The sequence below is a fragment of the Mesorhizobium sp. M0239 genome (genome assembly GCF_040321815.1).
Taxonomy (GTDB): Bacteria; Pseudomonadota; Alphaproteobacteria; order Rhizobiales; family Rhizobiaceae; genus Mesorhizobium.
Genome location: NZ_JAMYSG010000004.1, coordinates 57672 through 114395, shown reverse-complemented (window position 1 = coordinate 114395; position 56724 = coordinate 57672). Strand labels below are relative to the sequence as shown.

Sequence of the window (56724 nt, the reverse complement as noted above, 5' to 3'; positions counted from 1 at the left end):
ATGCGTCCAGGAAAACGGCAGAGCAAAGCACGCTCGAGAGCATCGCCTATGTCAGGGACACGCTCGGGCTGGTGCTGACCCCGCAAGGCGCGAAGGCCGCGTGAGCACGCGACCGCAAAAGGCGGCTCCTGTTTCGAGCCGATCCGGCACCTGGCGTTTCGATGCCGGGGACGGGGCTACGGCCTTCGTCATGATCCTGCCCGCCGCGATCCTCTTCGGTCTTTTCTACCTCTGGCCGTTCGTCAACGGCTTCTGGCTCAGCCTGCACAATTGGGACGGGTTTTCCGACCCGACCTGGGCAGGCTTTTCCAACTACATGCGCCTGGCGCATGATCGCATCTTCCTCGGTGCGCTGCGCAATAATCTGATTTTCGTCGTTGCCGTCGTCGTCCTGAAGAACGTGCTCGGCCTCGGGCTGGCGCTGCTTCTGAACCGGGCGCTGCTCGGCCGCGCCTTCTTTCGCGCCGCCGCCTTCATCCCGGTGACGATGTCCTTCGTCGCCGTCGGCCTGCTCTGGTCCTGGATCTACAATCCCGTCTTCGGCCTGCTCAACAGCGGGCTCGATCTCATTGGCCTCGCCGGGCTGAAACGATCATGGCTCGGCGACGCCGACATCGCGCTCTACTCGATCATCGTCGTCGATGTCTGGAAATGGCTCGGCTTCCATGCCGTCATCTATCTGGCCGGGCTGCAGACGATCCCCTCGGAGCTTTATGAATCGGCGAAGATGGACGGCGCCGGCCCCTTGCAGCGCTTCCGGCACGTCACCGTTCCGATGATGATGCCGATCATCTTCATCAACACCATCCTCGGCCTTTCCGGCGCCTTCGTGCGCAACTTCGACATCGTCTATGTCCTGACCAAGGGTGGTCCGAACCACGCCACCGAAGTGGTGCTCACCTACATGATGAGCAAGGCCTTCCAGGACGGCGCCATGAGCTACGCCGCGGCGATCGGCTATGTGCTGTTCATGATCGTCGGGCTGGCCAGCGTCGGCCTGCTGGCCCTGATGCGGCGGCAAAGGCTCGACGTCTGATGAGAGCAGCCGCCAACCCTCCGCTTCCCCTGGATGATGGCGCCGCCGGCTCTCGCCGTCGCGGGCTCATGCAGCGCCTCGGCATGCGCGGCATCCTCGAACTTGGCGGCATCTATGCCGCGCTCATTCTCGTGCTCTTCGAGACCCTTTATCCGCTGCTTTGGGTGCTGTTCGGTTCGCTCAAGACCAAACAGGAAATGCTCAGCAATGTCTGGGGTCCGCCATCGAGCCTGGTGCTGCAGAACTATGCCGATGCCTGGCGGATCGCCGGCATGGGATCGCGCATCGTCAACAGCATCTTCGTCACCGGCTCGGCATTGATCATCCTGGTGGCCGTCGCGACGCCGTGCGCCTATGCGGTGGCGCGTCTTCGTTTCCCCGGACGCGGTCTTGTGGTCGCAGTCGCAGTTGCGGCCATGCTGGTGCCGCCGCAGGTGATGGCCATTCCGCTGTTCCTGGTGGCGCGCGATCTCGGCCTGATAAACAGCCGGCTCGGCATTGCCTTCATCTATGCCGCGACGTCGCTGCCGCTTTCGGTCTTCATCCTGCGCAGCTTCTTCATCACATTGCCGGCCGACCTCGAAGATGCCGCTCGCATCGATGGCGCCAGCCGGCTCGAGATCCTGATCCACATCATGCTGCCCCTGGTGCGGCCGGGCGTGGCGCTGATCCTCATCTTCGGCTTCATCGAGATCTGGAACGATTTCTTCCTGGCCTTCCTGCTGTTGCGCGACCCTTTAGTGCAGACCATTCCGCTTGGACTGGTCAGCTTCTTCCAGCAATACGACTCGCTCTGGACGCTCTATTTCGCCGCGTTGACGATCACGACACTGCCGGTGATCGTCGTCTTTGTCGCCATGCAACGGCAGTTCATCGCCGGCCTGACAGCCGGCGCCGTGAAGGGTTGACATGCAGGATCGCGTCATTGGCGTTGGCGTCATCGGCTGCGGCGAGATCGCCCAGTTGATGCACTTGCCTTATCTCATGGAATTGCCGGCGTTTCGCATCGCCGCCTTGTGCGACATCTCTCCCGGCACGGTCGACAAGGTGGCGGAACATTATGGCGTCACTGCCAGATATACCGACCATCGCGCGCTGCTTGCCGACCCGAATGTCGATGCGGTCGTGATCTGCACCTACGATCATGGCGAGATGGTCGCCGATGCAATCCGAGCCGGCAAGCACCTGATCGTCGAGAAGCCGCTTGCCTTCACGCCGCAGGAGGCGCGCCCGCTGGTCGAGCAGGCCGAGCGGAGCGGCCTCGTCGCCCTTGTCGGCTACATGAAATTCTATGATCCCGGCTATGAGATCGGGCTGGAGCGCATCGCCGCCATCGGCCGGCCGAAGTCGATCCATGTCCACGATTTCGCGGGCCGCTTCGACCGTTATGGCCAACTCTACACGCAGACCAGGGTCACCGACGTGCCGGCCGATGTGTTAGCGGCGGGACGCGAAACGGTCGCTCGGCGCATCGAGGCGGCGCTCGGTGTGGACCATGCCGGCTATCGCGATCTCTATCTTGTACTGCTCAGCCTCGCCAGCCACGACCTTGCCGTCATGCGCGGCGCTTTCGGCACGCCGGACCGCGTCGTGCATGCACAGCAGACCGGTCCCAACCAGCTGCTGGCCGTGCTCGATTATGGCGGCGTCCCTTGCCTCTTCGACATGGCACTTGCCCAGTATGAATGGTGGGACGAGTGGATCCACGTGCATGGTGAGCGCGACGAGGTGCGGATCGAATTCCAGAACCCCTATTTCCGCAATGCCTCGGCGACCGTCCGGCTGCGCGAAACCACAGGCGAAGCTGCATCCGAACGCGCTCTGCCTGGCGTTCCGGATACGTCGTTCCGCCGCGAATGGCTGCATTTCGCCGATTGCGTCCATGGCGGCGCGAAGCCGCGCACGCCGCTTTCGGGCGGGCTCGCCGATCTCGATCTTGCCGTTCGGATCATCCAGGCAATGCCGCCGAAAAGACTTTAGCGAAATTTCGGAAACGCGCCGCCAGCCGGCGCGTTGGCCCAGCTCTGCAAGGTCTGGCCGCCGTCGATCAGCCAATCCACGCCTGTGACGTGCCTCGCCTCGTCGGAGGCCAGGAAAGCCACGGCGGCCGCGACATCGTCCGGCTGGCCGATGCGGCGCAACGGAATGCGGTCGGCGAAATGCTGGACGCTGCTCTTGAATTCGCCGTCGCCGGAAACCGGTACGCCAAGCGTCGTCTCGATCACGCCGGGGCAGATGGCGTTGACGCGTATGCCGTAAGGCGCGGCATCGAGCGCTGCGACCCGCGTCAGGCCGACCACCCCGTGTTTGGAAGCGACATAGCCGGCACCACCCAAAAGGACGTCCCAACCGGCCATGGACGAGCCCATGTTGACGATCGAGCCACCGGTCCCGGCCTCGATCATCGCCCGAAGCGACGCCTGCAGCACGAGGAAGATGCCGCGCAGATTGATGCGGATGGTCGTATCCCAGTCCTCGACCGGCAGGTCGTGAACGGGAGCGACGACGCCGGAAATGCCGGCATTGTTGAACACCACGTCGAGGCCGCCGAACGTCTCGACGATCGTTGCGACGGCGCGCCGCACATCCGCTTCATCGGTGACGTCAGCCTCGATCGCCAGGGCGTCGTCGCCGAGGGAGCTGGCCAATTGCCGCGCCGCCGCGTCATTGCGGTCGACAATGGCGACCCGCGCGCCTTCGTCAAGGAAACGCCGCACCGCTGCGCTGCCGATCGCGCCGGCGCCGCCGGTGACGAGGACCTTTTTCTGGTCGAACCGTTTCATCCCAGGGTCTCCGGCTTTGGATAGGAACGCCATGAATACTGTGGTTCGAAGCCGATCGTTTCGCGCGCATGGATCGTGTCCAGAACGGCGCCGAAGCCGGCGATCGGCCGCGACAGAGCGACATCAGGATAGACCCGGCGCACGAGCGCTTCGGTCTCCTCTTCCATGAATGTGTCGGCGGCGCTCAGGAGGACGCGCAGATGGCCGTCGCCTTGCCATTCAAGCGCCCGCAGGAAGCCCTGCCCGGCGTCGCGCGCATCCAGATAGGCCCACAGGTCGCGGGCACTGTCGGCAGTGGCGCGGCGCGGCCCTACGCCGTCGAAAAAAGAACCCAGCGTCTGGATCCACGGCATGCGGATACTGACCGCCGAGAAGGCCCCCCGGCGCACCGCCGCGTCGACGATTTCCTCGCCCAGCCATTTCGACAGGCCGTACGGGTCCTGCGCGCCGACCGGATGGTTCAAGTCGACCGGCAGATAGGGCGGCCGCACAGGTTTCTCGAAAAAGGGATAGCCGAAAACGCTGAAGGACGAGGCATAGACGAAGCGCCTGGCGCCGGCCATGGCAGCTGCCTCGACCACATTGTAGGCGGTCGCGATGTTGGTCTTGAACACCTCGCCGCCGGCCCGGCCGGTCGGCCGCGGAATGGCCGCGACATGCACAACGGCATCGCAATCGCGCACCAGCTGCAGTGTCGATCCCAGATCGGTCAAATCGGCGGTTGCGTGGCGCCATGCGACCTCACCCGGCACCACGGCATCGACACCAAGCACATCGTGGCCGGCCGCAACCAGAGCCTCGGCCACATGGCGGCCAAGCAGGCCGCTGGCTCCGGTGACGATGGTTTTCATATCTCGGCCTCGGCTCCGCAATTAAGCGGCTTGAATATTGTTGATGGTCACACAAATCGAGCACATGCCTGACAAGCGTTGTCAAGGCCATTTCGCGATGGACAAATAGCGCATACGCTTGTCGGAGCGCGGTGCGCAAGGCCGACCAGCACGCTTTGCGTCGAACGGGATTGACTTGGCATCCGCTAGGGTTTTTTGTATGAGCATCAACGATCGGTCAAAGGAGCTCGCCATGTCCGTGGACAGTTTTTCCTCACATCGGCACGATGACGCGGTGCGCCTCGATCCACGCCGTGCGGCCGTTGTCGTCATCGATATGGTCAATGAGTTCTGCAAGCCCGGCGGGGCCATGGTCCTGCCTGGGTACGAGACGCTGGTAGCGCCGCAACTGGCCGTGATCGAAGCCGCGCGCGCCGCCGGCGTGCCGGTGATCTGGGTCCATGACAGCCACCGGCCGGGCATGCGCCGCGAGCGCGAATGGCTGAAGCGCACACCGCATTGCCTGGATGGAAGCTGGGGGCCGGAGATCATCGAGGATCTCGGCGCCCGCGACGATGAGATCCATGTGATCAAGCGGCGCTACTCGGCCTTCTTTCAAACCGACCTCGACCTGACGCTGAAAGACATGCAGACCGATCAGTTGATCATCTTCGGCGTGGTCACCAACATCTGTGTGCGCTCGACCGTCCATGATGCCTTTTTCGAGGGCTATGAGGTGGTGGTGCCAAGCGATTGCTGCGCGGCGACGGGACCACGCGAGCAGGAAAGCTCGCTCTACGACATAGCGACCCATTTCGGCGTGGTCAGCGATTCGGCTGATGTCGTCGCAGCCCTCCGCGACGGGACGTCGCTTCAACCAGCGGAGGTCGCGGCTTGAGCTTTTTCCGAACCGGCGACATCCAAGACAGCGGCGATAGGAGTCCGGTGTGACGACTGAATCCGAAAAAGACGCGACGCCGAAAACGCCGAGCGGCGATGCACCCCCGAGCCGCGAGCAGGTGCTGCAGCAATACGCCGGGACCGGCTATGAACTGGACCGCCACCCGGCGCACGTCATCCGCCGGGCGCATCAGCGCGCGACACTGCGCTTCCAGCAGGTCATGGCCGGCGAAGACCTTTCGCCAACGCAATTCGCGGCGCTCGCCACGATCCTCAAGCATGGCGAAGTCTCGCAGAACCATCTCGGCCGGCTGACGGCGATGGACCCATCGACCATAAGCATCGTCATGCGCAAACTGCTCAAACACGGGCTGATCACGCGCAGCGCCTCCGAAACCGACCAACGCCTGACGATGATCGCGCTGACCGGCAAAGGGACCGACTATACGCTGGAGCGGCTCGAACGCAGCGTCGAGGTCGGGCGGCGGTTCCTGTCGCCGCTCTCACCGGCCGAGCAGGCGACGCTGCTTCGCCTGCTCCAGCGCATCAACGACGACGACCCAACGAATGGCGACAGCGGCAAATAAGCCGCGTCCAGTCCTTTTTTCCATAACAGCAAAAGTGAGAACCGATGTCGTCCGACCTCCAGTCGTCTGCCAACACGCTCGTCGTCCGCAATATCGGTCTCATGCTGAGTGGCGATCTCGCACAACCGATCATCGACGCCGACACCATCGTCGTGAGCGATGGACGCATCACCAGCATTGGCAAGGCAGGCGACATTGATGGCGGCAGCGCGGCGACGATCATCGATGCGATGGGCTGTGCGGTCTCGCCGGGTCTTATCGATAACCACGCCCATCCGGTGGCCGGCGACTGGACGCCTCGGCAGAACCAGATCGGCTGGATGGATTCGACTGTGCATGGCGGCGTCACCACCATGATCTCGGCGGGTGAAGTCCACACGCCGGGCCGACCGCGCGACCTTGTCGGGCTGAAGGCGCTGGCGATCGCTGCCCAACGCACCTTCTCCAACTTCCGTCCGAACGGCATGAAGATCCTGGCCGGGGCACCGATCCTGGAACCCGGCCTTACCGAGGAAGACTTCCGCAGTCTCGCCGAGGCCGGCGTGACGCTTGTCGGCGAGGTCGGACTTGGCGGCGTCAAGGACGGGCCGACCGGCCGGCAGATGATCGCCTGGGCGCGCAAATACGGCATGACCTCGATGACCCACACGGGCGGTCCATCCCTGCCCGGCTCCGGCCGCATCGGCGCGGATGTCGTGCTGGAGGTCGACGCCGACATCGTCGCGCACGTCAATGGCGGGCCAACCGCCCTGCCCGACGCGGAAATACGGCAGATCTGCGAGAAGGGCTCGAGGGCGCTTGAAATCGTCCATAACGGCAATTTGCGCACCGGACTGTTCGTGCTCGACCTGGCAAGGCAGCGCGGCGAACTTTCGCGCGTCATCCTCGGCACCGACAGCCCGGCCGGATCCGGCGTGCAGCCGCTCGGCATCCTGCGAACCCTGACCATGCTGGCTTCGCTGGGTGGTATCGCGCCGGAAGTGGCGTTCTGTCTTGCCAGCGGCAACACGGCGCGTGTGCGCGGACTGGATGATCGCGGTTTGATCGAGGTCGGTCGCGCCGCCGACCTGATCTTCATGGATCAGGCGATCGGCGGCGCCGGCGACGGGCTGCTCGACAGCGTGGCGCTGGGCAATCTTCCAGGCATTGGAATGGTCGTCATCGACGGCGTGGTGCGGACCGGCCGGAGCCGCAACACCCCGCCGGCGATGCGGGTGCCGGAAGTCCTGGCGGCCTGACGGTCAGCCGACGCCGTCAATCCCGACAATCTTGTCCTTGGTCAGCCCGCCGACGCGCGGGTGCGGCCTGCCGGAATCGGTCACGGCGATAGCGACGACGATCTCGTCGGCACGCGGTGCGTCGGGCACGCGAACCTCCATGCCGTCGAAATGGCTGCGCACCCGCGCCGCATCCTTGTGACCGAGCGGAATATCGAGTGGCACGCCAAGGCCGCCGCGCTTCTTCGATGAAGGAATGAGCGCGGCGCCCTTGCCGAGCACGTCGCGGAACGGGGCACCGAGCTTTGGATGAAGGATGGCGGCGGCATGTTCGAGCTCGCCATCGGCGCCGACGGCGGCGGCCTTGCCGAAGCTCTCGACCCGGTCGCCGGCGATGCCCAGAGCAGCGACGGCGCGCTTGGGCAAGATATCGCCCAAGGCTTCGCCTATGGCGCTCAGTGCCGACAGGTCCTCGATGTAGGTACCCGCATAGGGGTTGCGGATCACCGCGATGGCTGCGGCACGCCGCGTCGGCGGATCGACGGGTCGCCCGCCTTCGATCCGGGTTTCCTCGACGATGGTGATGATACGGCGGATTTCCGGGTTCATCGCAAGCCGTCCTCGCCCTTGATGTCGGCGGCGGCAAGGCCGCCGACCCGTGCATGAACGCGTGCGCCGGTGGTCATCGCCAGGATGACCGCCATTTCGTCGCCGCGCGGCGCATCGGCAATGCCGATCTCGATCGCATCGAAATGGCTGCGCACATAGGAGGCGTTTATGTGCGTGATCGGGATGTCGATGCGCGTTCCGGGGCCGCCGACCTTCTTGGTCGAAGGCACGATCGCCTTGGCATTGCCGAGCAGTTCGCGCATCGCATAGCCGCCCGGATTGTGCCAGAGCGCGCCATGTTCAAGCTCGCCGGCGGCACCGACTATGGCACCCTTGCCATAGCCTTCGATAGCCTGGCCGCCTTCACCAATGGCGTCGATCAGGCGCCGAGCCATATCGAGACCGAGCGGCTTCAGGTCTTCCATGAAGCCGGTGATCTCTTCGACATAACGTCCGGCAAAAGGGTTGGCGATGACCGCGACGACCGCGCCCCGCTTGAGCGGGCGTGCCGCGTGGGGTCCGCCCTCATGGAATATCTCTTCGACCTGAACCAGAAATTTCCTGACCACCACAGCCGGCATCGTTCGCTTCCTTCATCCCGTCGTTCATAAAAACTCATTAGAGTATCAACAATTATGCCCATGGACATTTGTCAAGCGCAGACGTCGAGCAAGTGGGCGAAGGGCCAAGAAAACTGCATCGGATGACGATTGACAGCCTGTTAAGCCGCTCCTAAACTCATATGACCATCAACGAACTCGCCGTTGTCCCGGCGGACACGTGGGGATGGTCAAAGCGTGGCTTCAAAAGCTGAAAAAAGCTGAAGGGGAATGACATGAAAAGGGCGCTCAAGAGTTTATTTCTGGCCGGCACGATGCTTGCCATTTCGTTCGGACCGGCCGCGGCACAGGCCAAGGTTTCCGTGGCCGCCATCTCGGGATATTTTGCCCAGGGCTTCGGCGTTTCGATCGTCAACGGCCTCAACAAGGCCAAGACCGATTTCGGCATCGACCTCAAGCTGGTCGACACCGGCAATCGCGCGCTCGACTACCAGCAGCAGTTCGAGAATCTTGCCAAGGGCAAACAGTACGACCTCATCTTCGTGATGGGCTGGGAGCTGGTGGACTCGCTGCAAAAGGTCAGCGCCGAATATCCTGACCAGCGCTTCGTGTTCATCGATGGCGTCCTCGACAACCCCAAGATGATCTACGCCAATTTCGCCGAGGAGCAGGGATCCTTCGTCGCCGGCGCGCTTGCCGGCATGATCGAAGCCAAGGGCACCGCCTTCGACAAGATCGGCGACGGCAAGGCGATCGGCTTTGTCGGCGGCCGAGATATCCCGGTGATCCGCAACTTCCTGGGCGGCTACGAGCAAGGCGCTAAATATGCCGCGCCCGACGTCAAGGTAAACTCCGTCTTCGCCGGAACCTTCGACGACCCGGCCAAGGGAAGCGAACTTGCCCAGGCGCTTTACGGCCAGGGCTCCGACATTGTCTACAACGTCGCCGGCCCGACGGGTGAAGGCGTGATGCAGGCAAGTGCCGCGGTCGACAAATATTCGATCGGCGTCGACATCGACATGTGCGGCTCGGCTCCCGGAAATGTGCTCGCCAGCATGCTGAAGCGCGGCGACATCGCCGTCTACACGCTGATCAAGGACGAGGTCGAGGGCCGCAAGATCACCGCCGGCACCCGCACTTTCGACCTCGCCTCGGGCGGTGTCGAGGTCAAGGTCTGCGATGACATCGCCGCCAAGATCCCGGCAGAGATGACCGCCAAGCTCGATGAGATCAAAAAGGGCATCGTTGACGGCAAGATCGTGATCGCCAAGGCAAAATAAGCCAACAACAGCGCCTCCCTCCCAAGAAAGCGCTACACTGATCCGCCGCGGCGTGCCGCGGCGGATCAGTGTCCAATCTGCGAGAGCCACGTTGTCGAACACGCCGGGGTCGCCGACCCTCCACAGCAATGCCGCGATGGCCGTCGAGTTGACTGGCATCACCAAGCGTTTTGGCGCATTCGTCGCCAATGACGGCATCGACCTTGCGGTCCGCCGCGGCGAGATCCACGCCATCATCGGCGAGAATGGTGCCGGCAAGACGACGCTGATGAACATCCTGTTCGGCCTCTTGCAGCCGGACGAAGGCTCGATCCGGCTGAACGGTGAAGAGATCGTGATCGCCGACCCGTCCGTGGCGATAAAGGCCGGCCTCGGCATGGTTCACCAGCATTTCAAGCTGGTTCCCTCGCTCTCGGTTGCCGACAACGTCTTTCTCGGTATGGAAATCCGTCGCCATGGGCTGATCGACCACGCTGCACAGGTTGAGCGCACGCGCGAACTGTCGAAGCGCTTCGGCTTGCAGGTCGATCCGACCGAGCGCGTCGGGCTGCTCTCGGTCGGCATAGAGCAACGCATCGAAATCCTGAAGGTCCTGGTGCGCGGCGCGCGCACCATCATCCTCGACGAACCGACCGCCGTGCTGACGCCGCAGGAGAGCCGTGAGCTGTTCCAGACGCTGCGCAGCTTCGTGGCCGAGGGCATGACGGTGATCTTCATTTCGCACCACCTGGAAGAAGTGATGGAAGTGTCCGACACGGTGACGGTGCTGCGCAATGGCAGGAAGGTGGCGACCCGGCCGACGGCCGAGCTCAGCAAGGACGAGTTGGTGCACATGATGGTCGGCCGCGAGGTCAGCTTCGACCGCCGGGCGCGTGCGTCGCTGCACGGCGACGTGGTGCTCGAAGTCAAGGACCTGTGGGCGCGCGACGATCGCCTGCTGCCGGCCCTTCGCGATGCCAGTTTCACGGTCCGCTCCGGCGAGGTGGTGGGGATCGCGGGTGTGGCCGGCAATGGGCAGACAGAGCTGGCGGAAGTGCTTTCGGGCCTGCGACCGGCAAGCCATGGCGGGGCGTGGCTGAAGGGCCGGAATCTCACCGCTCTCTCCCCCGCCGCGATCCGCCAGGCAGGCCTCGCCCATGTTCCAGGCGACCGCATGGTGCGCGGGGTCGATCGCAACGCTTCGATAGCGGCCAACACCCTGATGGGCCGCCAGCATCGCGCGCCATGGAGCCGCGGCGGCATGCTCAACTGGAATGCCATAAATCAAAACGCCGAAACGCTGATCAAGGACTTTGATATTCGCGCGCGGGGACCGGGCGATGCCGTCAAGCGGCTTTCGGGTGGAAATATCCAGAAGGTCGTTCTGGCACGCGAATTCACCAATGGCGCCGATTTCCTGCTGATCGACCAGCCGACGCGCGGCGTCGACATCGGCGCCCAGGAGGCCATTCATGACGAGATCATGCGCCAGCGCGCCGCCGGCCGCGCAATCCTGCTGATTTCCGTGCAGCTCGACGAACTGGCCGCCCTTGCCGACCGCATCCTGGTGATGTTCAACGGGCGGATCATGGGCGAGGTCGCCGGCGACGATGCCGACGAGGAGCGCATCGGCATGATGATGGCAGGCGTGGCCGCGCCGGAATTCGCCGCGGAGACCGCATCATGAGAGACCATTTGCGTGCCGCTTCCGGCCAGGTCATTGCCATCGGCGTGGCACTGCTGATGGGCGCGATCATCATCCTCATGGTCGGCGAAAGCCCGCTGCGTGTGTTCATGACACTTTTGCGCGGCGCCTTCGGTGACCAGGAGAAGATCGCCGGGACCTTGCTGCAGACGACGCCGATCCTGATCTGCGGTGTCGCCGCCTGCATCGGCTTGCGCGGCGGCATGTTCAACGTCGGCATCGAGGGCCAGCTGTTCCTCGGCGGTTTCGCCGCCGCCTGGGTCGGCTTTGCCATGCCCCTGCCCGCGGGCATTCACACGCTGGCAGCACTGGCGCTGGCGGTCGTGGCAGGCGCGGCCTGGGTCGCCATCCCCGCCTACTTCCGCGCCCGCTACAACACCAACGAGGTCGTCTCGACGATCCTGTCGAACTACGTGGCGGTGCTGCTCACCTCCTATTTCACCATCTTCCTGTTCAAGCGGCCGGGTGGCTGGTCGGAGACGCCGCCGATCCTGGCGACATCCTATCTGCCGGAGATCTTCACCTTTTCGCGGTTGAACTGGGGCCTGGTCATTGGCCTGGTGCTGGCGGTCGGCGCAGCCCTTGTCTTCCGCTACACCAAATGGGGTTACGGCGTCACGATGGTCGGTTCGGCGCCGAAATTCGCCGAATATGGCGGCGTCAACGTGAAACGGCAGGGTTTCCTGGTCCTGCTGCTTTCAGGGGCCGTCGGCGGGCTGGCCGGCGGCGTCGAGACGCTCGGCGTCCATCACCGCTTCATGGAAGGATTTGCCCCCGGTTTCGGCTTCGACGGGCTGATCGCCGCCCTGCTTGCCAATGGCTCGCCTGTCGCCACCGTCTTCACCGCACTGTTCTTCGGCGCCCTGCGCAACGGATCGCTGCTGCTCGAGGTCGATACCAGCGCATCACGCGAGATCATCACCGTGATCCAGGCGCTGATCATCCTCAGCGTCTCGGCCCAGGTGCTGGTGAGAAAGCGCGGCGACAGCCAGGCAGGGGAGCGGCGATGGAAATTCTAGACAAGCTCATCAACGTCGCGCTGATCGCGGCGACGCTTCGCACCACCGCGCCCATCCTTCTGGTCGCGCTTGGCGGCTCGTTCACCACCAAGGCCGGCATCTTCAACATCGGCCTCGAGGGGCAGATGCTGGTCGGCGCCTTCTTCGCCGTCCTTGGTTCGATCTGGACCGGTTCCGCGCTGGCGGGCGTCGCCTGCGGCGTCGTGGCGGCGCTCGTCTTCGCCCTGGTTTTTGCCGTCCTGGTGGTGAGCTTCAAGGCCAATGAAGTGGTCGTCGGGCTGGCGCTCAACATCCTGGCCGGCGGCATGACGATCTCGCTGATGAAAGCGATCTTCGGCACGCGCGGTTCGATCGTCGGTCACGGCATCGTCGGCCTGCCGAAAGTCCAGCTGCCCGGTGCCCGCGACCTTCTCGGCTCGTGGGCGCCGCTGATCTCCGGCTTCACGCCGCTCGTCTATGTCGCCTTCATCGCCGTGCCGCTGCTGGTCGTCTGCTACAAGCGGACGCGGCTCGGCCTCTATATCCGCGTCGTCGGCGAAAAGCCGGAAGCCGCCGAGGCGCTCGGCATCTCGATCACCCGCGTCCGCTACATCGCGTCCCTGCTGTGCGGATTGCTGGCGGGCCTCGCCGGCGCTCATCTGTCACTCGGCTACATCACCATGTTCACGGAAAACATGTCTTCGGGCCGTGGTTTCATGGCGGTGGCGATCCTGATCTTTTCCAATGGCGATCCGCTGAAGGTGCTGGCCGGTTGCCTGCTGTTCGGCTTCGCCGATGCTTTTTCGCTGCGCCTGCAGACGTTCGGCTATCCGTCCTACCTGGTTCTCACCGTCCCTTATGTCGTCGCGCTGATCGCATTGTTCGCGCTGTCCTACCGGGCGCGTCCAAGGGTTATCGCGGAGACGCTGGAATCGATGCGTAAGCTGCTGTCGGTAGACAAGAACACTGAACCCGGCGGCAAAAATCCCCAGTGAAGGAACCTCTATGGAACGCATAATCCTCGACGTGGATTCGGCCGGCGACGATATTCTCGCCGTGCTGTTTGCAGCGGTCAATCCGAGGCTCCGGCTCGAGGGCGTGACCACCGTGACCGGTGCGGCCGGCCCGATCGAGCAGGTCACCAACGTCGTCCTCAACACGCTGACGCTCGCCGGGCGTGACGATATCCCGGTTCACGCCGGCGCGTGGCGGCCGATCGTTGGCAACGCCAAGGCCGACATGGAGGCGCCGGTGCATTTCGAAAAGCGGCTTGTCGCCCGTTTCGGCGATCGCCTGAAGAAGTTCAACCCGCCGGCATCGACGCCGGTGCGGCAGGCGACGTCAGGACACGCAGTCGATTTCATCATCGGCACCGTCATGGCCAATCCGGGCGAGATCACGCTGGTGACGACCGGCCCGTTGACCAACGCGGCGATGGCGCTGTTGCAGGAGCCGGGATTGACCGCTGCACTGAAGCGGCTGATCGTGCTCGGCGGCAATTTCCAGACACCGGGCAACATCACACCCCTGTCGGAGTACAACATCTGGGCCGATCCGGAGGCTTCGCGCATCGTGCTCAACGCCGATGTCGAGAAGATCCTCGTGCCGCTCGACATCTGCGAGGACAACCGCGTCGCCGATTCGATGCTGACACGCGACGACATCGCCGACATGCAGGCCGTCGCGAGGGACAATCCCGTCCTGGAGATGATCGCCGACAGCTTTCCGATCTACATCGACATCTGGCGCGAATTCTTCGACCTCGTCGGGTTCCCGATGGACGACGTGATCACCGTGGCGCTGGCTTTCGATCCGGGCCTGGCGACGATGACCGAGCCGCTGTTCGCCGACGTCGTGCTCGACGGCCGGCTGGCGCGCGGCCAGACCGTCGCCTATCGCGGCCGGCAATTGCTGCCCGGCGGCGGGCCCAAGACCACCCGCATCTGTACCGGCCTCGACGGCCGGCGTTTCCTCGACGGCTTCAAGAAAACCATAGCGCGCTACGAGCGGGCGGCGTGAAAGACGACATGATGACCAAGCCAACTCCTATCCTGTTCGACTGCGATCCCGGCCACGACGACGCCATCGCGCTGGTCATGGCGCATCGCTCGCCGGCCATCGAGCTACTCGGCGTCACCACGACCTGCGGCAATGCGGAAGTCGAGAAGACGACCGCCAATGCCTTGCGCATCCTGGAGTATATCGGCGCCGGCGACGTGCCTGTCGCGCAGGGCTGTCACCGTCCGCTGGCGCGCCCGCTGGTGCTCGGCACCGCAGATGGACCAAGCGGGCTCGAGGGCTCGCCCTACCTGCCGCAGGCGACGATCAAGCCGGTTGACCAGCACGCCGTCGATTTCCTGGCCGACAGACTGCGCGCCGCGCCCGAACCGATCCTGGTCGTCGCCACCGGCCCGCTCAGCAATATCGGCCTGATGATCCTCAAGCATCGCGACGTGCTGCCCAAGATCAAGGAGCTGATCTGGATGGGCGGCGTGTTCTACCGCAAGAGCGAGATCATCACGCCGACCGAGTTCAACGCGTTCTGCGGCCCCGAGGCGCTGAAGATCGTCCTGGACAGCGGCGTGCCGATCCTGATGGTCGGCCTCGACGTCACCATGCAGGTGCTGATCGAGGCGCCGCAATATGCCGAACTCGCCACCATCGACACGCCGCTCGGCCGGCTCGTCAACGACTGGCTGCTGTTCTACGAGAAGCTGCACCGCAACTCGATGGGCGTCGGCGGCGCCATGCACGATCCCTTGGCACTTGCACTGGCCATCGACCCGACATTGGTGCGCACGCGCCCTGCCCATATCGGCGTCGATCTGTCCGGCACCTACGCCTTCGGCGCGACCATCGCCGACTACTGGGGCGAGCGCGGTGAAAAGGACAATGCCCGCATCGCCCATGAGGTCGACGCGGACCGCTTCTTCAAGCTGATGTTCGATCTGCTGCGGGACTGAACGGAGCGCCGCGGCGCCGGCAGCGTTTCACGATAGGAATTTTTTCTTGACACCCTGCCCTCAGCTATGGTACATTTTTGGCTATGGTGCAAAGTTGCGCCGTGACCCGCCGCACAGGCGGGTTTTCGTTTGATGCTCCGTCAATCTCCCGCGAGTCAAATTCAGCCGCGTAAGATGTCAGGGTCAGTTGAGCTGGTTGAGGATTCCAGAGCTGCTCGCGACCATCAAACTCCTGTAGATCAGGAACGCCAGCGTACAGATCGCGGCGAGCGCGATCGGCACGCCGAACGGCACCACGCCCTTGCGGTCCAGATGCTGCACGACAAGCCGAAAAGCGCCCGCCGGCAGCATGAACGGGTTTTTCACGATGACTGCGGTTGCCAAGGCGAAAACCAGAAGCAGCACTGAAAACACCGCGAGAGCGCCGCCGCTGATCAGGAATGGCACGACTGCCAGCAGCTTGACATCGCCGGCGCCGATCTTGCGCAAGGCCCAGAAGGGCAAGAGCGCGACGAACAGCAGAAGTCCGGCGAGAGCGCTCAGTCCCATGTCCCACCACGAGCCGGACTGGAGCGACAGCAGCAGCAGGCCTCCAGCGCCCAGGCAGAGCAGCAGCAGCACGTCGCGATTGGAAATCTTCTGCGTCTTGAAGTCGATCCAGCCAATCCTTGCCAGCAGAGGGATGGCGAGCACCTTCAGCAACAGAGCTTCGACGAGCAGCATGCTAGCGCTCGACGTTCTGCACGCTTGACGACAAAAGCTTCAGATTGTTGGCGACGGTCGGGTCGTTGGGCGCCAATTCGTAAGCCTTGAGGAAGTTCGAGCGTGCGTCCTGCAGCTTGCCGCGCAGCAGGTAGGAATAGCCGACATTGTTGTAATATTCGGGCGTCGCGCCGACCAGCTTGAATGCCTTGGCATAGGCCTTGTCGGACAGGTCGAAGCGGCGGATCCGGTCGGTGCAGGCGGCCAGTCCCATCCAGGCGTTGCCATCATTGGGCGCCAGCTGCGTCGCCTTGAAGAACAGCGCGCCGGCATTGCCGTAATTCTCGGCACGGAACTGGTTCTTGGCTTCGGCGACGGCCTGGTCCGAGGCATAGTATTCGACATCGCTGACCGTCTTCAGCCCATCGAAAGCATCGCCAAAAGACGTCACGTCGCCTTTCGACGGCTCGTTGGTGCGAACGACACCGTCGGTTACGTCCGCCGTCTGGCAACCGGCAAACACCGCCATGAGCAGACAGGCCGCGGCCGCGATAACCCTCTTCATAAATTGTGTCCCCTGGGCCCCCGACTCACATTAGGATCAAATCATATACCAAACTAGAAGAAAATGCCTTTCATCCGGATGATGACCGGCAACATTATCACCATCATGACGACCGGGAAGATGCACAGCCCCAAGGGAATCATCATCTTCACCGGCAGAGAGTTGGCGCGTTCCTCTGCACTCAGAATTCGTTGCCCGCGCATTTCGGCGCTATAAACACGCAAGGCATCGGTAAGGCTGGTGCCAAGTTCTTCCGATTGGCGGAACAGCACGGCCAAAGCCCGCGCCTCGTCGAGGCCGATGCGGTCAGCGAGTTCGCGTAGCGCTTCCCGCAACGGCTTGCCGGCACGCAACTGCAAATTCATGATCGACAGCTGTATTCCCAGCCACTTGTGGGTGCCAGCCATTTCATGACTGACGCGTTCGACTGCCCCCTCCAGGCTCATGCCGGCATCGGCGCAGGTGATCATCATGTCCATGAAGTCGGGGAAAGCCCGGCGATAGATCTGTTTCTGGCCGTTCTCGAAACGGTCGAGCAGAATGGCCGGAAGCACGATACAGGCGAGGCCGAACAGGGCAGAACCGGCAAGGGTGATGAAACCCGGCAGGTGCGGCGGCAGAGCCCGCGACAGGAGTGCATACATCGCCAGAAAACCGACGCAGACCGCGGCCAGGCGGCATAGCGTATAAATCAGCGGTGCGCTTGATTGATAAAAGCCGGCGCGAAACAGCTTCGCTTCCAGGGCGTTTGGTTCTTCCCGCTCCTTCTCGATCGACTTGAAGTAGGCATCGACCGGCCGTTGGGCCGCAAGCTTGGCAAGCTGGTCTTGTCCGAGCATGGATCGGCGGTCCGTAATTCCTTCGCCCATCAGACTCTGCGCGACGAGCTTTCGTGTTTGCAGAGCCGGCAAGAAGACAAGCGCACCGAACAGGAAGAAGGACACCGCCGCCACAAAGACGGCAATAGACACAAAAAAGCCCAGGTCCTGAATGTTCGAAAACAATTTCTTTCGCGCTCCCAGTCAAAAATCGAAAGTAACCATCCGATACATGATGAAGTCACCAAGCAGCGCCCACAACCCAAAAAGCAAAAATATCGGGAAGACGAGCGGGTTGCCCCAGACGCCGCCGTAATAGGCTGGGGCAAGAATTTGAAGTGTGAAGAACATCACAATAGGAAACAAGGAGATGATCCAAGCGGAGACGCGACCTTCGGCCGAAAGCGCCCTGATTTTCATTCGCAATTTCTGCCGTTCACGCAGGACCGAGGAAAGGTTGGCCAGAATTTCTGTCAAATTGCCGCCCGTCTTGGCCTGGATCGACAACGATACCGACAGCAGCTGAAGACCCTCGAAGCCGACACGCTGCGAAAGCTTGCGCACGGCCTGCTCGATGCTGAGGCCAAAGGTGATCTCATCGGAGACGATGCCGAACTCGGTGCCGAGCGGATCCGGCATTTCGCGCCCGACAAGACCGATCGCGACCGAAGCGGGATGCCCGGCACGCAGAGAACGAACGATCATATCGAGCGCATCCGGCAGCTGTTTGGCAAACTTCTGGATTCGTTTGTTACGCGCACGCCGGAGGACCAGAAGCGGCAAGACCAACCCCACGACCACAAAGACAATGAGCGATGCCAAGGTGGAGAAATTGAAAAGGAACGCCAGCAGCAATGCCATCGCCAGGCCGGCAAGCAGGAACGTCGCGGCGAAGGTAAGGGGATTCCCGGTGATACCGGACTGGGTATAGAGCCTGTTCAACCAGACCATACCAAAGAGAAAGTCGCCGGAGTCCGTGAGACCGCGCTCTCGAAGCAACCCTTGTAAAGTCTGTTCAGCCGGGACCTCGCCGGCGAGCCGCTTCAGCCGGCGATTGACCGCCATGGACCGGGAGCGGCGGCCGGCAAAGGAAAGATAAAGGGCTTCGCCGGCGAGAATGACTGAAGCCGCCGCCAGCATGTAGATGAAGTAGAGCAGAGCTTGACCCGTCGGCATCAGAGGGCAACCTGCGGATTAAAGGCGTCCTTGGCGAAATGATGGCCAAGCGTCGCGGCCTCCGGAGCGAAGCGCGGACGGACACCCGTTGCGCGAAAGTCTCCGATGACCTTGCCCTCGGCCGTGACCTCACGGCGGACGAAATGATAGATTTCCTGAAGCTGGACGACATTACCCTCCATACCGGTCAGTTCCGATATGGAGGTGACGCGCCGGCCGCCGTCCGAAAGACGCTGTGTCTGCACGATGATGTCGATGGCGGACGCGATCTGCGCGCGGATTGAATCATGCGTCATTGGCATGCCGGCCATGCCGACCATCTGCTCGAGTCGCGAGATCGCATCGCGCGGCGTATTGGCGTGGATGGTGGTCATCGAGCCTTCATGGCCCGTGTTCATCGCTTGCAGCATGTCGAAGGCTTCCTCGCCACGCACCTCGCCGACGATGATGCGATCCGGCCGCATGCGCAGCGCGTTCTTCAGCAATTCGCGCTGGCGCACCTCACCCCGACCTTCGACATTGGGCGGACGCGTCTCCAGGCGCCCGACATGCGGCTGCTGCAATTGCAGTTCCGCCGCATCCTCGATCGTGATCAGCCGCTCCCTGGAGGGGATGTAGCTCGACAGCGCATTGAGCAACGTCGTCTTGCCGCTGCCGGTGCCGCCCGAAACCAGGATCGATTTGCGCGCCTGGACTGCGATCCGCAGCAGCTCGATCATCGGCGGGCGGATAGAGTTGAACGCCATCAGCCGCTCGAGCGAATAAGGATTCTTGGAGAACTTGCGGATCGACACCAGCGGGCCGTCCACCGAAATTGGCCGCACCGCAATGTTGACGCGCGAACCGTCCTCCAGCCGCGCATCGACCATGGGCGACGATTCATCGACACGCCTGCCGATAGCCGAAACGATCTTGTTGATGACGCGCAACAGATGCGCTTCGTCGCGGAAACGGATCGCCGTCTCCTCGATCACGCCACGTCGCTCTATGAAGACGCGCTTGTGGGTATTGATCATGATGTCGGTGATCGATTCATCCTTGAGCAATGGCTCAATCGGCCCAAGTCCCAGCATCTCGTCGGCGGTGTCGCTGGTCAATTGATCGAGTTCGCGTGCGTTCAACGGCACGTTCCGATTTCGAACGAACTCGCGGACGATCGGACGGATCTCGTTCAGGATCTCACCCTTGGAAGCACTTTCAAGCGCGGTCAGGTTGAACCGATCGATCAAATGGCGATGAATCTCGACCTTGAGCGTCAGAAAATCATCGCCATGCGATTCGATATCAGCGGCGGTCGAAAGGGGCTGAGCAACAGGCGAAACCGCCGGCGGTTCGACCTTTGTCACTGCCTGCTGTTCGCTTGCCCCCTTGATGAACCGCCCCAGCATAATTGCTTATACTCCCCTAGGACTCATATTAGTGGAAACTAACTGTTAACCACCGGAGGCACAAGCGCCCAGACGCCCCCCGCACGGCCTATACTATTTACATAGTTAAGATCAGGAGCCTGAAATAACGTGTTTATTTTATATGCCTGCCCGTTCGCGGTCAGAGCGTCGACCCGGCTTTCTGGGTCCGTCTGTTTTTCGGTGCCAAGCCGCTCCGGGAACGCCGCTAACCCCTTAGATATAAAAGAATATGCATTATGACTAATGCTTCCCTAATTTCGCCACACCCGCGGCTGAATTGTGAACGAATGGTTAAGGTCGGTTGAAAAATGAAAAGAATCAAGCCCTTGGTTAGATTCGACTTTGCAATCTTCTTGCCGAATCAGGTACATGAAAGTTAAGGAACTCTTAATCTCGTTTGACTCTGCGTTTTCTCGGGACCTAGGATCGAGATGACGGGGGATGCTTGGGTATGGATTTCATCCTTTGCTCTGTCTCGTCGGGTTCCAACCTCCAAAGGGAGAAATTGACATGAACAAGCTCATGACGATGACCCGGCAGTTCCGCGACGATGAAAACGGCGCTGCCATGGTCGAATATTCCATCCTTATCGGCATCATTGCCGTTGCATCGATCCTGACAGTGATCGCCATCGGAGCGTGGGTCAATGCTCGATTCTCGGGTCTGTGCGATGCGCTCGCCGACGCTGTCGGAACCTGTGACGCGACTGCGGGCACTGGTTCCTGATCGCCTGACTACATCCAGGCCCGGATCGTTCGAGCCGGGCCTGGATCCGATCGCAGCGGGCGAATCCCGCATTGGGGCTTGGGGCTTGGGGCATGCGCGCCAACACACTTATCATGATCGTGCTCGCCGGGGTGTTCGGCGTCCTGGCGGTTGTCCTGGTCAATATCTGGCTGGCCGGCCAGCGAAGCGCCATGGCACAAACGGGCGTCGTACAAGGCAGCACGGTCGTGGTTGCGGCAATGCCGCTGAAGTTCGGTGACGCTCTGAGCGCTGATAAACTGCGCGAAGTCGCATGGCCGGCGGGCGCAGTTCCAGCCGGGGCATTCAAGTCAACAAAAGACCTGTTAGCTGGCGACGGTGCCAAGCAGGCATTGCAAGCGATCGGCGTCAATGAGCCGATTCTCGCTACCAAAATAACTGGCCCCGGCCAGCGCGCCACACTATCGGCAGTGCTTGGCGAAGGCATGAAGGCCGTTTCGATCCGCGTCAATGACGTGCTTGGCGTCGCCGGCTTCGTTTTCCCGGGCGATCGAGTCGATATTCTACTCACCCGCACGGCGCGCGGCGATGATGGCACGGATAAGAGTTTCGTCGACGTGCTGCTGCAGAGCATGAAGGTGCTGGCCATCGACCAGGTGGCCGACGAAAGCAAGGACAGCCCGACGGTGGTGAAGTCGGTGACGCTGGAGGCCAGCACCAGGGATGCGCAGAAGCTGACACTGGCGGCAGGGGCCGGCCAATTGTCGCTGGCGCTGCGCCAGGCCGCCGCCAACAAGGGCGAGACGACCGAACGGGTGACACTTTCCGACCTGACCGGCGAAACGCCGGCAGACGTCGCCGCCAGGCAGGCGGAGCTCGACAAGAAGGCAGCGGCGGAAGCCGCGGCTGCAGCCGAGCGCAAGCGCGCCGAAGACAAGATCGCCGGGTTGACCCAGGCAGTGGAGCGGGTGGGAAGCCGTCTCGACGAACTGGGCAAGGTAAAGCCCGCTCCAGTCCCGATGGCGCAACCAGTTGTCAAGGAAGTGGTCAAGTACGTGCAGCCCGAGCCACCGGCGCGGGCGACGATAGGCGTTTTTCGGGGCGTGAAGCTCGAGACCTATGACGTGCCGCGACAACCATGATAAGGTGCGGCTAATAAAAACGGAGCTGCCACCGGCAGCGGGTGGGGAGACGGGGATGCAGGGGTTTCGGGTAAGGATGGCGGCGGCTGCGTTGTTCTGTTTGGCAGCGCTGTTTCTGTCGAGCCTGGCGGCAGGTGCGGCCGACCGCTTCATCGACGTGTCGACCCCCGCCGTCCATCGTATCTTCCTGCCTATGTCGCAATCGGTAACGATCCAGGTGAGTGCCAATCTGGGCGATATCGTCGTCGGTGACGAGAAGATCGCCGATGCCCAGCCGATGACCGACCGCACACTCTATGTCATCGGCAAGGGCGCGGGCACCACCACGGTCAATCTGTTCTCCACGGACAAGCGCTCGCTCGGCGCCCTCCAGATTGAGGTCGGCGTCGATGTCAGCGACATGGCGCAGGCGATCCGCCAGGTGGCGCCAAAGTCGCGCATCGAAGTCGGCTCGGTCAATGGCAGGGTCAGGCTCGGCGGTCATGTCAAGGATGGAGCCACGCTTGCGGCAATCATGGCGGTGGCGCAGCAATATGGCCCTGACGCCATCATCAATTCCGTCATCGTCGACGACAGCCAGCAGGTCAATCTCGAAGTGCGCGTGCTCGAAGCCAAGCGCAACACCGGCCGCGATCTCGGCGTGTCGATCAAGAGCAGGAACGGCGATGGCACAACCCGTACCGGTACCGGTGTTGCTGCCGTCGACGAAGACGGTGTCGTGCTCGGACCGGGCGGTCTGCTCAGCGGCCTCCTGTCCAACTCGGCGCCCTTCGGAGCGCTGATCACGCGCGTCATCGACAGCAACATCAAGGTCGATCTGATCATCGAGGCGCTCGAGTCCAAAGGCGCGGTGCGCATGCTCGCGAACCCCAACCTCACCACGCTTTCCGGCGAACAGGCCAGCTTCAACGCCGGTGGGGAAGTGCCTATCCGCACTCTCGACAAAGACGGCGAGATAAGCATCGTGTACAAACAATTCGGCGTCAATCTGCTGTTCACGCCGGTCGTACTCGACGACGGCAAGATCCATATGCAGCTGGCGCCGGAGGTGAGCGACCTGACCGGATTCACCACCGCCGGCGACCCGATCTTCACCAATCGCAAGCTGTCGACCGTCGTCGAGTTGCGCGACGGCCAGAGCTTCGCGGTTGGCGGGCTTCTGTCGAGCAAGACGACCAAGCTCCAGGACCAGGTGCCTTGGCTCGGCCAGGTGCCTGTGATCGGGACGCTGTTTCGCAGTTCGAGCAACCAGAAGGAAGAGACAGAGTTGGTCGTCATCGTCACGCCGCACATCGTGCGGCCGGTGAAGCCCGGCGAGCAGTTGGCGACGCCGTTCGACAAGACACGGCCCGCCAACGATCCCGAATTCTTTGTGCTCGGCCAGCTTGAAGTGACCAAGGACATGGTTCGCAAATATGAACTGGGCGAAGGCGTCACCGGCCCCTATGGCCACATGCTCGACTTCAAATCGAAGGACAAGATGCTCTATGTCAAGAAATAGCGGCTTGATCCTCCTTATGTGCGCCGGTGCGCTATCGGGCTGCGCCGCGGACTATCTGAATCACTACGATACGGTGACCCTGGCCGCCGGCGACACGCAGAAATACAATTCACTGCTGCAGACGGTCGACCCGCTCAATCCGAACTCAAGGAATACCAAGATCGAAGGAGACGGCGCGCGCGCCGCCGCTGTTGCCCAAGCCTACAAATATCCACCGCCACCGCCACCGCCGCCGGCCATCACGGTCAATGTCGGTGGGTCGGGTGTGACACAGTGAACTGAACGGAAGGATGCGGAGGGCGCCGGGCATGCGAGGGGCTCTGGCGCGAGGTGAAAGAGAGTAAGGTCATGTTGGGGACCATTCGAGCCTTCTGGCACGATCAACGCGGTATAGCGATGATCCTCGTTGCCATCATGCTGCCGGTGATCATTGGCTTCGCGTTGCTGGCCATCGATATGAGCCGGGCCAACGGACTGCATAATGACTTGCAGAAAGGTGCCGATGCGCTTGCACTTGCTGTAGCGGCGGAACTTGATGGCAGGTCGGATTCGATCACCAGAGCCAACTTGGCGGCGACGACTCTTCTCAGCAACACGACCAAGTTTTCCACCTCAGGTGATCACACGCTCGCCCTGTCTGACGTGACTATTAAGTACCTGACCGGAATTCCCGCGAGCGACAGCATAGCATTAGGCGCCGACGGCGTCGACGCCAATGGCGTGAACTGGGCAAGCACCGACCCCAAAGCGGTGTCATTCGCCGAGATTACGGTTAACCCGTCCGGTGACGGGGACGGTGCCGGCTCTTTCGCGACCATCTTTCCGGCAAGCTTTATCGGCAGCAACAACACCTTCGACATCCGGCCGCAGGCGGTTGCCGGATTTGTCCAGTCGATCTGCGAAACGGTGCCGATCTTCATGTGCAATCCGTTCGAGACGACCGATCCGCTGACCAGCAAGACCATCCAGCAGGCATTCGCTTCGGGCGACACCTATAGCCGGGAATTCCGCATCCTGAAGGTCGACAACAATCCTGGTCCTGGCAACTTCGGACTGATCGACAACAATCTGTCCTCGCTGCGGGATGCCATAGCGATGGGCACGTCAGGCACTTGTTACGACCGATCCGCCCTGACCACCAAAACCGGCGTAACGTTGGGACAGGTCAATGCAGGTCTGAACACGAGGTTCGATCTCTACAGCGGCTCGCTCAACAAGAATAATAAGGATTGGGCTTATCGGCCGGCCAGCAATATTCGCAAGGGTCAGAAGACCGGCTGCAGCAAGTATGACCCGGTTACAGACAACTCGGCGCTTCCCCTCCCACCAGGTGACAGCTACGGCGTTCCTAAAGCGGGTATGTCGCTTCCGATAGGATCGCAGGGCTTTTGGACTAATTATTGGCAGATCAATCACGGCGCAGCATACCCCAACGTCCCCAGTGCAACCAACCCGACCGGCACAAAAACAGCGCCAGCTTCCCGGTATGACGTCTACAAATACGAGATTGCGAACGGCCGCGTTGCCGACAAGTCCCTGGCGCCGACTAAGGAAACCGGCACTCCATCATGCTATAAGGGGGACAACCCGACGTCGGATCCCGATCGCCGCCTTCTCAACATGGCGATCGTCAACTGTATCGCCAACCAAGCAAAGATCAATGGTCACGTCCAGCTCAGACCAGAGGGCTATGCCAGCGTCTTCGTCAACACGCCGGTCCAGAAGCAGGACAACACCAAGGATGATGAGGACGCCTCGGCGGCCGAGAAGCCCATCAGCCTTGAGATCGTCGACGTCGATGGAGGGTTTGCTAACAACACCCTTGTAGACAAGGCATTCCGCAACGAAGCCCAGTTGTATCGGTAGAGTCGAAATGATCAGGTTCGGCAAAATCATACGGCGGTTCCGAGGCGACGAAAGTGGCGCCGCTTTGGTGGAAGTCGCAATCACAGCACCACTCGTATTGCTGTTGTCGGCCGGTGTGTTCGAATTCTCCAACATCCTGAACACGCGCCTGCTTCTCGAAGCCGGCGTTGAGGATGCGGGTCGCTACATGGCGCGATGCAGCAGCGATTGGGCGACTTGCAAGGCGCGGGCTCAAAACCTTGCTGCCTATGGGACGATCGATAGCGGCACCGCCCGGGTGACTGGATGGCTTCCAGCGACGGTTGACATCACCAAGGCGGTCTCGCTTGACGCGGTTGATGCCGCCACGGGCACGCAGCTTTATCTCAGCAGCACGACCAAAGTCGATGTCGTGGACGTCAGCACTTCCTATTCTTATCCGGACGTAGGATTCTGGTCGTATCTTGGCTTTGGGGCCCTGACCCTCAGTGTATCCCATCAGGAACGAGTCATTGGATGGTGACGGAGCGCATCAAGTTTTGGGCTAACCAATCCGGAGCGACAATGGTCGAAATGGCCATCGCTCTGCCACTGCTGTTGACGCTTCTGCTTGGCTTCGTCGATTTCGGATACGCCTTCTACCAATGGAACGCCGGAAACAAAGCGGTGCAAGCCGGCGCAAGACTAGCGCAGATTTCCACCCCCGTCGCCATCGGGCTTCCATCCGAGACGCTAACGCAGAGCGATATAACCAAAGTCGGCACAGCGGTGTCGGCCGGCACGTATGATTATGTCTGTACTGCAAGCGCAGCAGGCGTCGCTTGCTGCAGTATCGGAGGAGGCTTGTGCAAGTCCGAGGATGCGAGCCAGGCCGCGTTCGATACGATCTATGACGGCACCGCCAATCGTGCTGGAATGCTCGACTTCCTGCCGATGCTGGAGAAATCGCAGGTGCGGATCGAATACGCGGCCTCAGGCCTCGGCTACTGGACGCGCCCTAGCGGACCGGTGCCGACCATTACCGTCAGCATTACCAATCATCCCTTCCAATTCTTCTTCCTGGGCGGCCTGCTCGGATTCGGAAACATCACCATGCCCTCCATGCTGAGCACGGTTACGGGCGAAGATTTGAAGAGCGTCTATCCATGAATGCCATCAACACCAAGGTGACGCCGACCAAGCGCAAGCAGGTGGCGCTGTTTTCGTCGGATCCGAATTTCAAGCGCGATGTGGCGACGCGGCTCGATGCGCTGGCGATCTATGATGTGCGGATTTCCGAGACGAGCGACTTTCTCAAGGGGCCGCCGGCCGATACGCGCCCCGGCATCGTCATCCTCGATCTCGGCAATGGCGAGCTGCTCGGCAGGCCCGGCATCGTCGAGGCGCGCGCGCTGTGGGCCAGCGTGCCGCTGATTGCGGTTTCCGACGAGCTGACCTCGGAGCAGACGCGCGTTTTGGTGCGCATGAACGCTTCGGACTGGCTGCACAAGCCTCTCGACGGCAAGGAGCTGCTCAATGCGGTGACCTTCCACGACACCGGCAACCAGGGAACGAAGAGCCGGATCATCACCTTCATCGGCGCCAGCGGCGGCGCGGGCGCCACGACGCTGGCGCTGTCGGCGGCCGAATTCCTGGCTTCGAAATCGGCCGAGCGCGCGGCGTCCACCTGTCTCGTCGACCTGGATTTCCAGAGCGCCAATTGCGGCGCCTATCTCAATCTGTTCAACCAGTTCGACCTTGCCGGCATCATCGGCCAGCCGGAGCGGCTCGATGTCGAGCTGATGGATGTCATCAAGTTGTCGCGTCCGTCCGGCCTCACCCTCTACGCGTTCGAGCGGCCGCAGCTGCCATTCGAGCCGCATGGCAGCGATTTCGTCTTCCGGCTTCTGGACCTCGTCGCCTACCGCTTCGACGACATCGTCATCGACCTGCCCAATCTCGAAACGCCCTGGCACAATTCCGTGCTGTCGACGAGCGACGAGATCTTCATCGTGTTCGAGCTCAACGTCGCGTCGCTGCGGCAGGGCAAGCGGCTCTACAAGAAGATCCGCGAGCTGCGCGGCAATGCCGTCTCGATCACGCTGGTCGCCAACAAGCACAAGCGCAAATGGTTCGGGAACCATTTTTCGCGCAGCGAGCTCGAGAAGATCTTCAAGGCGCCGCACATCAAGTCGGTCGCGCTCGACAACGCGCTTCTGACCGATGCGCTGAACAGGGCCATCCCGCCTTCCGAGGTGGATGGGCGGGCGCGCTTCAACAAGGATCTGAAGCGGATGTTCAAAGAGCGGCTAGATGACGCTGCCCGATAGATATCGGATCGCCCCAAAGCTCGCCGGCGCCTGCGTGCTCGGCGTGGCGCTGGCGCTGTCCGTCCACGATTTCGCCGAGGCGCGATCGGCGCTTTCGGAGCGGCCGCCGCTGCCGGCGATGGGGCCTAGCCTGCGCAAGGCCGTTGCCTTTAGAACCGCCGAGCAGCCGGGCACGATCGTCATCCGCAAGGACGAGAAGGCGCTTTACCTGGTGACCCGCCAGGGCCAGGCGCTGCGCTACCAGATCAGCGTCGGACGCGACGGGTTCGGCTGGACCGGCACCGTCAAGGTCGGGGCGAAGACCGAATGGCCGGAGTGGCGCCCGCCGCAGGAAATGCGGGCCCGCCAGCCGGAGCTGCCGAAAATGGTGCCTGCCGGCCCCTACAATCCGCTCGGCGCAAGGGCGCTCTACCTGTCGCGGGACGGGCGCGACACGCTCTACCGCATACACGGCACCAACGACCCGTCGGGTGTCGGCTTCGACGGGACATCGGGCTGTTTTCGTCTCACCAACACGGATGTGATCGATCTTTTCAAACGCGTCGCGGTCGGCGCAAAGGTGGTGGTCCAATGACGATGATCAGCGAACCGGACATGCCGGCGATCGATATCGGAAACCAGGAACAGCGCAAATCGGCTGCCGCCGAGAAACCCAGCAAGGCAAAGACGATCGGCGTCATCGTCGCCGGTGGCGCGCTTCTGATCACCGCGATCAACATGGCGGCCGCGGTCTATCTCTATCGGGGCATGAGCGACCTGCGTTTCGTCGAAGCGCGGCTGGAGCAGCTCGGCGCGTTCGAGCAGCGGATCGCGGCACGGCTCGACACGGTCAACAACGGCTTCCAGAGCCGTTTCGAGAAACTGGACAGCCAGCTGCAAGGCAGCTTCAACGAGATCGATGCCAGCATTGCCCGGTTGGGGCAGAATGCGCCGGTCGCCGGCGGCGAGGCCATGCCGGGTGCGGAAGAACCGTCCGAATTCGCCACCAGCACGCTGGCGCAAGCGCCCGAAGCCCTCGACGGCGAGAGCGCGAGCGAACCCGGCGTCATCGAAGCGCCCGCACCCAGGAAGAGAATCGCATCGGCCTCGCCCCCTGCTCCAAGCTCCAACTACCAGCGCATCCAGCAGCCCGACGGCAAGGTCTATTACCGCCGGATCAACTAGACCCGGCAGAGCCCGGAGCGGGCGGGTTGCAGGTGGCGATCGGTCTAGAGATCGCGCTGCAGCGCCAGGATACGGATGGCCCGGACGGACCGCTCCCGCGCCTCAGTGAGGAAGGCGATGTGGCAGTAGGCACAGGCCACGATGCCCAAAAGCAGAACCAGGCTGTTTTTCAAGGTGAAATCGACGGCCAGCGAATACGGAAGACCCTTGGGCGACGTGAATTCGGCAATCGTGCTCGCCGTTTCCGAATGGCTGCCGACGGCGATCATCAGGCCAGCGAAAATCAAGGCGACGTGGTTGGCGAGGAACGAGAATGCCGACTTTTTGGTGTGGCACGCCACCCAGCAGACGATCGCTGCCGCGGCAAGAATGACGGCGTCGACAGCCATGGAACCACCCAGCCAGACATCGACCTGCTGCCAAAGCACCGTCGACAGAGGGCGCAGTTCAAGCCATAGCCACCATGCGGTGGGGCTGGCTGGATAGGTGCCCAGCAACAAGGTCGCCACGCGCTCCCCTGCCAGGACCGCCAGAATGAGAAACGGAAAGGCGAAAAGCAGAAGCGGCTTGCGTTTCATGTTCCCTCGACAATCTGCAAGCCAGGATAGGCCGTATAGATTGCTCAAGGCTTAACAGCCTACTTCCGGCCCTCTCCCGATTGCGAGCGTTCGAGGACGGCGAAGAAGATCACGGTGAGCAGAAGGACGATCAGCAGCAGCACGAACGCGGCCGCCGCGCCTTCGTTGAGCGAAAGGCCGAGAAAGGCACGGCGATAGGCAAAGAAGCTCAGCACTTCGGTCGCATTGCCTGGCCCGCCCTTGGTCAGGACATAGGGCAGATCGTAGGTCCGGAACTCGTTGATCAGCTGGATGATGATGGTGATCGCCGCGACCGGCCGAAGCATCGGCAGCGTGATGTAGAAGAATTGCTGCCAGCCGCGTGCGCCATCCACTTCAGCTGCCTCATAGGGATCTCGCGGCAAAGCGGCGAGCCCCGCGGCGAGGATCAGCACGACGAAGGACATTTGCTGCCAGATGTCGATCGCCGCCATCGTCCAGAGCGCCATGCCTGGCGTGCCGAGCCAGTCGAGGCGCGGCAGGCCGAACGTTTCCATCAGATGATTGGCGATGCCGAGATTGGGCTGGAGCAGCATGCGCCAGATCAAGGCGACGCTGATCGGCGACATCGCCATGGGAATGGTCAGAATCGCGAAATAGACCGGCTTCATCCGGACCGTCCGGTTGAGCATCAGGGCAATACCGAGCCCGATCACGAATTCGCCGACAACCGTCACCGCCGAATAGCGCACGGTGAGCCAGAGCGCGTTCCAGAACAGCTCATCGCCGATCATCGAGGCGAAATTCTTGAACCCGACAAGCGGCAGAAGCTGCGGCTTGATCAAGGTCATCGAGGAGATCGAGAGGATGCAGGCATAGGCCAGCGGAAAGCCCATCACGATCGCCAGCAGCAGCAGGCCGGGCAAGGCAAAGGCCCAGCCGGTCCGCCACTCGCGGCCACGGGCAGCCCATCCTTTTTTGATCGCATTGTGCATCGTAGCCGAGCCTTGGTCGGGGTGGCGTTGCTGATCTCGTCAGGATCCGGGGTCTGGACAAGATCCGGCGCGGCTGACACCGCCGCGCCGGATCTCCTTGCCGAGCCGGACCGCTATTTATCGAGGAGCCCCTGCAGGCCGTCGGAAGCCGCCTTCAGCGCTGCGTCCGATGTCGCCTGGCCGCCAGCCGCCAGCGAGAGCTGGGTACCGAGCAGATCCTCGTATTGCGCCGAATAGGTGAAGATCGGGAACGACTTGCCGGTCGCCACCACATCCTCGGCGGTCTTGTAGAAGGGATATTTCGCCAGCACCGCCGCATCGGCATAGACATCGCTGCGCACGGGCGCGTGGCCCTCGAGCGCGCGCTTCACCGAAACATCCTTGCTCTGCACCCACTGGATGAAGGTCCAGGCGGCTTCCTGCTCTTCCGGCGACGTGTTCTTGGGAATGCCCCAGCCCCAACCGCCGCTTTCGCCGTGGCCACCCGGCATCACTGACAGGCCGACCTTGCCGGCGACCGTCGGACACTTCACGGCATCGTCCATCTGCGGCAGCATCCACCAATAGGTGACCATGCTGAAGGCCGAACCGCTGCACATCAGGCGCATGGTGTCATCGAGCGTCGCCGACACGGCACCCTGCTGGGCGCCGTGCTGGATGTTGTCGACATAGAGATCGAGCGCCTTCTTGGCCTCTGCCGTGTCGAGGCTCGCCTTGCCGTCGGCATTGAGATAGCTGCCGCCGGCGGAGAACAGGTAATTGGAGAATTCCATGCTGTTGGGATCGCCGCGCTGGCCCTGCATCGCGGCTCCGGCGACGCCGGCATTGGCCTTCATGAATTTGGAAATCCTCACATAGTCTTCGAGCGTCGTCGGCAAAGCGAGCTCCTTGCCGGTTGCCGTCTTGTAGGCGGCCTTGAGCTTCTCGTCGCCGATCAGGTCCGTGCGGTAGAGGAGGCCCATCGAGTAGTTGTACATGGGCACCAGAAACAGCTGGTCCTTGGTCCGGCCGAGCAGGTCAAGCGTCGAGGGAATGAAGGGGCTCAGATCGTATTTGGATTTCTCGACGAAGGGTTTCAGATCGGCGAGCCAGCCGGCGGCCGGAAATTCGCCGGCCCACAGGAAGTCGACCTCGAGCACATTGTAGTAGCTCTGCGGCGCGGTCAGCTGGGACACCAGCTTGTCGTGCATGTCGGGATAGCCGATCTTCTCGAACTCGACCTTGATGCCGGTCTGCTTCTCGAATTCGGGCAACAGCGCTTCGATGATCTTGGTTTCCGGCACGTCCTCCATCAAGGCGTGCAAGGTGATGGGCTCAGCCGCCCTGGCCGGAAGCGATGCGCTGACAACAGCTGCCCCGCTCACGGCCGTCATCAGCATTTTGATCAAGGTCTGCTTGTTCCAAGTCATAACTCTCTACTCCTCTTTCCCTCTGGACGCGGCGGTGATCCCGCCACGATTTCCTAACCGGCTAGCGAGCCATGTCGGCTCTCGGAGCGGCCGGCCTATTTCACGCTGCCGAACGTCAAGCCCTGGACGATGAAACGCTGGATGAAGCGGGAAGCCACGACCAGCGGCAGGATGGCAAGCACGACGCCGGCAGAAACCTTGGCGATCTGGACGCCGTTCGAGGTCTGCAACGCGGCGAGCGCAACCGGTATGGTCGCCGTCTTCGGCCCGCTCAAAACCAGGGCAAACAAAAACTCATTCCACGCCAGGATGAAACCGAGCACGCCGGCGGCCGCGATACCGGGCATCGACACCGGCAGCACAATGCGCCAGAAGGCGCCCCAGGCGGTCGCGCCGTCGGTCATCGCCGCCCACTCCAGATCGACTGGAATGCCTTCGAAGAAGCCCATCAGGATCCAGGTCAGGAAAGGCAGGTTGAGCGCGGCATAGACGATGATCAGCCCGGTCAGCGAATTGCTGAGCTCCAGGCTTCGGAACAGCGTGAAGGTCGGCAGCACCAGCGCCACGGGCGGCAGCATTTGCGTCGCCAGAACGGCAAAGCGCGCCCAACGACCGCCCGTACGGAAGCGGGCGAAGGCATAGCCGGTGGTGGCGGCGAAAGGCAAAGCGAGCAGAACCGAGCCGAGCGCGACGATCAGGCTGTTGAGGTAGGACTGACCGAAGCGACCTGACAGCAGCGCCGAATAATTGTCCGTCGTAAAGGCCGGCATCAGCTCGTTGCTGTAGGATAGCTGCTCGGGCACGAAGCTCGTCCGCAGCACCCAGAGCGGCGGCAGCAGCACGATGGCGCAAACGACAATCAGCCCGAAATGCAGGCCGAAGCGGCGGCGAAAGGCAGGCCGTTCGTTTCTGTCCATCATCGAGTGGCCCCCATGAGGCTCGGCCGCGCGATGACCAGTTCGGTCTCGGGATCAAACAGGTGCATTGGCAGCGGGTCGATGTAGAGCTCGACGATCGAGCCGACGGGCGCCGTGAAATAACGGCTCAGGCGGGCGGCGATCTCCAACGGCTTGTCGTCTCCGGCGGGGTGGGCATGATCCTTGCCGGTGGCCTGACCCGCGATCTGGCCGATCAGGACGTTCTCGGCGCCGAGAGCCTCGACGGCCACGACCCGTACGGCAATCTTCTGCCAGTCCGGCTTGTCGGCGCGTTCGTGGAAATCTTCGGCTCGAACGCCCAGAATGACGCGGCGCCCGACACGCTCGCCATAGGCGTTGCGGTGGCGGGCGGGGACGGTAAGCACGGCACCACTGTCGGTCACGACGGAGAGCCCTTCGCCAGGTGCGGGCTGAAGCGTGGCCGGAATGAGGTTCATCGGCGGCGTCGCCAGGAAGCGCGCGACGAAGGTGTTGACCGGGTCGGCATAGACTTCAAGCGGCCGGCCGGCCTGGACCAGGCGACCATCGCGCATGATGCATATGCGATCGCCCATGGTCATGGCCTCGACCTGGTCATGCGTGACATGGACGATGGTGCGGCCAAGGCGCCGGTGCAGCTTGACGAGTTCGAGCCGCATCTCTGCACGCAGCTGCGCATCGAGGTTGGACAGCGGCTCGTCAAGCAGGAAGGCCGCCGGTTCGCGAACGATCGCCCGACCGAGCGCGACACGCTGCCGCTGGCCGCCCGAAAGCGCTGCCGGCTTGCGGCCGAGAAGATTCTGCAGCCCGAGCAGGTTAGCGGCGTCCGCAATCTTGGCATCGATGACCGCTGCGTCGGTGCCGCGCATCTTCAGCCCGAAGGCCATATTCTGCCGCACCGACATATGCGGATAGAGCGCGTAGCTCTGGAAAACCACCGCGACGTTGCGGTCGCGCGGCGCGACATTGGCGACGCTCTTGCCACCGATGCGGAGATCGCCGGAAGAGATACTCTCCAGGCCGGCAATCATCCGCAGCGTCGTCGACTTGCCGCATCCCGACGGGCCGAGAAAGATCACGAATTCACCGTCAGGAATGGTGAGATCGACCTCATGCACCCCGTAATTGCCATTGCCGTAGAGCTTGGAAACGCGATCGAGCTCGATAGACGCCATAGACTTTCCTCATGAACCCGTCTGACCCGGCTGAACGCCGAAGGCCGGAGTCGAGCGAACGGTCATCTTAGAGAACAAAATATAACATTGAAAGCCTGCCTTCTGATCATATGTGTTCACTTTTTTTGGATGGCGCGTGCCAGCATCAGGATCCGGTTACAGCCGCCAAAAGCCGTCAGGTCATGTAGACGCCGCCGGTCACGTTGACCCCCTGGCCAGTCATGAAGCGGGCTTGATCCGAACAGAGGAAGACGACGACGTCGGCGACATCCTCCGGCAGCTCGAGCCGGCCGAGCGGCGTCTGCGCGATATAGTCGGCGACCACCCGTTCGGGCGTGACTTGCCGCAGATGCGCCTCCCACTCGACTTCTCGCGATTGCATGCCGGTCTTGACGAACCCCGGGCAGACGGCATTGACGCGTATCCCTTTGGGCGCGAGCTCGCGGGCAAAGGCCTGCGTCCAGCCGAGCACGGCGAACTTGGACGCCGAATAATGCGCCAGGAGCGGCGCACCGACCTTCGCCGCAAGCGAGGCGGTGTTGACGATACAGCCCGTGCCCTGCTTGACAAAATGCCGTCCAGCGATCTGATTTGCCAGGAATACACCACGTGCATTGACGGAGAAGTTGAAGTCCCACTCCTCGTCGGTCAGGTCCAGCGCATGCTGCATGGTGGACACGCCGGCATTGGCGATCAGGATGTCGCAGCCGCCTAGCGCTTCCAGCACAGTGGCAAAGGCCGTCTCGACGGAATCGCGGCGGCGAACATCGACCGTGACGGCGGCGGCATCGCCGCCAATTTCCTCAGCCGCCTTGCGTGCCGCGTCGGGATCCAGATCACCGATCGCCACGGCGACGCCCTGCCGCGTCAGGGCGGTCGCGATCGCGCGACCGATCCCCGCGCCGCCGCCCGTCACGAAGGCACGCTTGCCCGCGAGTTCGGCAAGCACTGGAGGAATGACGGAGACAGCCGGCATGGTCGTATTCTCTCTGCTTTGTGACGGAATGCGTTCTGTTGATATGGAGATGCATACCAATAAATTCGAACACTGCAAACATATTTTTGTTTGAAAATGTTTGATCATGCGATAGAGTCAAAACTGCAGACCGCTTCGTCAGCGGCTTACCCACCGGATACATCGATGGCAGACGACACCGCCGCTCCTGAGACATCCACGCATGGCGCACCGCGCGATGCCGATCGTCAGCGCCTTCTCGCGCACGATCGACAAGCCCGCATCCTCGCTTTCCTGCGCCGGACGGGGTCGCTCACCGTCGCCGCGGCAGCGGCCGAACTCGCCGTTTCCGACATGACGATCCGCCGCGATCTCGTCGAACTGGAACGCGAGGGCAGGCTGGTGCGAATCCATGGCGGCGCGATCGAGGCCGATAACCCGCCGCTGGTCGCCATGGACAGTGAGGAGCCGAGTTTCGATTCGCGCTTGCGCCAGCGCCGTGACCCGAAGGCCGCGATTGCCGCCGCCGCGGCCGCCTTGGTTTCGGGATACCGCACGATCGCATTGGATGTCGGCACCACCACCTATCTGATGGCCGAGCACCTCAAGGACCTTCCGCACGCCAAGGTGTTCACCAACAGCCTCAGGATCGCGGCGGCGCTGAACGGCGGTATGCCCGAAGTCTATGTTGCCGGCGGCCGCGTACGAGCCGACGAGATGTCGACCGGCGGACCCGCGGCCATCGCTCAGTTCGAGGCGCTGTGGTTCGACGTCGCCGTGATCGGCGTCTCCGGCATCACGGCGGACGGCCTTTTCGACTATTCCTTCGATGATACCGATATGAAGCGCGCCTATCTGAGACGCTCAGGCACCAAGATCGTGCTCTGCGATTCCGCCAAATTCCTGCGCATGTCGCTGGTGCGGATAGCGCCACTATCGGACATCGATATCCTCATCACCGATGCCGAGCCGCCGGCCAAGATCGCCGCGGCGCTCGCCGCGGCCAAGGTCGACCTGCGCATCGCGCCGCCACTGACGCGCGACTGAGGCGCAACATTCTCACTTTATCCCCAAGGAGACGACTCGATGGTATTTGAATTTTTCGGCGACAAGAAGAAGGCTGTCATCTCGATGGCCCACATCGGTGCCCTGCCGGGAACGCCCCTCTATGATGCCGATGGCGGCCTCGACAAGCTGATCGATGGCGTGCTCTCCGACATCCGCAAGCTGCAGAGCGGCGGCGTCGATGCCATCATGTTCGGCAACGAGAACGACCGCCCCTATGTCTTCAAGGCGCCGCCCGAAGGCATTGCCGCCATGACTGCGATCGTCCAGGCGGTGAAGCCCGAACTGAAAGTGCCGTTTGGCGTCAATTATCTCTGGGATCCGACCGCCAGCGTCGCGATCGGGGCTGCCACCGGAGCCCGTTTCGTGCGCGAGATCTTCACCGGCCTGTTCGCTTCCGACATGGGCTTGTGGGAGCCCGATTGCGCCGCCGCCTCGCGCCTGCGGCACAATCTTGGCCGCGACGACATGAAGCTTCTCTTCAACATCAATGCAGAGTTCGCACACTCGCTCGACCAGCGTCCTATTGAATTGCGCGCCAAGAGCGCGGTGTTCTCGTCGATGGCCGACGCCATCCTCGTTTCCGGTCCGATCACTGGCCAGCCGGCCGACCAGTCCCACCTGCGCAGCGTCTGCGAGACGATCAAGGACGTGCCGGTCTTCGCCAACACCGGCGTGAACATCGACAATGTCCGCGATGTCCTTTCGCTGGCGAGCGGCGTCGTGATCGGCACCCATTTCAAGATCGATGGCAATACCTGGAACGCCGTCGACGGCGATCGGGTCAAGCGCTTCATGGACGTTGTCGCCACCTTGCGCTGAGGACGGCTTCCACGGCGATGCCGGCCACCGCCGGCTCGCGGTGATCATATCGATCGTTGCGGGCCGGCGTCCGGAATGATCGACTGGTATCGAGCAGTGGGACACAACGAGGCAGACAGGTTCGCCCGCCTGCCCTTCCCGGCATTTCAATGGATTCGACATGGCGTTCGTTCTCGGTCTCGATATCGGCACCACCTCGACGATCGGCATTCTGATCCGGCTTCCCGATCAGGTGCTGGGCCTCGCCTCGCGCCCCGTCACGCTGCATTCCGAGCATGCGGGCTGGGCCGAGGAAGATCCCGCGCAATGGTGGATCAATGTCCGCGACATCGTGCAGGAGTTGCTCAGGACCAGCGGCATCAAGGCCGAGGAGATCGTGGCGGTCGGCACCACCGGCATGCTGCCGGCGGTCGTTCTCCTGGACGACCAGGGCGAAGTGCTGCGGCCAAGCATTCAGCAGAGCGACGGCCGCTGTGGCGCCGAAGTGGCCGAACTGCGGACCGAATGCGATGAGGCGGCTTTCATCGCCAAGGCCGGCAACGGCATCAACCAACAGCTCGTCACCGCAAAGCTGCGCTGGATAGAGCGTCACGAGCCGGAGGTGTTCAGCCGCATCGCCACCGTTTTCGGCTCCTATGACTATATCAACTGGCGCCTCACCGGCGAACGTGCGGTCGAGCAGAACTGGGCGCTGGAGGCCGGCTTCGTCGACGTTTCGACGCACCGGATCGACGACGATCTGGTGGCGCTCGCGCACATACCGCGCTCGGCCGTGCCACGAAAGATCGCCTCGCATGAGATCCTCGGTTCCGTCTCGGCGAAGGCCGCGGATGAGATCGGCCTGATGGCGGGAACACCTGTCGTCGGCGGTGCGGCCGACATGATCGCCTCCGCGCTCGGCGCCGGAGTCGCCAAAGCAGGCGATGTCCTCCTGAAATTCGGGGGCTCGGTCGATATCCTGATCGCCACCGATCAGATCAAGCCCGATCCGCGCATGTATCTCGATTACCACCTGGTGCCGGGCCTGTTCATGCCCAATGGCTGCATGTCGACCGGCGGCTCGGGCCTCAACTGGTTCGTACGCAATTTCGCCGGCGGCGAGATGGCCACGGCACAGGCCGAAGGTATTTCGGTACACCAGCGGCTCGATGCGCTGGCGGCAGAGCGTCCCGCCGGTGCCGATGGCCTCACCATCCTGCCCTACTTCCTCGGTGAGAAGACGCCGATTCATGATCCAGCGGCTCGTGGCGTGATCGATGGGCTGACGCTGTCGCACGATATCGGCCATGTCTGGCGCGCTTTGCTCGAGGCCTATGCCTTTGCCATCGCGCATCATGTCGAGGTGCTCAACGACATGGGTCACCGGACCGAGCGCTATCTCGCCTCCGACGGCGGCTCGAGCAGCAAGGTCTGGATGCAGATTGTCGCGGATGTCTTGCAAAAGCCGGTCCAACGACTGACGGGGCACCCCGGCTCTTGCATCGGCGCTGCCTGGACGGCGGCGATTGGCGTCGGCCTGACCGACGACTGGTCGGGCGTTTCCGGTTTCGTCAGCTTCGCCGACCGGCTCGACCCCGACCCGCGCAAGGCTGATATCTACCGCGACGGCTATCGCCGCTATCGCGATCTTTATGCGCGCCTGTCGGCTCCTGGCGCGACCAGAGCGGGATCGTCATCGTGATGTATCGCGCCGTCGCCTGGGACATCGACGGAACGCTGATCGACAGCGAGCCGTTGCATCATCAATCCCTCCTCGCCGGCTGCCGCAACTGGAACGTCGATCTTGACGACCTGCCCGACCAAGCCTTTCGCGGCATCCATATGGGCGACGTCTGGACAATGCTGCGTCCGCGTCTCCCAGTCGGGCTCGACCAGGCGGAGTGGCTCGCCGCTATCAATGCCCACTACGTCGCGAACCGGGCGAACGCCGTCCCGATCCCCGAGGCGGTCGAGACGATTCGGACCCTGGCTGACCGCGGCGTCCCGCAGGTCTGCGTCTCGAATTCCGGCCGGCAAGTCGTCAATGCCAATCTCGATGCGCTCGGCGTGCTCGACCATATGAGTCTCACAATCAGCCTCGACGACGTGTCGGCCGGCAAGCCCGACCCCACGCCCTATCGCGAGGCCTGCCGGCAGCTCGCCGTAGCTCCAGGGTCGGTGGTGGCCGTGGAAGACAGCCGCACCGGCACTAAGGCAGCACGAGCCGCCGGTCTGTTCGTGGTTGGCTATCTCCCCAGCGGCGGCCTGCTCGGCGACGTCGATCTCAGCACCAACCGTCTGTCGTCGATCCTGGATCTGTTTCCCGGCTGAGGGTTTGCGCGTCGTTACCTTCCAGGTGTGCGCTTGACCATGCATTCAGGATCGTAGCGTGATGGCAACTGATCGATTCACATCGACCGGTAGGAATCCCCCTTGCGCCTCGGCGTCGTGAAACCGCAAACGACATCACACCCAGGATTGGACGCTTGATGAACGACCTCCCCCAAACGCTTGCAGCGGACTCGCTCGGGCCAACCGTGACGATTGGAGAAATCCTGGTAGAGATCGTCGCGAGGCAGACAGGCACCGGCTTCCGGGAACCTATCGGCCTCATTGGCCCCTTTCCGAGCGGCGCGCCCGCCATCTTCATCGATCAATGCGCACGTATGGGCGGAGCGGCCGCGATGGTGGGCGTGGTCGGCGACGACGATTTCGGCGTCGTCAACGTGGAGCGCCTGAAGCGGGACGGCGTAGACACTTCCGCCATCGCTGTTTCCCCGGATTATCCGACGGGCAGCGCCTTTGTTCGCTACCGCGCGGACGGAAGCCGCGATTTCGTCTACAACATCGCCAAATCCGCCGCCGCTCGATTGGAATGGACCCCGCAGGTCGAGGCGCTGATCGCGCGTTGCGGGCATATCCATGTCATGGGAACGGTGTTCGCAAGTCCCGCAGCCTGGGCGATCACCGAACGCGCGATCCCGCTGATCAAGGCACGCGGCGGCACGATGTCGCTCGATCCGAACCTGCGCAAGGAATTGCTGGCGCACGGCCAGACCGAGGAGAAATTCGCCGGTCTGGTGGACGAAGCGGACCTGCTGCTGCCGTCGGGCAACGAATTGTTCCTGGCCGCCGGCATGGACGGCGAGGAACGCGCGATCGAGGCGCTGTTCAGACGAGGGGTCAAGGAGATCGCTGTGAAGCGCGGCGAACATGGCGCGTCAGCCCGTCAAAGCACCGGAGCCCGCGCCGATTGCCCCGGCCTGATCGTCGAGGAAACGGACCCCACCGGGGCCGGCGACTGTTTCGGCGGAGCGTATTTCGCATGGCGGCGGCTGGGCATGGCGCTGCAGACGGCGCTCGAATTCGCCAACGCGGCAGGCGCGCGCAACGTCACACGCCTCGGCCCCATGGAGGGAGCCGGCACGCGGGCCGAGCTGGAAGATTTCATGGCAAGAACGGCGAGAAGAAATTGATGCGTGTGGCGATCGAAGATGTGCCGGCCCTGCACAGGGAAGGCAAGAAAATCGGGGTGACCTCGGTGTGTTCGGCGCACCCGCTGGTGCTGAAAGCCGCACTGCGCCATGGCCGGGAAACCGGCACCACCGTCCTGATCGAGGCGACGTGTAATCAGGTCAATCATCTGGGTGGTTATACGGGCATGACGCCGGCCGATTTCGCGGCGATGGTGGAAGCGCTCGCGGCAGTCGAGCAGTGCCCGGAAGAGCTGATCGTGCTTGGCGGGGATCATCTCGGCCCTAATCCCTGGAAAGACCGGCCCGCCGAGGAGGCGATGGCGCAGGCCGGGACGATGGTCGATGCCTATGTCCGCGCCGGCTTCCGCAAGATCCACCTCGATGCTTCGATGGGCTGCGCGGGTGAACCGGCGACGCTAGACGACCACACGGTGGCCGGGCGCGCGGCCAGGCTGGCGGGCGTCGCGGAGCAGGCGGCAGCGCAGAGCGGCGGGGCAAGCCCGGTCTACATCATCGGGACGGAGGTGCCGCCGCCCGGTGGCGCCGATCACACATTGGATGCGATCACCCCGACCAGTCCGGAGGCCGCTCGCCAGACACATGCCATTCACGCCCAAGCATTCCACACAGCCGGGCTTGAAAGCGCATTTTCCCGCGTCATCGGGCTTGTGGTGCAGCCGGGCGTGGAGTTCGGCAACCAGAATGTGATTTTCTACGATCGGGCAAAGGCCCGCGACCTGGCGGCAACCCTCGACAGATTGCCGTCGCTCATTTTCGAAGCCCATTCGACGGACTATCAGGGTGAGAGGCCGTTGCGTGAACTCGTCGAGGACGGCTTCGCCGTCCTCAAGGTCGGACCCGAGCTGACCTTCAAGCTGCGCGAGGCGCTGTACGCGCTCGACCTGATCGCTTCCGACCTGGTGCCTGACTATGGCGAGCGGCCGCTTTACCACGCAATGGAAGAGCTGATGCAAGGCACCCCCAAGAATTGGGCAAGCCACTATCATGGAAGCGATGCCGACAAGCGGACGCTGCGCCACTACTCCTATTCCGATCGCATCCGATATTATTGGGCGATCCCGCAAGCCCGTGCCGCCTGCAACCGTCTCTTCGATACGCTGAACGGCCGCAAGGTGCCGGTGATGCTGTTTCTCCAGCACCTGCCTTCTGCAGTCACATGGGCTGACCGGGCCTGCGACGTCGAGGAGATCGCGATCGGTCACGTCCGGCGGAGCATCGAGGCCTACGCCCGGGCATGCGGCACCTGAGATCCTCGTCCGGTCCTTCAAGGCCAGAGCGGATGGGCTGGCGGGCGGCAGGAACGCTTACAGCGATGGCCCCAATCGGATCGGACTGCCGTCGCTGAAACGGGATTGACGGAACCTGTGGAGGTTGTGCCCGGTCTCGTTGCCTTGGACGAGGTCAGACAACACACGGCCGATGCCGGGTCCGATGCCGAAGCCGTGGCCGCTCATCCCGGTCGCTATAACGAGACCCGGGATCGCAGCGGCGCGATCGACGATGGGCACGACATCAGGCATCGCATCGATCATGCCCGCCCAGCTCGCCTTGAGCGGTACAGTCGTGAACTGAGGGAAAAGCTCCCTGAACCCGCGGTCGATGGCGCGGAGCGCCGACGTCTCGGGAGCGGGATTGAGGACCCGCATCCGTTCGAAAGGGCTTTCTTCATCCGCGTTCCATCTGCGCGGCGTCGACCAGCCATCCGGGTATCCTCGCGGCGCGGCCGGCAGGTAGCGCGTGCCGAAGGGATTGGCCATCAGGGCGCTGAAATATTTGCCCGCATGGCGAAATGCGTCCGGCCCTATGTAGAGTTGGCTGCTGCCTCCCGATGCGAGCGTATACCCGCCATCCTGCCTGCGCCGGAAAGCGATGCGTTCATCCGCGGCGGCACCGGCGTGGATCTCCGGCATCGGTGCTGTCGCGGCGACGGTCGCCCTGACGCTGAGCTGCGGAATCGAGATGCCGTGGGCGCGCAGAAAGAGCGACGTCCACGCGCCGCTGGCGACGACGACGCTCGAGGTCGCGATGCGCCCTTTCTCGGTCCAGACGCCACTGATGCGTCCCGCGGAGATGTCGAGCATACGTGCCGCGCAATTCTCGATGATCGTCACACCTTCGCGGGCCGCCAGGCGAGCAAGCGCGGGCACCGCGACCCAAGGTTCCGCCCGCATGTCCGATGGGGTGATCATTGCGCCTTTGAACGGTCGCGACATGGCCGGGATCAGGCTTGCCAACTCACCTTGGTCGAGGAGACGCGTGTCGACGCCATGAGCCTGGGCAATCTCGAGAAACTTCGCGAAACCGGCCATCTCCTTGTCTGTCCGCGCAAGATAGGTAACGCCCGTCTGCTTCAGTCCTATGTCCTCGCCACATTCCTGCGCCAGTTGCCGCCAGAGGCGCTGCGCTTCGATGACGATCGGCAGTTCGTCGGCATCGCGGCCCTGCTGCCGGATCCAGCCCCAATTGCGCGAGGATTGCTCGGCGGCGATGCGGCCCTTTTCCAGCAGCGTCACCGAGACGTTCCGTCGCGCCAGGAACAGTGCCGTGCTCACGCCAATGACCCCGCCGCCGATGATCACGACGTCCGAAGTCTTCGGCAGGGGCTGCTGGAACTGGATCGGGGTGGCTTCGGTGAAGGGGAAGATTGTCAAAGAGCACCGTCCTTCTTGGTATGCTGCGGCGACATCCGGTCCACGCTGGCAGCGAGATCTGGGCAGCGATATCTGGCCGCCGTGAAATGTCGATACCACGCGAGGAGATTGATCGTCAGCTACTGCTTGCCGACAAGGACGGCGACAGATCGCGGGTCTGGAAGCCCCTCTGGACAATGAGTTTTGAAACTGCCGGCCAAAGGCTGGCGACTGTGCAAGCGTGCCCCACTATTGCGTTATCGGCGGCGGCATCGTCGGCCTGGCGACGGCCATGCGGCTGGTTGAGACATATCCCGGCTGCAGCCTGATGCTGTTGGCCGGAAATACTGTCCGAGCCTCGGCCTCGCCGACCTGCTCCCGCACGAAGCAGGCATCCGCGCGCAAGCCGTGCGCAAAGACAGTGCCCTCATCCATGATTTCCTGTTCGCACAAACGGACCGCATGCTGCACGTCTGTAACGCCCCTTCACCCGCCGCCTCCTCGGCGATCCCGATTGCAGAGATGATTCGAGATCGCCTCATGCAGGGCTGCTGAAAACGAGGCGGTATGCATGGAGCCGCAACGCCCGCTGAACGCTGGAGTATCCGTCTTGGCCAAGAAAGGGATTGGGGCACCGGCCGCGGGCAACGCAGCTTTTGCGTCAGAACCAGATCCGCTCACCACCGGGCCAGCAATTCCGCTCCCGGCGAGAAGGTACTTGGCCTGCCGGCCATAGCCGCTCGGCCTCAGGCCTGCGGTTTCCGCAAGCGTTAGCCTCCTGTGGACGCCGGCATTTTTGGCTGCGCAAAGATCTCAAGCGAAACGACGGCCGACGTCGCAGGTTCGACCGTCATAGGCATAGCTCGACGAGCTCCCTATGGTACACGTCCACAGAATGCACTGACACTCAAGCCAGCTTGGCTAAGCTAGAAATCTTTAAGTCTTTGAAATGACCTGACTATTTATGGTACCGTTGGCTGGGACCTATCCCCGGATCAAGCTATTGTTTTTATTATGTTTTTTCTGCTCCAACGTCCGATTTGTATCACAATAGGTATCACAATCTGTAGCACCTTCTCCGCGACCCTTGGATGCCTTCGCCCACAGCGGCCGCAGCGTGTTTGACTAAAGCCACTCGCAGATCCGGTGTCGTGGCAGGTAAAAGAATACCGTCATTCTTCTAACCGATTGCGTCATACGAATTCACCGCCACCGGCCGCTCCCAGGCTAGTCGGCTCAGCTTGCCTATGCACGAAGAAGCCGAAGCAAACCGTCATCAACTTTCCTTACTCGAAGGAATAGGTGAAGCCCTCCTTGGAGGCGCCGACGGTTACCCTTGTCATCCTTTCGCCCTCGAGCGAGCGGTTCAGCACGCCGCGGCTCAATTCCGGCAGCAGCGTGTTTGTCAGGATGGCATCGATCATCCGCCCGCCGGATTCGATCTCGGTGCAGCGGGCCTTGACTAGGTCCATGACGCCATCGCCGATCACCAATTCTGCGTCGTTGGTCGCACGCAGCCGGCGAGCGATCTTGGCAAACTGGTGACGGGTGATCGCTTCGATCATCGAACCCGAAAGCGGATAGTAAGGAATGGTCACCACCCGGCCAAGAAAGGCCGCAGGGAAGACCTTCAGCAACGGGCTGCGCAGCGCGGTGTCCAGATCGTCGAGCCCTGCCCGCAGCGTGCCATTCCTGGTCCGATCCATGATGACTTCGGAGCCGACATTCGAGGTGAGCAGGATCAGCGTGTTCTTGAAATCGATGCGCCGGCCCTCGCTGTCGTCCATCATCCCCTTGTCGAAGACCTGGAAGAAGATTTCGTGCACGTCAGGATGCGCCTTCTCGACCTCGTCGAGCAGGATCACCGAATAGGGTTTGCGGCGGACCGCCTCGGTCAGGATGCCGCCCTTGCCGTAGCCGACATATCCGGGCGGCGCCCCCTTCAAGGTAGAGACCGTGTGCGCCTCCTGGAACTCGGACATGTTGATCGAGATCAGGTTCTGCTCGCCGCCGTAGAGCGTCTCGGCCAAGGCCAATGCGGTTTCGGTCTTGCCAACGCCCGAGGGGCCGCAGAGCAGGAACACGCCCACCGGCTTCTCCGGCGCGCCGAGCCCGGCGCGGCTGGTCTGCACACGCTTGGCAATCATCTCCATGGCGTGATCCTGGCCGACCACGCGTTCGGACAGAGTGCTGGCCAGCCGCAGCGCTTTTTCGGTCTGGCTCGACAGCATCCGCCCCGTCGGGATGCCGGTCCAGTCCTGAACGACCGCCGCCACGGCGTTGCGGTCGACCGACGGCAGGATCAGCGGCGTCTCGCCTTGCGCCTCGGCCAGTTCGACCATCAGTTCGCGCAACCGGGTGAGATCGGCGGCCGGATCGGGTGGAGGGGCATTGGCAGCCGCCGGTGCCTCCACATTGATTTTGGCCGTTTTGGTCTTGGGCGTTTCGACCTTGGGCAGCGGAGTCTCAACCGAGTCCGTGCCTGCTGTTTCCCTATTGGTCTCCGGCGTCTCCACCGCATCGAGCGGCACACCTTCGCCACGCAGCCTGGCGCGCAGTTCGAGTATTTCGGCAACGAGTGCCTTTTCCCCGTCCCAACGCTCCTGTGCGGCGGCGAGCATGACTTCGGTTTCGGCTAACCCGGTGTCGACCCGTGCCTGCCGGTCGCTCACCTCGATGCCGATCGCGGCCTCGCGACCGATGATGCCGCGCTCGACCTCCAGCGCCTGGCGTCGGCGCATGATGTCCTCGACCTCCGCCGGCGTGGCGTGCTGCGATATGGCGACACGGGCGCAAGCGGTGTCGAGAAGGCTCACCGCCTTGTCAGGCAGTTGCCGCGCCGGGATATAGCGATGCGAGAGACCAACCGCCGCCTCGATCGCCTCATCCAATATCTGCACCTTGTGGTGCTGTTCAAGAACGCCGGCGATACCGCGCAACATGAGAACGGCCACCGCCTCGGACGGCTCGTCGATCTTGACTACCTGGAAACGGCGGGTCAGCGCCGGATCCTTCTCGATATGCTGCTTGTACTCGGCCCAGGTCGTTGCCGCGATCGTGCGCAGTTCGCCGCGCGCCAGCGCCGGCTTCAGCAGATTGGCCGCGTCGCCTGTTCCAGCCGCGCCGCCAGCGCCAATCAAGGTGTGAGCCTCATCGATGAACAGGATGACCGGCGTTTCGGAAGACTGCACCTCATCGATGACTGCCTTCAGCCGCTTTTCGAACTCCCCCTTTACGCTTGCACCCGCCTGCATCAATCCGACATCGAGCATGCGCACACTGACCCCTTGCAGTGTCGGCGGCACGTCGTCCGCAGCGATACGCAAGGCAAAGCCCTCGACGACCGCGGTCTTGCCGACCCCGGCCTCACCGGTCAAGATCGGGTTGTTTTGCCGGCGTCGCATCAGGATATCGACGATCTGCCTGATCTCTGGATCGCGGCCGACAACCGGATCTATCTTACCGTCGCGGGCGCGCTGGGTCAGGTCGGTGGCGTATTTCGCCAGCGCCGAATCCCCACCCGGAGGCCGCCGCGGCGCCTCTGCGGTGGAGACCGTGGTCGAGGCGCCGGCTTCGAGCGAGCCCTCCATGACAACGGCGAACCGTGCGATGACCGCGGCGGCGTCGATCTTGTCAAACTCGCCGCTGATCTTCGACAGCAGGCCTTCCAGGACCGGCGTCTTCAGGCAGGCAAGGAGAATGTGGGCGCTGCGGACTTCCTCGACGCTGAACTCCAGCGTGGCTAGGTTCCAGGCTTCCTGGATGGCATGGAAGATATGGTCGGAAAATTCCTCGATCGACGTTGCGCCGTAAGGCAGCTTGTCGACGGCGCGGGTCATATCGGCCGTGAGCCGGCTCGCATCAAGGCCCGCATCGGCGATTATCATTTGCATATCCGAACGGTCGGAAAGTACCAGTTGCTCGATGAAGTGGACGAGCTCGACGTAAGGATTGCCGCGCAGTTTGGCTGTGTCGGCCGCAGCCTTGAAGGCGCGCACACCGACAGGATTGAGCTTGCCGACCAGTTCCTTGCGTTTGAAGGTCTGCGATGACCGGCGCTGTTCCATCGAACGTGCTCCTGCAATCTGCCAGTCGATAACCTGCCACATAAGCCGTCACTTGACAAAGCGTGATGAACAGCGCCCCTTCCACTTGTGGAGAGTGCCGCGCCATCAGATGCAAACAACCACGCAATTGTCCGCCTCGGTGTAATGCATTTCACATACAGGGTCAGCAATCTGGTCAAGGGTTCCAGCACCCAAGACGCGGCTTGGTCAGCTTTCGTTAATTTTTTGAGCAGTGCTTGAATTGTGGTAAAGTGCAACCGTGTGATACCGTAGGGTCACGTACGGTTTGAGGGCCGATCGCTGGGGGTTGGTGTGATTGATGTCGCACTCTGGCTTGCTCCGCTCGACGGTGAAAATCCGTCAGGGGAGGATTTGCGCAACGACCCGGCTTTTCATGAGCTGGAGCGCCTGACGGAACCCGAGATCAAGGTCGTCCACGACGGCCAGAACAAACCCGCCTCGCAAAGCACCATTCCGGTCGACTGGCCCGCGGTGCTCGCCAAGGCGGAGGAATTGCGTGCGCATGGCCGGGACCTGCGCCTGCTCGTCGTCGTCACGCGCGCGCTGGCCAATGAAGAAGGACTGGCCGGGCTCGCGCAGGGGCTGGCCCTTATTGCGCAGACCTTCGATCAGCATTGGGAAACAATGCATCCGGCACTGCGGCCCAACGCTTTGCCACGCGATGCCGCCTTGCGCCGTATCAACGCGCTGCTCGACCTCCAGAATGGTCAGGAGGGGTTGTTGGCGAACCTGCGGCAAATGACGTTCTTTGCGCCACGTGCGATCGGCCCGATCCAGGGCAAGGATCTGGAAAGGTGTGCGCTCGACGACCGTGTCATGCTCCAGGAAGCCGCCTCGGGATTGAACGCGGCAGAAAAGGCCGCACTGGTCAGTGCGCACGGACAATTGTTGAACCGGGTGCGTGCTGGATGTGCGGCACAGATGGATCAAGCCAACGCAGAAATGGTCTTGCTCGTCGCCGACGCCCGGGCAGCGATCGCAGCCCTTGATGCGGTCGAGACCGCTCTCAACGCCCGTCTCGAGGGCGGCGGCGCTCCTGTTCCGGAATTGAAGCGGTTTCTGCAGCGTCTGCTGACGACCCTCGAACGGAATTCGGCAGCCGGCGCCTTGGCGAATGGCGCGGCCAAGCCGCCCACGCCGGCAGAACCGGCAACGCCTGCTCGAAACGGTCATGGAGCCGATACTATGGCAAGTGCGGCAAGCTACGCGGACTCGAGCACGGGGCTTCCCAACCGGATTTCCTCGCGCGACGACGTGGTGAAATGCCTCGACCTCGTCGTCGCCTTTTATGACCGCACTGAACCGTCGAGCCCGATTCCGCACCTAGCGCGGCGCGTGCGCCGGATGGTGCATATGGATTTCGTTGAACTGATGGAAGATCTCGCGCCGTCGGGGCTGAAGGAATTCCGGCTCCTTGCCGGCGTTCCCGATGTCAAGAAGACGGCTCAGAAGGATGAAAGGTAACAGCACATGCCAGCCGAAAGCAAAGCGAAGGTTATCGAACGAAATCGCGCACCGCGGGTGCAGATCGCCTACGACGTGGAAACCTACGGTAGCCCGACGACGATCGAATTGCCGTTTGTCATGGGCGTGATGGCCGACCTTTCCGGTGCTTCGCAGACCAAGGAAGCGTCAAAGTCGGTGCTGGACCGTTCCTTTGTCGAGACCGACGCAAACCGCTTCCCCAAATTCATGGAGGCGCTCGGACCACGAGTGAAAGCCCGCGTGAAGAATACGCTGCCTCAGGTTGAGGGCGCCGAGCGGGACGAGGAACTGGCGCTCGACCTTACATTTTCCAGAATGGGCGATTTCGCCCCGGACAAGATTGCCGAGCAAGTTCCGCAACTGGCCGAGATCCTCAAGATGCGGCGCCAGCTCGAGGAGCTGCTTGGCTTCATGGATGGCCGCGTCGACGCCGAAAAACGCATCGCGCAACTTCTGAACAACGAACCACTTCTTGGCAAGATCGCCAGCCAGGCGCTGGCCGACGACGACAAGGTTGGGGAGTAAATCATGGCCGAACAGCAAAAGACCGCCGCCGTCGCCGCCGAGGCGGAAGCCATAGATCTTGGAGAATTCAGCGGGCTTCTCGAGAAGGATTTCAAGGTCAAGAAGGACGACAGCGAGAAACTGCAGCAACTCGTGCGCAATCTCGCACTCGCGGCGCAGTCCCGTTCCGAGACCACCACCATCTCCTCCAATGCGATCAAGTCGATCAAGTCGCTGATCGCGGGCATCGACAAGATGCTGACGACACAGGTCAACGAGATCCTGCACGCGCCCGAAGTGCGTGAGATGGAAGGCACATGGCGCGGCCTCTGGTATCTCATCAACAACACCGAGACGGATCAGAAGCTGAAGATCCGGGTGATGAACATCTCCAAGGAGCAACTGGCCGACACGCTCGAAGACTATGAAGGCCAGATGTGGGATCAGAGCCCGATCTTCAAGAAAGTCTATACGGACGAGTATTCGATGCTTGGCGGCGAGCCGATCGGCTGTGTGATTGGCGCCTACGAATTCTCGAACCACCCGCGCGACGTCGGTTTGTTGCGTAACATCTCCGGCATCTGTGCTTCAGCACACACGCCGTTTATCGCAGCCGCCTCGCCGCGCCTGTTCCGCATGGACAGCTGGCAGGAATTGCCGAACCCGCAAGATCTCCAGCAGATCGTCTCCAACCCGGCCTATGCCTCGTGGCAGTCGTTGCGCGAGAGCGAGGACGCTCGCTATATCGGCCTGACCATGCCGCGTGTTCTGGCGCGGCTGCCATACGGCACGGATACCGTTCCGGTGAAGGGCTTCACCTTCGAGGAAGAGGTGCAGGGCGATCACAACAAATATGTCTGGATGAACGCCGCCTTCCCTATGGGCGTGAACATAAACCGCAGCCACAAGCTCTATGGCTGGGGCACGCAGATCCGCGGCGTCGAGAATGGCGGCACGGTGCTTAACCTGCCGGTGCACAGCTTCCCGACCGATGACGGATCGATCGCGATGAAATGTCCGACCGAAGTCGCCATCGACGACCGGCGCGAAGCGGAACTGGCCAAGCTAGGCCTGATGCCGATCCTGCATCGAAAGAACACCGATCTCGCGGCCTTCATCGGCGCACACTCACTGCAGGACGACGAGACGCGGGCGGGGCGGCTGGTCGACCCCGACGCGCAGTCCAATGAGCGGCTGAGTGCCAACCTGCCCTATCTCTTCCCGGTCTCGCGCTTTGCGCATTACCTCAAGGCCATTGCGCGCGACAAGGTCGGCTCGTTCAAAGAGCGCTCCGACATGCAGATCTGGCTGACCGAATGGATCAACCGATATGTGCTGGCCAACCCGGCCTTCGCCGACGACAAGGCGCGCGCCAAGCGCCCGCTTGCCGCGGCCGAGGTTCAGGTGGACAGCGTTGAGGGGCGGCCGGGCTATTACAACGCCCGCTTCTATTTGCGTCCGCATTACCAGCTCGAGGGCATCAATGCCTCGCTCCGACTGGTCTCGGAACTACCGTCCGTGAAGACTTGAATTGCAGCAACACCATCTTGGTTTTTTGAAAGCGGTGGAGAAAGACAATGCCCACAGGTACGAAGATTGATGGCTTTCTAAAAGTTCCGGATATCAAAGGCCCAAGCGTTCGTGACGGCCACGAGGACGAAATCGAAATCCATGGGGTCGATTACAAGATAGTCGCGCCATACGATCCGAATTCGCTCTCGCGCCGCGGCCGTGTCTCCTTGGGAATGATCAAGTTCACCAAGCACTACGACAAGTCCTCGCCCTATCTGAAGAAAGCACTGTTCGAGAACAAGGCGCTGGACGAAGTGGTGTTCTCGGCTCGCCGGACCATCGATGGCGAGACGAATGATTACCTGGTCGTCACCCTCACCGACGCCTCGATCATGGAATACGACCTGTCGCAGGCGGAGGATGAGGAAGACCTGATCGAGGAAGAGGTCAGCTTCGCCTACAAGAAGATCAAGTTCGTCTATGACGGCAATGACGAAATCGAAATGGATGTCTATGTCGGCAAGTGAGGGCCGGCGGCCCGACGCGGACAAGCTGCAGGTCACCGCTGGTTCGCGAGCAAAACGCGAAGCGGTCCAGCCCTCTCTCTGGGACCGCCTCGTAAACGACCTGCCGGGCATGACCTCCGAGATAGACGGGCTGCGCCAGGCCTTGCAGGACGAACTCGGCGCCGACCGGCTGGAGGGTCTGGTTGCGGGCAGCGCGCGGCTCATCGATGCCGATGCGGAGCTGACGGCCGATCAGAAGCGGCGCCTGCACCGCCTGGCCTTTCAGATCCAGCATCGCGTGGAGATGGAAAGCCGCGGCGTGGTCGTGTCGGCCCGCGTGCTCCGGGAGGCCGTGCGGCGCGATATCGAGGCCCTGTTCAACACCGAGCGTTTCGAGGCTGTTCCGCTTCTTTCCGATCTCGAAAGCGAGCAGGCAGCGGACAACCCGCCGTCGCTCGCCGATTTCCCGGAGGTGCGCCGAAGCGTGATCAACTACGGCGTGCCCTCCTTTTCGGGCCGTTCCTCCCGCGATTTTGATCGCGAGGCGCTCGCCCGCGAGATCCGCTCGGTGCTTGCTACCTTCGAGCCACGCCTCAAGGAAAGTACGACGAAGGTCACGGTGACGCTTGGCGACAAGAGCGTGGGTTTGAAGATCGAGATTGACGCGGTGCTGATCATGACGCCGACGCCGGAACGCATGCGTCTGCGCACCACGATCAATCTCGACAACGGCTTGGCGCGGACCGAATTTAGGGAGGCCTGAGATGGATCGGGTCTTCGTGGAATATTACGAGGAGGAACTGACCCATATCCGTGCGCTGGCGGCGGAATTTGCCGACCTGCATCCGGCGGTGGCGCGCAATCTCTCCCTCGACACGGTGCCGTGTCCGGATCCGTATGTCGAGCGGTTGCTTGACGGCGTCGCTTTTCTCGCGGCGCGCACCCGGCTGAAAGTCGATGCCGAGCGCTCGCGGTTTTCACGCAGCGTGCTGGATGTCCTCTATCCCGATCTGGTCACGCCGGCGCCGGCAACGGCTATGGTGGTGCTGAAACCCGGCCAGCAGGTCCAGACGATGGTTGCCGGCCATGTCGTCAAGCGCAACACCCGGCTGGTTTCCGGCCTGCAGCCCGGCCTTTCGACGCGCTGCACCTTCACCACCGCCCAGGACGTCACGCTGTGGCCGATAGGGGTGACTTCGGTAAGCTATTTTCAAGATCGCAGCGCGCTGGCGGCGGCCGGCATAGGGCCGATCGGCGGTGTGGCCGGCGAGGCGGCGCTCCGCATCGTGCTGGCCCGAACCGGAAAAGGCAGGCTCGACGAATTGTCGCTCGACAAGCTTGATCTCTATTTTTCCGGGCGCACCAAGGCACCCTTGATTCTCGACGCGATTTTTGGCGCTTGTTCGGCCGTTGGCGCACGCGCGGAAGGCAAGACCAACCCCGTATCGTCCTTGCCGGAACCCGAAATGATCGGCATCAGCGACGACGAAGCCCTGATGCCTCGGACCCGTCCGACATTCGAGGGGTACCGTCTGCTGCGCGAATATTTCATGATGCCCGAGCGCTTTCACTATGCGCGGGTTTCCGGACTGCAGCCCGTCGTGCGCCGATGCGCCGCCGGGCTCGAGATCATCTTCATGTTCAGGCGTCCAGTGCCCGAGCTTGCCGACTTGACCCCGGCCGATTTCGAACTTTTCGCAACGCCGATCATCAATCTCTTCGAGCGTGAGTGCAACGTCATCGAGCTTGATCCGCGCAGGACGCGCCAGGTGCTGCATGCCGACCGAACGCGGGCGCGTGACTTCGAAATCTATCGGGTCATCCGCGTGGAGGACGCCGACACCGGGGGCAGCGATGCCGAAATTCCGGAGCTCTTCAGCCTGGGTCAGAATCGTGGCAGTGGCTGGGTCTACTCGACCGAGCGGCGTCCTCGTCGCGCGACGGAAGACGAGCGGCGCGACGGGCTGACCCGCACCTCCTACGCAGGGGACGATGTTTTCCTGGCAATTTCACGCCCGGTGGAAAGCCAGGCGAACCGGTCGCTGAAGCGTGTCGACATCGTGGCGCTTTGCACCAACCGCGATCTGCCGATCCTCGATGACAATCCCACTTTGACGCTGGAGGCCGGCGACCCGGTCGAAACGGTGCGGCTTCTCGGCGCGTTGCGTCCGCCTCGCCCGGCCATCCCCGCGGCGCTGCCTTCGGGCGCGGCGGGCGAATCGCGCGCCGACAATCTCGCCTGGCGGCTGGTGGCGCAACTGGCGCTCAATTTTCTCAGCCTTGCCAAGGAAGGCCGCGGCGTCGATCCGCTGCATGCGCTGCTTGATCTTTACGCCGACCGGGGAGATCCGAGCCTTGCCCGCAACGTGCATTCGATCGTTCGCATCGACTCGCGGTCGGTCATCGAACGGCTGCAGATCGACGGCCCGATGTGCTTTGGACGTGGCACGGAAGTAACATTGCATGTCGACCAGTTGGTCCTGGCAGGGCAAAGCACATTGCTGCTTTCGGCCCTGCTGGCACGGCTGTTTGCCCGGCATGCCGGGATAAACGGCTTCGTGCGAACCCGTACGCGGCTGCTGCAGAAGCAGGAGGATGTGCCATGGCCGATGACGCCCGGCAATCGCTACCTGATCTAGACACAGTCGACCCGAACCATGCCGAGGCGCTGTCCGGGACGTTCGACTTCTTCGAACTGTTGCGCCGACTCGAACGGAGGGGCGGGCTGTTCGGCTATTCCGGCTCGCCAGAGCGCGAGCCTGCAAGGCTCGGACAGCATGTGCGTCTTAGCTTTTCGGCCAGGGACGTGGTTGAATTCCACGACGCGAAGGACAAGGCTCCGGCCAGGGTCACCGTCGCAAATCTCGGCCTGATGGGACCCGAAGGTCCGCTGCCGCTGCATCTGACACGCTGGGTGCTCGATCGTCTGTCGCAGCGCTGGTTCACCGGCGCCGATGCCCAGCAAACCAGCGACACGACATTCGTGGACTTCGTCAACATTCTTCAGCACCGCATGATCGCCCTGTATTATCGGGCATGGGCGGATGCGCATCCGGCCGTACAGGTCGAACGCGCGGTCGGCGGGCGCGTTCGCGCCATGCTCGAAGCCATGGCGGGAATAGGACTTCCGGGCACCCAGAACACCGATCTCGATACGGTGAAGCTTCGCCAGGCGGCTTCGCTCGCCAGCCAGGTCGACGGCCCGGAACGGCTGACGCTGTTCCTGGCGGAAGCGTTCAAGGTGCCGGTTCAGATTAAGGAGTTCATCGCCGCCTGGATAATCATCCCAACCGGGCTCCAGACCCGTCTTGCAAAAGCCTATGCAGGGCTTGGCCGAGGAGCGACAATCGGCCCGCGCGTTTTCAACCGCCAAAGCCGAATCGAGCTCCGTGTCGGCCCGCTGGGGTACGAGGACTTCAAGGCGTTCCTGCCCGGTGGCCAGCGGTTCAAACTGTTCAAGCAAGCCGTTCGCGACATGGTCGGGGAATCGCTCGACGTCGATCTGCGCATCGTGCTTGCGCGGGAAGCCGTGCCGCCGCCCCGTCTCGGAGCGGTACAGCTCGGCCGAACTGCCTGGCTTGCGCGGCCTGTTGAAAGGGGCGATGCTGACGATCTGCGGCTGCGCACAATCGTCGGATGGCAGCCGGAAATGGCGGGGGTCGCGACATGAGCCTGCTGCTGACGCTGGAGCAAGGGCCACGCACCCAGGCCGTACGGCACACCCGGCTGGACGAAGGCGACCTGGTGATCGGCCGCAGCGCGGACGCAGGCTGGCAGATCGACGATCCCGACATGTTCGTTTCGCGAGCTCATTGCAGGATCTCGGGCGGGCGAGATGGATATTTCGTCACCGATACGTCAAGCAGCGGATTGTTCATAAACGATTCTGACAGCCCGCTCGGCGCCGGCAAGTCGACGCGTCTTCAAAGCGGTATGCGGCTAAGACTGGGCGACTACGTCGTCTATGTCGATCTGCAGACGCCAACCGCCCAAGCACCCACAGCCGGCCAGCCGGCTCCGGAACGCCTGCCGCCGGCATCCCGGGCGCCGGTGAGCATCGGCCACGACGACTTCTTTTCCGCCACGGTCGAAGAAGAGCCGCGACGGCCACGTCCGGCGGATTTGCCGGACCCGTTCGAACGGCCGGTTCCAGGCGCGTTCGAGCGTGCCACCTCCGGCCAGCGCAGTTCGCCTGGTTTCGATGACCCGTTCAGCCTCGATCCGGTTTCAACGCCTGTGTCGAAAAATGCCGCCTCTTACCGCGAACCGGGCGGCGCGGCGAACCAGGCGGACCCCTTCGGCCTCGACCCCGTGCCGTCTCCCAGCCGGGGAGCCGAGCCCGCTCATGGAAAGCCGTCCGATTTCAAGGATGATTTTGGTTTCGGATCGGCCGCGGCGCCCGGTTCGGCAAACGGCACCGGCTCGGCCGGGCAGCGCGAGCGCATCGCCCAACGACCACAATCCGCCAATCCCTGGGATTTGCCCGCGCAAGCGGCTGACGTCCCGCCTCCGGCGCGGGCAGGTGCTGCTGCCAAACCCGCCCGCCTGCCGGCAGCGCCGCAACTGGGGGACATGGCGCTCCGCTCCGCATTCCTGCATGGCATGGGTGTCGAGGAAGCCGATTTCCCCGAGCGCGACAGCATTGCGGAAATGGAGAAGTTTGGCCGCGAATATCGGTTGATGATGGAAGGCCTGATGCAGCTTCTGCGCAAACGGGCCGAGGAAAAGGGAAACGCTCGCGTCGCCCAGACCATGGTTGGGGCTTCCGAAGTCAATCCGCTCAAGTTTCTGCCGACGGTCGACGACGCCATCGTCACGCTTCTCGCCGAGCGCAGCCCTGGATTTCTCGCCGGCGAAGCGGCAATCGCCGACGCGGTTCGCGACCTCGCCCAACATCACGTGCGCGCCTGGCGCGGCGTACAGGGCGCCTTGCGGCGGATGATTGACCGTTTTGACCCGACAGCGATCGAGGAAGAGCTGAAATCGAATTCCGCGATCGGCACGCTGCTTTCGGGCGGACGCAGCGCCAAGCTGTGGGAGCTTTACCAGAAACGCCACCGTGAAATCGCCGAGAGCGCGGAAAAAAGCTTTCTGGGCGAAATCGGCGCTGATTTTCGGGATGCATATGAGGAGGAGTGAGACATGATCGATCGACGCGAATTCATTGTCGCCTTGGGCGCAACCGGGCTGCTTACGGCTTGCCAGAGCGGGCCGCCGAAACCATCGGTGATCACCGTCAAACTGACCGGCGGGGCCGGTATGAACCCGGGACCGGGCGGCGGCGACCGGCCGGTGACGGTCCTCGTCATGCGGCTGCGCAGCACCGGCAAATTCAATTCCGCCGACTACTTTGCCTTGCAGGGGGATGCCGGTTCGGCACTCGCAGGCGACCTCATCGGATCCGACCAGATAGCCGTCGGGCCGGGAAAGACCGCGTCCAAGACCATCACGGTCGAGCCGGACGCGACGGCGCTGGGCTTCGTTGCACTGATCCGCGAGCCCGGCGGCCGGAACTGGCGGACGACCAAGTCAGTGTCGGCGGGATCACAATTTACGGTCAACGTCTCGCTTGGCAGCGGCGGCATTTCCGCCTAACGGCCAGGGCAAGGGGAGCTCGATGCAGAGAGTAGCGGCATGAGCGATGCAAACAGGGTGCTGTGGTCCGAAGGTCTGTTTCTCCGGACCCAGCATTTCCAGCAGCAGGATCGCTTTTTCGAGGCGACGGTGCGCGGCGCGTTGCAGGCCGGGCAGTTGCATACGTTCGGCTTCCAGCAGCTGACGCTGGATCAGGCATTGCTGGAGGCCGGCCAGATCTCGATCCTGTCCGCACGGGGCATCTTTCCGG

At 62.6% G+C, this 56724-nt stretch carries 56 protein-coding genes and 1 pseudogene (2 of these 57 running past the window's edge); 40 read left to right on the top strand and 17 right to left on the bottom strand.

The window, feature by feature from the left end; all coding sequences use genetic code 11:
- The 4 genes in view from NKI99_RS05085 to NKI99_RS05070 are tightly spaced (at most 1 nt apart) and all read left to right on the top strand, a layout consistent with a single transcriptional unit that may run on beyond the window.
- Positions 1 to 104, top strand: partial view of a sugar phosphate isomerase/epimerase family protein gene (locus NKI99_RS05085; protein WP_352440739.1) — the 3' portion only. It extends 835 nt beyond the left edge of the window; 104 of the gene's 939 nt are visible here — the last part of the coding sequence; its start codon lies beyond the left edge, outside the window; it ends in the stop codon at positions 102 to 104.
- A complete protein-coding gene (locus NKI99_RS05080; protein WP_352440740.1) occupies positions 101 to 1036 on the top strand; it encodes a carbohydrate ABC transporter permease in 936 nt (311 codons plus the stop codon). The genes NKI99_RS05085 and NKI99_RS05080 overlap by 4 nt, the downstream gene beginning before the upstream one ends.
- Complete coding sequence (locus NKI99_RS05075) at positions 1036 to 1944, top strand: carbohydrate ABC transporter permease (RefSeq protein WP_352440741.1); 909 nt, start codon at positions 1036 to 1038, stop codon at positions 1942 to 1944. The genes NKI99_RS05080 and NKI99_RS05075 overlap by 1 nt, the downstream gene beginning before the upstream one ends.
- A gap of 1 nt (position 1945) precedes the next feature.
- Positions 1946 to 3016, top strand: coding sequence for a Gfo/Idh/MocA family oxidoreductase (locus NKI99_RS05070; RefSeq protein ID WP_352440742.1), 1071 nt, complete (start codon positions 1946 to 1948; stop codon positions 3014 to 3016).
- On the opposite strand, the gene NKI99_RS05065 is transcribed toward NKI99_RS05070, so the two are convergent.
- Positions 3013 to 3819, bottom strand: a complete 807-nt coding sequence (locus tag NKI99_RS05065; RefSeq protein WP_352440743.1) for an SDR family NAD(P)-dependent oxidoreductase — start codon at positions 3817 to 3819, stop codon at positions 3013 to 3015. The genes NKI99_RS05070 and NKI99_RS05065 overlap by 4 nt on opposite strands.
- A complete protein-coding gene (locus tag NKI99_RS05060) occupies positions 3816 to 4670 on the bottom strand; it encodes an NAD-dependent epimerase/dehydratase family protein (RefSeq protein ID WP_352440744.1) in 855 nt (284 codons plus the stop codon). The genes NKI99_RS05065 and NKI99_RS05060 overlap by 4 nt, the downstream gene beginning before the upstream one ends.
- Before the next feature lie 232 nt (positions 4671 to 4902).
- Between NKI99_RS05060 and NKI99_RS05055 the strand changes: the two genes are divergently transcribed.
- Genes NKI99_RS05055 through NKI99_RS05045 form a run of 3 tightly spaced genes read left to right on the top strand, consistent with a single transcriptional unit; the run spans position 4903 to position 7374 of the window.
- Positions 4903 to 5547: a cysteine hydrolase family protein gene (locus NKI99_RS05055; RefSeq protein ID WP_127319596.1), complete on the top strand. Its 645-nt coding sequence runs from the start codon at positions 4903 to 4905 to the stop codon at positions 5545 to 5547.
- A gap of 49 nt (positions 5548 to 5596) precedes the next feature.
- On the top strand, positions 5597 to 6136 hold the full coding sequence (locus NKI99_RS05050; protein ID WP_352440745.1) for a MarR family winged helix-turn-helix transcriptional regulator: 540 nt from the start codon (positions 5597 to 5599) through the stop codon (positions 6134 to 6136).
- Positions 6137 to 6180: 44 nt separating this feature from the next.
- A complete protein-coding gene (locus tag NKI99_RS05045; protein ID WP_352461271.1) occupies positions 6181 to 7374 on the top strand; it encodes an amidohydrolase family protein in 1194 nt (397 codons plus the stop codon).
- A gap of 3 nt (positions 7375 to 7377) precedes the next feature.
- Here the strand turns inward: NKI99_RS05045 and NKI99_RS05040 are convergent, their stop codons facing one another.
- A complete protein-coding gene (locus NKI99_RS05040; RefSeq protein ID WP_352440747.1) occupies positions 7378 to 7962 on the bottom strand; it encodes an amino acid synthesis family protein in 585 nt (194 codons plus the stop codon).
- Positions 7959 to 8543 (bottom strand): amino acid synthesis family protein, encoded by a 585-nt coding sequence (locus NKI99_RS05035; protein WP_023809103.1) that lies wholly within the window; start codon positions 8541 to 8543, stop codon positions 7959 to 7961. Before NKI99_RS05035 ends, NKI99_RS05040 begins: the two co-directional genes overlap by 4 nt.
- 254 nt (positions 8544 to 8797) lie before the next feature.
- Here NKI99_RS05035 and NKI99_RS05030 point away from each other — a divergent pair, with 254 nt between their 5' ends.
- From NKI99_RS05030 to NKI99_RS05005, 6 genes are all read left to right on the top strand, one after another.
- On the top strand, positions 8798 to 9802 hold the full coding sequence (locus NKI99_RS05030; protein WP_013530296.1) for a BMP family lipoprotein: 1005 nt from the start codon (positions 8798 to 8800) through the stop codon (positions 9800 to 9802).
- A gap of 136 nt (positions 9803 to 9938) precedes the next feature.
- Positions 9939 to 11468 (top strand): ABC transporter ATP-binding protein, encoded by a 1530-nt coding sequence (locus tag NKI99_RS05025; RefSeq protein WP_502905103.1) that lies wholly within the window; start codon positions 9939 to 9941, stop codon positions 11466 to 11468.
- Positions 11465 to 12505, top strand: a complete 1041-nt coding sequence (locus NKI99_RS05020; RefSeq protein WP_352609978.1) for an ABC transporter permease — start codon at positions 11465 to 11467, stop codon at positions 12503 to 12505. The genes NKI99_RS05025 and NKI99_RS05020 overlap by 4 nt, the downstream gene beginning before the upstream one ends.
- On the top strand, positions 12493 to 13479 hold the full coding sequence (locus NKI99_RS05015; protein ID WP_352609976.1) for an ABC transporter permease: 987 nt from the start codon (positions 12493 to 12495) through the stop codon (positions 13477 to 13479). Before NKI99_RS05020 ends, NKI99_RS05015 begins: the two co-directional genes overlap by 13 nt.
- Before the next feature lie 10 nt (positions 13480 to 13489).
- Positions 13490 to 14503, top strand: a complete 1014-nt coding sequence (locus tag NKI99_RS05010; protein ID WP_352609974.1) for a nucleoside hydrolase — start codon at positions 13490 to 13492, stop codon at positions 14501 to 14503.
- Positions 14504 to 14511: 8 nt separating this feature from the next.
- Positions 14512 to 15447, top strand: a complete 936-nt coding sequence (locus NKI99_RS05005; RefSeq protein WP_352609972.1) for a nucleoside hydrolase — start codon at positions 14512 to 14514, stop codon at positions 15445 to 15447.
- 183 nt (positions 15448 to 15630) lie between these two features.
- Here NKI99_RS05005 and NKI99_RS05000 read toward each other — a convergent pair whose 3' ends face one another.
- Genes NKI99_RS05000 through NKI99_RS04980 form a run of 5 tightly spaced genes read right to left on the bottom strand, consistent with a single transcriptional unit; the run spans position 15631 to position 20096 of the window.
- On the bottom strand, positions 15631 to 16170 hold the full coding sequence (locus NKI99_RS05000) for a prepilin peptidase (protein ID WP_352609970.1): 540 nt from the start codon (positions 16168 to 16170) through the stop codon (positions 15631 to 15633).
- A gap of 1 nt (position 16171) precedes the next feature.
- Positions 16172 to 16714, bottom strand: a complete 543-nt coding sequence (locus NKI99_RS04995; RefSeq protein WP_352609968.1) for a tetratricopeptide repeat protein — start codon at positions 16712 to 16714, stop codon at positions 16172 to 16174.
- 53 nt (positions 16715 to 16767) lie between these two features.
- Positions 16768 to 17718: a type II secretion system F family protein gene (locus tag NKI99_RS04990; protein WP_352609966.1), complete on the bottom strand. Its 951-nt coding sequence runs from the start codon at positions 17716 to 17718 to the stop codon at positions 16768 to 16770.
- 18 nt (positions 17719 to 17736) lie between these two features.
- Positions 17737 to 18708: a type II secretion system F family protein gene (locus NKI99_RS04985; protein WP_352609964.1), complete on the bottom strand. Its 972-nt coding sequence runs from the start codon at positions 18706 to 18708 to the stop codon at positions 17737 to 17739.
- Complete coding sequence (locus NKI99_RS04980; RefSeq protein WP_352609962.1) at positions 18708 to 20096, bottom strand: TadA family conjugal transfer-associated ATPase; 1389 nt, start codon at positions 20094 to 20096, stop codon at positions 18708 to 18710. Before NKI99_RS04980 ends, NKI99_RS04985 begins: the two co-directional genes overlap by 1 nt.
- 531 nt (positions 20097 to 20627) lie before the next feature.
- Between NKI99_RS04980 and NKI99_RS04975 the strand changes: the two genes are divergently transcribed.
- From NKI99_RS04975 to NKI99_RS04930, 10 genes are all read left to right on the top strand, one after another.
- On the top strand, positions 20628 to 20843 hold the full coding sequence (locus tag NKI99_RS04975; protein ID WP_352609961.1) for a Flp family type IVb pilin: 216 nt from the start codon (positions 20628 to 20630) through the stop codon (positions 20841 to 20843).
- A 92-nt stretch (positions 20844 to 20935) separates the two neighbouring features.
- Positions 20936 to 21964, top strand: a complete 1029-nt coding sequence (cpaB, locus tag NKI99_RS04970) for a Flp pilus assembly protein CpaB (RefSeq protein ID WP_352609960.1) — start codon at positions 20936 to 20938, stop codon at positions 21962 to 21964.
- A 55-nt stretch (positions 21965 to 22019) separates the two neighbouring features.
- Positions 22020 to 23465: a type II and III secretion system protein family protein gene (locus NKI99_RS04965; RefSeq protein WP_352609959.1), complete on the top strand. Its 1446-nt coding sequence runs from the start codon at positions 22020 to 22022 to the stop codon at positions 23463 to 23465.
- 4 nt (positions 23466 to 23469) lie between these two features.
- Positions 23470 to 23742 (top strand): hypothetical protein, encoded by a 273-nt coding sequence (locus NKI99_RS04960; RefSeq protein WP_352609958.1) that lies wholly within the window; start codon positions 23470 to 23472, stop codon positions 23740 to 23742.
- Between the two features lie 71 nt (positions 23743 to 23813).
- Entirely contained in the window at positions 23814 to 25331 is a 1518-nt protein-coding gene (locus NKI99_RS04955) for a TadE/TadG family type IV pilus assembly protein (protein ID WP_352609957.1), read from the top strand.
- A 7-nt stretch (positions 25332 to 25338) separates the two neighbouring features.
- Positions 25339 to 25833 carry a TadE/TadG family type IV pilus assembly protein gene (locus NKI99_RS04950; protein ID WP_352609956.1) on the top strand — a complete coding sequence of 165 codons (495 nt, stop codon included), beginning with the start codon at positions 25339 to 25341 and terminating at the stop codon, positions 25831 to 25833.
- Between the two features lie 41 nt (positions 25834 to 25874).
- Positions 25875 to 26459, top strand: coding sequence for a TadE/TadG family type IV pilus assembly protein (locus tag NKI99_RS04945; protein WP_352609954.1), 585 nt, complete (start codon positions 25875 to 25877; stop codon positions 26457 to 26459).
- Complete coding sequence (locus NKI99_RS04940; protein ID WP_352609953.1) at positions 26456 to 27619, top strand: CpaE/TadZ family protein; 1164 nt, start codon at positions 26456 to 26458, stop codon at positions 27617 to 27619. The genes NKI99_RS04945 and NKI99_RS04940 overlap by 4 nt, the downstream gene beginning before the upstream one ends.
- Complete coding sequence (locus NKI99_RS04935) at positions 27603 to 28193, top strand: L,D-transpeptidase (protein WP_352609952.1); 591 nt, start codon at positions 27603 to 27605, stop codon at positions 28191 to 28193. The genes NKI99_RS04940 and NKI99_RS04935 overlap by 17 nt, the downstream gene beginning before the upstream one ends.
- Complete coding sequence (locus NKI99_RS04930; protein WP_352609950.1) at positions 28190 to 28783, top strand: hypothetical protein; 594 nt, start codon at positions 28190 to 28192, stop codon at positions 28781 to 28783. Before NKI99_RS04935 ends, NKI99_RS04930 begins: the two co-directional genes overlap by 4 nt.
- A 44-nt stretch (positions 28784 to 28827) precedes the next feature.
- Here NKI99_RS04930 and NKI99_RS04925 read toward each other — a convergent pair whose 3' ends face one another.
- The 6 genes from NKI99_RS04925 to NKI99_RS04900 all read right to left on the bottom strand — a co-directional run bounded on the left by NKI99_RS04925 (position 28828) and on the right by NKI99_RS04900 (position 34812).
- Positions 28828 to 29361 carry a hypothetical protein gene (locus tag NKI99_RS04925; RefSeq protein WP_352555009.1) on the bottom strand — a complete coding sequence of 178 codons (534 nt, stop codon included), beginning with the start codon at positions 29359 to 29361 and terminating at the stop codon, positions 28828 to 28830.
- A 59-nt stretch (positions 29362 to 29420) separates the two neighbouring features.
- Positions 29421 to 30335, bottom strand: coding sequence for a carbohydrate ABC transporter permease (locus NKI99_RS04920; protein ID WP_128302633.1), 915 nt, complete (start codon positions 30333 to 30335; stop codon positions 29421 to 29423).
- A gap of 113 nt (positions 30336 to 30448) precedes the next feature.
- A complete protein-coding gene (locus NKI99_RS04915; protein ID WP_352609949.1) occupies positions 30449 to 31744 on the bottom strand; it encodes an ABC transporter substrate-binding protein in 1296 nt (431 codons plus the stop codon).
- A 95-nt stretch (positions 31745 to 31839) separates the two neighbouring features.
- A complete protein-coding gene (locus NKI99_RS04910; protein WP_081734746.1) occupies positions 31840 to 32664 on the bottom strand; it encodes a carbohydrate ABC transporter permease in 825 nt (274 codons plus the stop codon).
- Positions 32661 to 33836, bottom strand: a complete 1176-nt coding sequence (locus tag NKI99_RS04905; RefSeq protein ID WP_352440768.1) for an ABC transporter ATP-binding protein — start codon at positions 33834 to 33836, stop codon at positions 32661 to 32663. The genes NKI99_RS04910 and NKI99_RS04905 overlap by 4 nt, the downstream gene beginning before the upstream one ends.
- 175 nt (positions 33837 to 34011) lie before the next feature.
- On the bottom strand, positions 34012 to 34812 hold the full coding sequence (locus NKI99_RS04900) for an SDR family NAD(P)-dependent oxidoreductase (protein ID WP_352610107.1): 801 nt from the start codon (positions 34810 to 34812) through the stop codon (positions 34012 to 34014).
- Between the two features lie 165 nt (positions 34813 to 34977).
- Here NKI99_RS04900 and NKI99_RS04895 point away from each other — a divergent pair, with 165 nt between their 5' ends.
- From NKI99_RS04895 to NKI99_RS04870, 6 genes are all read left to right on the top strand, one after another.
- Entirely contained in the window at positions 34978 to 35838 is an 861-nt protein-coding gene (locus tag NKI99_RS04895; RefSeq protein ID WP_352609946.1) for a DeoR/GlpR family DNA-binding transcription regulator, read from the top strand.
- Between the two features lie 39 nt (positions 35839 to 35877).
- Positions 35878 to 36678, top strand: coding sequence for a BtpA/SgcQ family protein (locus NKI99_RS04890; protein WP_023809131.1), 801 nt, complete (start codon positions 35878 to 35880; stop codon positions 36676 to 36678).
- Between the two features lie 160 nt (positions 36679 to 36838).
- Entirely contained in the window at positions 36839 to 38359 is a 1521-nt protein-coding gene (locus tag NKI99_RS04885) for an FGGY-family carbohydrate kinase (RefSeq protein ID WP_352609944.1), read from the top strand.
- The gene (locus NKI99_RS04880; protein ID WP_292336009.1) at positions 38359 to 38988 is read left to right on the top strand and encodes an HAD family hydrolase; all 630 of its coding nucleotides are present in this window, start codon (positions 38359 to 38361) and stop codon (positions 38986 to 38988) included. Before NKI99_RS04885 ends, NKI99_RS04880 begins: the two co-directional genes overlap by 1 nt.
- A gap of 158 nt (positions 38989 to 39146) precedes the next feature.
- Positions 39147 to 40133 (top strand): tagatose kinase, encoded by a 987-nt coding sequence (locus tag NKI99_RS04875; RefSeq protein WP_352610105.1) that lies wholly within the window; start codon positions 39147 to 39149, stop codon positions 40131 to 40133.
- Positions 40133 to 41401, top strand: coding sequence for a D-tagatose-bisphosphate aldolase, class II, non-catalytic subunit (locus tag NKI99_RS04870; protein ID WP_352609943.1), 1269 nt, complete (start codon positions 40133 to 40135; stop codon positions 41399 to 41401). Before NKI99_RS04875 ends, NKI99_RS04870 begins: the two co-directional genes overlap by 1 nt.
- 57 nt (positions 41402 to 41458) lie before the next feature.
- Here the strand turns inward: NKI99_RS04870 and NKI99_RS04865 are convergent, their stop codons facing one another.
- Positions 41459 to 42805, bottom strand: a complete 1347-nt coding sequence (locus NKI99_RS04865; RefSeq protein WP_352610104.1) for an NAD(P)/FAD-dependent oxidoreductase — start codon at positions 42803 to 42805, stop codon at positions 41459 to 41461.
- Positions 42806 to 43123: 318 nt separating this feature from the next.
- Between NKI99_RS04865 and NKI99_RS04860 the strand changes: the two are divergent.
- Positions 43124 to 43339: pseudogene (locus NKI99_RS04860) on the top strand (L-2-hydroxyglutarate oxidase); the annotation flags it as partial.
- A 731-nt stretch (positions 43340 to 44070) separates the two neighbouring features.
- Here NKI99_RS04860 and tssH read toward each other — a convergent pair.
- On the bottom strand, positions 44071 to 46851 hold the full coding sequence (gene tssH / locus NKI99_RS04855; protein WP_352440776.1) for a type VI secretion system ATPase TssH: 2781 nt from the start codon (positions 46849 to 46851) through the stop codon (positions 44071 to 44073).
- A 312-nt stretch (positions 46852 to 47163) separates the two neighbouring features.
- Here tssH and tssA point away from each other — a divergent pair, with 312 nt between their 5' ends.
- The 10 genes in view from tssA to tssK are tightly spaced (at most 47 nt apart) and all read left to right on the top strand, a layout consistent with a single transcriptional unit that may run on beyond the window.
- Positions 47164 to 48336, top strand: a complete 1173-nt coding sequence (gene tssA, locus NKI99_RS04850; protein WP_352440777.1) for a type VI secretion system protein TssA — start codon at positions 47164 to 47166, stop codon at positions 48334 to 48336.
- A 6-nt stretch (positions 48337 to 48342) separates the two neighbouring features.
- Positions 48343 to 48882 carry a type VI secretion system contractile sheath small subunit gene (tssB, locus tag NKI99_RS04845; RefSeq protein WP_352440778.1) on the top strand — a complete coding sequence of 180 codons (540 nt, stop codon included), beginning with the start codon at positions 48343 to 48345 and terminating at the stop codon, positions 48880 to 48882.
- Positions 48883 to 48885: 3 nt separating this feature from the next.
- Positions 48886 to 50391: a type VI secretion system contractile sheath large subunit gene (gene tssC, locus NKI99_RS04840; RefSeq protein ID WP_023809141.1), complete on the top strand. Its 1506-nt coding sequence runs from the start codon at positions 48886 to 48888 to the stop codon at positions 50389 to 50391.
- Positions 50392 to 50438: 47 nt separating this feature from the next.
- Positions 50439 to 50900, top strand: a complete 462-nt coding sequence (locus tag NKI99_RS04835; protein WP_027035516.1) for an Hcp family type VI secretion system effector — start codon at positions 50439 to 50441, stop codon at positions 50898 to 50900.
- Entirely contained in the window at positions 50887 to 51642 is a 756-nt protein-coding gene (gene tssE, locus NKI99_RS04830) for a type VI secretion system baseplate subunit TssE (protein ID WP_023809143.1), read from the top strand. Before NKI99_RS04835 ends, tssE begins: the two co-directional genes overlap by 14 nt.
- A 1-nt stretch (position 51643) precedes the next feature.
- On the top strand, positions 51644 to 53518 hold the full coding sequence (gene tssF, locus NKI99_RS04825; protein ID WP_352609942.1) for a type VI secretion system baseplate subunit TssF: 1875 nt from the start codon (positions 51644 to 51646) through the stop codon (positions 53516 to 53518).
- Positions 53482 to 54549 carry a type VI secretion system baseplate subunit TssG gene (gene tssG / locus NKI99_RS04820; protein WP_023809145.1) on the top strand — a complete coding sequence of 356 codons (1068 nt, stop codon included), beginning with the start codon at positions 53482 to 53484 and terminating at the stop codon, positions 54547 to 54549. Before tssF ends, tssG begins: the two co-directional genes overlap by 37 nt.
- Complete coding sequence (tagH, locus tag NKI99_RS04815) at positions 54546 to 56018, top strand: type VI secretion system-associated FHA domain protein TagH (RefSeq protein WP_023809146.1); 1473 nt, start codon at positions 54546 to 54548, stop codon at positions 56016 to 56018. Before tssG ends, tagH begins: the two co-directional genes overlap by 4 nt.
- 3 nt (positions 56019 to 56021) lie before the next feature.
- Entirely contained in the window at positions 56022 to 56474 is a 453-nt protein-coding gene (gene tssJ, locus NKI99_RS04810; RefSeq protein WP_023809147.1) for a type VI secretion system lipoprotein TssJ, read from the top strand.
- A 39-nt stretch (positions 56475 to 56513) separates the two neighbouring features.
- On the top strand, positions 56514 to 56724 hold the 5' end (the start) of the coding sequence (gene tssK, locus NKI99_RS04805; protein WP_023809148.1) for a type VI secretion system baseplate subunit TssK. The gene runs 1124 nt beyond the window's last position; only the first 211 of its 1335 coding nucleotides appear in the window; it begins with the start codon at positions 56514 to 56516; the stop codon falls past the right edge of the window.

Bases quoted from the DNA above. Each gene is read 5' to 3' on its own strand.
- tssE (WP_023809143.1), top strand. From the start codon at position 50,887: ATGTCGGCAAGTGAGGGCCGGCGGCCCGACGCGGACAAGCTGCAGGTC.
- NKI99_RS04940 (WP_352609953.1), top strand. From the start codon at position 26,456: ATGAATGCCATCAACACCAAGGTGACGCCGACCAAGCGCAAGCAGGTG.
- NKI99_RS04965 (WP_352609959.1), top strand. From the start codon at position 22,020: ATGCAGGGGTTTCGGGTAAGGATGGCGGCGGCTGCGTTGTTCTGTTTG.
- tssH (WP_352440776.1), bottom strand. From the start codon at position 46,851: ATGGAACAGCGCCGGTCATCGCAGACCTTCAAACGCAAGGAACTGGTC.
- NKI99_RS04915 (WP_352609949.1), bottom strand. From the start codon at position 31,744: ATGACTTGGAACAAGCAGACCTTGATCAAAATGCTGATGACGGCCGTG.
- NKI99_RS05065 (WP_352440743.1), bottom strand. From the start codon at position 3,819: ATGAAACGGTTCGACCAGAAAAAGGTCCTCGTCACCGGCGGCGCCGGC.
- NKI99_RS05055 (WP_127319596.1), top strand. From the start codon at position 4,903: ATGTCCGTGGACAGTTTTTCCTCACATCGGCACGATGACGCGGTGCGC.
- NKI99_RS05000 (WP_352609970.1), bottom strand. From the start codon at position 16,170: ATGCTGCTCGTCGAAGCTCTGTTGCTGAAGGTGCTCGCCATCCCTCTG.
- NKI99_RS05045 (WP_352461271.1), top strand. From the start codon at position 6,181: ATGTCGTCCGACCTCCAGTCGTCTGCCAACACGCTCGTCGTCCGCAAT.
- NKI99_RS05025 (WP_502905103.1), top strand. From the start codon at position 9,939: ATGGCCGTCGAGTTGACTGGCATCACCAAGCGTTTTGGCGCATTCGTC.
- NKI99_RS05070 (WP_352440742.1), top strand. From the start codon at position 1,946: ATGCAGGATCGCGTCATTGGCGTTGGCGTCATCGGCTGCGGCGAGATC.
- NKI99_RS04880 (WP_292336009.1), top strand. From the start codon at position 38,359: ATGTATCGCGCCGTCGCCTGGGACATCGACGGAACGCTGATCGACAGC.
- NKI99_RS04955 (WP_352609957.1), top strand. From the start codon at position 23,814: ATGTTGGGGACCATTCGAGCCTTCTGGCACGATCAACGCGGTATAGCG.
- tssF (WP_352609942.1), top strand. From the start codon at position 51,644: ATGGATCGGGTCTTCGTGGAATATTACGAGGAGGAACTGACCCATATC.
- NKI99_RS04910 (WP_081734746.1), bottom strand. From the start codon at position 32,664: ATGATGGACAGAAACGAACGGCCTGCCTTTCGCCGCCGCTTCGGCCTG.
- tssC (WP_023809141.1), top strand. From the start codon at position 48,886: ATGGCCGAACAGCAAAAGACCGCCGCCGTCGCCGCCGAGGCGGAAGCC.
- NKI99_RS05030 (WP_013530296.1), top strand. From the start codon at position 8,798: ATGAAAAGGGCGCTCAAGAGTTTATTTCTGGCCGGCACGATGCTTGCC.
- NKI99_RS04930 (WP_352609950.1), top strand. From the start codon at position 28,190: ATGACGATGATCAGCGAACCGGACATGCCGGCGATCGATATCGGAAAC.
- NKI99_RS04985 (WP_352609964.1), bottom strand. From the start codon at position 18,708: ATGCCGACGGGTCAAGCTCTGCTCTACTTCATCTACATGCTGGCGGCG.
- NKI99_RS04920 (WP_128302633.1), bottom strand. From the start codon at position 30,335: ATGCACAATGCGATCAAAAAAGGATGGGCTGCCCGTGGCCGCGAGTGG.
- NKI99_RS04905 (WP_352440768.1), bottom strand. From the start codon at position 33,836: ATGGCGTCTATCGAGCTCGATCGCGTTTCCAAGCTCTACGGCAATGGC.
- NKI99_RS04835 (WP_027035516.1), top strand. From the start codon at position 50,439: ATGCCCACAGGTACGAAGATTGATGGCTTTCTAAAAGTTCCGGATATC.
- NKI99_RS04950 (WP_352609956.1), top strand. From the start codon at position 25,339: ATGATCAGGTTCGGCAAAATCATACGGCGGTTCCGAGGCGACGAAAGT.
- NKI99_RS05005 (WP_352609972.1), top strand. From the start codon at position 14,512: ATGATGACCAAGCCAACTCCTATCCTGTTCGACTGCGATCCCGGCCAC.
- NKI99_RS04935 (WP_352609952.1), top strand. From the start codon at position 27,603: ATGACGCTGCCCGATAGATATCGGATCGCCCCAAAGCTCGCCGGCGCC.
- NKI99_RS04890 (WP_023809131.1), top strand. From the start codon at position 35,878: ATGGTATTTGAATTTTTCGGCGACAAGAAGAAGGCTGTCATCTCGATG.
- tagH (WP_023809146.1), top strand. From the start codon at position 54,546: ATGAGCCTGCTGCTGACGCTGGAGCAAGGGCCACGCACCCAGGCCGTA.
- NKI99_RS05015 (WP_352609976.1), top strand. From the start codon at position 12,493: ATGGAAATTCTAGACAAGCTCATCAACGTCGCGCTGATCGCGGCGACG.
- NKI99_RS04925 (WP_352555009.1), bottom strand. From the start codon at position 29,361: ATGAAACGCAAGCCGCTTCTGCTTTTCGCCTTTCCGTTTCTCATTCTG.
- NKI99_RS05010 (WP_352609974.1), top strand. From the start codon at position 13,490: ATGGAACGCATAATCCTCGACGTGGATTCGGCCGGCGACGATATTCTC.
- NKI99_RS04900 (WP_352610107.1), bottom strand. From the start codon at position 34,812: ATGCCGGCTGTCTCCGTCATTCCTCCAGTGCTTGCCGAACTCGCGGGC.
- NKI99_RS04995 (WP_352609968.1), bottom strand. From the start codon at position 16,714: ATGAAGAGGGTTATCGCGGCCGCGGCCTGTCTGCTCATGGCGGTGTTT.
- NKI99_RS05060 (WP_352440744.1), bottom strand. From the start codon at position 4,670: ATGAAAACCATCGTCACCGGAGCCAGCGGCCTGCTTGGCCGCCATGTG.
- NKI99_RS04895 (WP_352609946.1), top strand. From the start codon at position 34,978: ATGGCAGACGACACCGCCGCTCCTGAGACATCCACGCATGGCGCACCG.
- tssB (WP_352440778.1), top strand. From the start codon at position 48,343: ATGCCAGCCGAAAGCAAAGCGAAGGTTATCGAACGAAATCGCGCACCG.
- tssJ (WP_023809147.1), top strand. From the start codon at position 56,022: ATGATCGATCGACGCGAATTCATTGTCGCCTTGGGCGCAACCGGGCTG.
- tssG (WP_023809145.1), top strand. From the start codon at position 53,482: ATGGCCGATGACGCCCGGCAATCGCTACCTGATCTAGACACAGTCGAC.
- NKI99_RS04980 (WP_352609962.1), bottom strand. From the start codon at position 20,096: ATGCTGGGGCGGTTCATCAAGGGGGCAAGCGAACAGCAGGCAGTGACA.
- cpaB (WP_352609960.1), top strand. From the start codon at position 20,936: ATGCGCGCCAACACACTTATCATGATCGTGCTCGCCGGGGTGTTCGGC.
- NKI99_RS04945 (WP_352609954.1), top strand. From the start codon at position 25,875: ATGGTCGAAATGGCCATCGCTCTGCCACTGCTGTTGACGCTTCTGCTT.
- NKI99_RS05035 (WP_023809103.1), bottom strand. From the start codon at position 8,543: ATGCCGGCTGTGGTGGTCAGGAAATTTCTGGTTCAGGTCGAAGAGATA.
- NKI99_RS04975 (WP_352609961.1), top strand. From the start codon at position 20,628: ATGAACAAGCTCATGACGATGACCCGGCAGTTCCGCGACGATGAAAAC.
- NKI99_RS04870 (WP_352609943.1), top strand. From the start codon at position 40,133: ATGCGTGTGGCGATCGAAGATGTGCCGGCCCTGCACAGGGAAGGCAAG.
- NKI99_RS05040 (WP_352440747.1), bottom strand. From the start codon at position 7,962: ATGAACCCGGAAATCCGCCGTATCATCACCATCGTCGAGGAAACCCGG.
- NKI99_RS04875 (WP_352610105.1), top strand. From the start codon at position 39,147: ATGAACGACCTCCCCCAAACGCTTGCAGCGGACTCGCTCGGGCCAACC.
- NKI99_RS05075 (WP_352440741.1), top strand. From the start codon at position 1,036: ATGAGAGCAGCCGCCAACCCTCCGCTTCCCCTGGATGATGGCGCCGCC.
- NKI99_RS04885 (WP_352609944.1), top strand. From the start codon at position 36,839: ATGGCGTTCGTTCTCGGTCTCGATATCGGCACCACCTCGACGATCGGC.
- NKI99_RS05020 (WP_352609978.1), top strand. From the start codon at position 11,465: ATGAGAGACCATTTGCGTGCCGCTTCCGGCCAGGTCATTGCCATCGGC.